41 protein-coding genes and 1 riboswitch are annotated in these 44,996 nt (G+C 73.7%); of the genes, 24 read left to right on the forward strand and 17 right to left on the reverse strand.

The annotated features are described in order from the left end of the window. Nucleotides 1-305: IS30 family transposase (locus tag BUE45_RS28970; RefSeq protein ID WP_143173514.1), on the forward strand; the 305-nt coding region annotated here is incomplete at its 5' end. 69 nt (nt 306-374) lie between these two features. On the opposite strand, the gene thiI is transcribed toward BUE45_RS28970, so the two are convergent. After that, entirely contained in the window at nt 375-1,655 is a 1,281-nt protein-coding gene (thiI, locus tag BUE45_RS28975) for a tRNA uracil 4-sulfurtransferase ThiI (protein WP_073384106.1), read from the reverse strand. Between the two features lie 208 nt (nt 1,656-1,863). Between thiI and BUE45_RS28980 the strand changes: the two genes are divergently transcribed. After that, entirely contained in the window at nt 1,864-2,316 is a 453-nt protein-coding gene (locus BUE45_RS28980) for a hypothetical protein (protein ID WP_073384107.1), read from the forward strand. Nucleotides 2,317-2,435: 119 nt separating this feature from the next. Here BUE45_RS28980 and BUE45_RS28985 read toward each other — a convergent pair whose 3' ends face one another. From BUE45_RS28985 to thiO, 6 genes are all read right to left on the reverse strand, one after another. Beyond that, the gene (locus BUE45_RS28985; RefSeq protein ID WP_073384108.1) at nt 2,436-3,461 is read right to left on the reverse strand and encodes a 6-phosphofructokinase; all 1,026 of its coding nucleotides are present in this window, start codon (nt 3,459-3,461) and stop codon (nt 2,436-2,438) included. Nucleotides 3,462-3,606: 145 nt separating this feature from the next. Further along, entirely contained in the window at nt 3,607-4,269 is a 663-nt protein-coding gene (locus BUE45_RS28990) for a response regulator (protein ID WP_073384109.1), read from the reverse strand. Nucleotides 4,270-4,452: 183 nt separating this feature from the next. Further along, nucleotides 4,453-6,414: a Stk1 family PASTA domain-containing Ser/Thr kinase gene (gene pknB, locus BUE45_RS28995; RefSeq protein ID WP_073384110.1), complete on the reverse strand. Its 1,962-nt coding sequence runs from the start codon at nt 6,412-6,414 to the stop codon at nt 4,453-4,455. A 501-nt stretch (nt 6,415-6,915) separates the two neighbouring features. Beyond that, on the reverse strand, nt 6,916-7,686 hold the full coding sequence (locus BUE45_RS29000; protein WP_281256389.1) for a thiazole synthase: 771 nt from the start codon (nt 7,684-7,686) through the stop codon (nt 6,916-6,918). 2 nt (nt 7,687-7,688) lie between these two features. Then, nucleotides 7,689-7,904, reverse strand: coding sequence for a sulfur carrier protein ThiS (thiS, locus tag BUE45_RS29005; protein ID WP_073384111.1), 216 nt, complete (start codon nt 7,902-7,904; stop codon nt 7,689-7,691). 5 nt (nt 7,905-7,909) lie between these two features. After that, nucleotides 7,910-9,112: a glycine oxidase ThiO gene (gene thiO / locus BUE45_RS29010; RefSeq protein ID WP_073384140.1), complete on the reverse strand. Its 1,203-nt coding sequence runs from the start codon at nt 9,110-9,112 to the stop codon at nt 7,910-7,912. A 33-nt stretch (nt 9,113-9,145) separates the two neighbouring features. Continuing rightward, nucleotides 9,146-9,255: riboswitch (TPP riboswitch) on the reverse strand. A 101-nt stretch (nt 9,256-9,356) separates the two neighbouring features. Between thiO and BUE45_RS29015 the strand changes: the two genes are divergently transcribed. Together BUE45_RS29015 and thiE are read left to right on the forward strand one after the other, a co-directional pair. After that, nucleotides 9,357-9,716, forward strand: a complete 360-nt coding sequence (locus BUE45_RS29015; protein WP_073384112.1) for an Rv2175c family DNA-binding protein — start codon at nt 9,357-9,359, stop codon at nt 9,714-9,716. A gap of 73 nt (nt 9,717-9,789) precedes the next feature. Continuing rightward, complete coding sequence (gene thiE, locus BUE45_RS29020) at nt 9,790-10,455, forward strand: thiamine phosphate synthase (RefSeq protein WP_073384141.1); 666 nt, start codon at nt 9,790-9,792, stop codon at nt 10,453-10,455. A 59-nt stretch (nt 10,456-10,514) separates the two neighbouring features. Here thiE and BUE45_RS29025 read toward each other — a convergent pair whose 3' ends face one another. Together BUE45_RS29025 and BUE45_RS29030 are read right to left on the reverse strand one after the other, a co-directional pair. Then, complete coding sequence (locus tag BUE45_RS29025) at nt 10,515-11,279, reverse strand: ABC transporter permease (RefSeq protein WP_073384113.1); 765 nt, start codon at nt 11,277-11,279, stop codon at nt 10,515-10,517. Next, nucleotides 11,276-12,175 (reverse strand): ATP-binding cassette domain-containing protein, encoded by a 900-nt coding sequence (locus BUE45_RS29030; RefSeq protein ID WP_073384114.1) that lies wholly within the window; start codon nt 12,173-12,175, stop codon nt 11,276-11,278. Before BUE45_RS29030 ends, BUE45_RS29025 begins: the two co-directional genes overlap by 4 nt. 91 nt (nt 12,176-12,266) lie before the next feature. On the opposite strand from BUE45_RS29030, the gene BUE45_RS29035 reads away from it, so the two are divergent. Then, entirely contained in the window at nt 12,267-13,046 is a 780-nt protein-coding gene (locus BUE45_RS29035) for a TetR/AcrR family transcriptional regulator C-terminal domain-containing protein (protein WP_073384115.1), read from the forward strand. 3 nt (nt 13,047-13,049) lie between these two features. Here BUE45_RS29035 and BUE45_RS29040 read toward each other — a convergent pair whose 3' ends face one another. The 5 genes from BUE45_RS29040 to BUE45_RS29060 form a co-directional block, all read right to left on the reverse strand. After that, entirely contained in the window at nt 13,050-14,048 is a 999-nt protein-coding gene (locus BUE45_RS29040; protein ID WP_073384116.1) for a zinc-binding dehydrogenase, read from the reverse strand. 137 nt (nt 14,049-14,185) lie between these two features. Continuing rightward, nucleotides 14,186-15,067 carry an SDR family oxidoreductase gene (locus tag BUE45_RS29045; protein ID WP_073384117.1) on the reverse strand — a complete coding sequence of 294 codons (882 nt, stop codon included), beginning with the start codon at nt 15,065-15,067 and terminating at the stop codon, nt 14,186-14,188. 68 nt (nt 15,068-15,135) lie between these two features. After that, nucleotides 15,136-16,419 carry a DUF418 domain-containing protein gene (locus tag BUE45_RS29050; RefSeq protein WP_073384118.1) on the reverse strand — a complete coding sequence of 428 codons (1,284 nt, stop codon included), beginning with the start codon at nt 16,417-16,419 and terminating at the stop codon, nt 15,136-15,138. A gap of 150 nt (nt 16,420-16,569) precedes the next feature. After that, on the reverse strand, nt 16,570-17,661 hold the full coding sequence (locus tag BUE45_RS29055; protein ID WP_073384142.1) for a polyprenyl synthetase family protein: 1,092 nt from the start codon (nt 17,659-17,661) through the stop codon (nt 16,570-16,572). A gap of 10 nt (nt 17,662-17,671) precedes the next feature. Further along, nucleotides 17,672-18,472 (reverse strand): DUF817 domain-containing protein, encoded by an 801-nt coding sequence (locus BUE45_RS29060; RefSeq protein WP_245833540.1) that lies wholly within the window; start codon nt 18,470-18,472, stop codon nt 17,672-17,674. A 161-nt stretch (nt 18,473-18,633) separates the two neighbouring features. Here BUE45_RS29060 and metF point away from each other — a divergent pair, with 161 nt between their 5' ends. Beyond that, the gene (gene metF / locus BUE45_RS29065) at nt 18,634-19,542 is read left to right on the forward strand and encodes a methylenetetrahydrofolate reductase [NAD(P)H] (RefSeq protein WP_073384119.1); all 909 of its coding nucleotides are present in this window, start codon (nt 18,634-18,636) and stop codon (nt 19,540-19,542) included. Here metF and BUE45_RS29070 read toward each other — a convergent pair. Both BUE45_RS29070 and bldD read right to left on the reverse strand, forming a co-directional pair. Then, the gene (locus tag BUE45_RS29070; RefSeq protein WP_073384120.1) at nt 19,475-20,089 is read right to left on the reverse strand and encodes a GNAT family N-acetyltransferase; all 615 of its coding nucleotides are present in this window, start codon (nt 20,087-20,089) and stop codon (nt 19,475-19,477) included. The genes metF and BUE45_RS29070 overlap by 68 nt on opposite strands. Nucleotides 20,090-20,447: 358 nt before the next feature. Next, entirely contained in the window at nt 20,448-20,942 is a 495-nt protein-coding gene (gene bldD / locus BUE45_RS29075) for a transcriptional regulator BldD (protein WP_073384121.1), read from the reverse strand. 486 nt (nt 20,943-21,428) lie between these two features. On the opposite strand from bldD, the gene pyrR reads away from it, so the two are divergent. The 14 genes from pyrR (at nt 21,429) to BUE45_RS29145 (ending at nt 37,363) form a co-directional block, all read left to right on the forward strand. Then, nucleotides 21,429-22,064, forward strand: coding sequence for a bifunctional pyr operon transcriptional regulator/uracil phosphoribosyltransferase PyrR (gene pyrR, locus BUE45_RS29080; RefSeq protein ID WP_073384122.1), 636 nt, complete (start codon nt 21,429-21,431; stop codon nt 22,062-22,064). Continuing rightward, nucleotides 22,064-22,972 carry an aspartate carbamoyltransferase catalytic subunit gene (locus BUE45_RS29085; protein WP_073384123.1) on the forward strand — a complete coding sequence of 303 codons (909 nt, stop codon included), beginning with the start codon at nt 22,064-22,066 and terminating at the stop codon, nt 22,970-22,972. Before pyrR ends, BUE45_RS29085 begins: the two co-directional genes overlap by 1 nt. A gap of 107 nt (nt 22,973-23,079) precedes the next feature. Beyond that, entirely contained in the window at nt 23,080-24,381 is a 1,302-nt protein-coding gene (locus BUE45_RS29090) for a dihydroorotase (protein ID WP_073384124.1), read from the forward strand. A 53-nt stretch (nt 24,382-24,434) separates the two neighbouring features. Beyond that, entirely contained in the window at nt 24,435-25,583 is a 1,149-nt protein-coding gene (carA, locus tag BUE45_RS29095; RefSeq protein ID WP_073384125.1) for a glutamine-hydrolyzing carbamoyl-phosphate synthase small subunit, read from the forward strand. A 12-nt stretch (nt 25,584-25,595) separates the two neighbouring features. After that, entirely contained in the window at nt 25,596-28,898 is a 3,303-nt protein-coding gene (gene carB / locus BUE45_RS29100) for a carbamoyl-phosphate synthase large subunit (protein ID WP_073384126.1), read from the forward strand. Nucleotides 28,899-29,056: 158 nt separating this feature from the next. Beyond that, nucleotides 29,057-29,956: a dihydroorotate dehydrogenase electron transfer subunit gene (locus tag BUE45_RS29105; protein ID WP_073384127.1), complete on the forward strand. Its 900-nt coding sequence runs from the start codon at nt 29,057-29,059 to the stop codon at nt 29,954-29,956. Between the two features lie 49 nt (nt 29,957-30,005). After that, on the forward strand, nt 30,006-30,947 hold the full coding sequence (locus tag BUE45_RS29110) for a dihydroorotate dehydrogenase (RefSeq protein WP_073384128.1): 942 nt from the start codon (nt 30,006-30,008) through the stop codon (nt 30,945-30,947). A 305-nt stretch (nt 30,948-31,252) separates the two neighbouring features. Next, the gene (gene pyrF / locus BUE45_RS29115) at nt 31,253-31,960 is read left to right on the forward strand and encodes an orotidine-5'-phosphate decarboxylase (RefSeq protein WP_073384129.1); all 708 of its coding nucleotides are present in this window, start codon (nt 31,253-31,255) and stop codon (nt 31,958-31,960) included. A 312-nt stretch (nt 31,961-32,272) separates the two neighbouring features. Continuing rightward, a complete protein-coding gene (gene mihF, locus BUE45_RS29120) occupies nt 32,273-32,596 on the forward strand; it encodes an integration host factor, actinobacterial type (protein WP_073384130.1) in 324 nt (107 codons plus the stop codon). A gap of 312 nt (nt 32,597-32,908) precedes the next feature. Further along, on the forward strand, nt 32,909-33,478 hold the full coding sequence (gene gmk / locus BUE45_RS29125) for a guanylate kinase (protein WP_073384131.1): 570 nt from the start codon (nt 32,909-32,911) through the stop codon (nt 33,476-33,478). A gap of 89 nt (nt 33,479-33,567) precedes the next feature. After that, nucleotides 33,568-33,834: a DNA-directed RNA polymerase subunit omega gene (gene rpoZ, locus BUE45_RS29130; RefSeq protein WP_073384132.1), complete on the forward strand. Its 267-nt coding sequence runs from the start codon at nt 33,568-33,570 to the stop codon at nt 33,832-33,834. 26 nt (nt 33,835-33,860) lie between these two features. Then, complete coding sequence (coaBC, locus tag BUE45_RS29135; protein WP_073384133.1) at nt 33,861-35,081, forward strand: bifunctional phosphopantothenoylcysteine decarboxylase/phosphopantothenate--cysteine ligase CoaBC; 1,221 nt, start codon at nt 33,861-33,863, stop codon at nt 35,079-35,081. A 226-nt stretch (nt 35,082-35,307) separates the two neighbouring features. Then, nucleotides 35,308-36,501 carry a methionine adenosyltransferase gene (gene metK / locus BUE45_RS29140; RefSeq protein ID WP_073384134.1) on the forward strand — a complete coding sequence of 398 codons (1,194 nt, stop codon included), beginning with the start codon at nt 35,308-35,310 and terminating at the stop codon, nt 36,499-36,501. Nucleotides 36,502-36,640: 139 nt separating this feature from the next. Continuing rightward, nucleotides 36,641-37,363, forward strand: a complete 723-nt coding sequence (locus BUE45_RS29145; protein ID WP_143173515.1) for a DUF11 domain-containing protein — start codon at nt 36,641-36,643, stop codon at nt 37,361-37,363. 234 nt (nt 37,364-37,597) lie between these two features. Here BUE45_RS29145 and BUE45_RS29150 read toward each other — a convergent pair whose 3' ends face one another. Continuing rightward, nucleotides 37,598-38,833: a DUF349 domain-containing protein gene (locus BUE45_RS29150; protein ID WP_073384136.1), complete on the reverse strand. Its 1,236-nt coding sequence runs from the start codon at nt 38,831-38,833 to the stop codon at nt 37,598-37,600. Between the two features lie 458 nt (nt 38,834-39,291). On the opposite strand from BUE45_RS29150, the gene BUE45_RS29155 reads away from it, so the two are divergent. From BUE45_RS29155 to BUE45_RS29170, 4 genes are all read left to right on the forward strand, one after another. After that, nucleotides 39,292-39,969 carry an MBL fold metallo-hydrolase gene (locus BUE45_RS29155; RefSeq protein WP_073384137.1) on the forward strand — a complete coding sequence of 226 codons (678 nt, stop codon included), beginning with the start codon at nt 39,292-39,294 and terminating at the stop codon, nt 39,967-39,969. Nucleotides 39,970-40,092: 123 nt separating this feature from the next. Continuing rightward, nucleotides 40,093-41,835 (forward strand): aspartate--tRNA ligase, encoded by a 1,743-nt coding sequence (gene aspS, locus BUE45_RS29160; RefSeq protein WP_073384138.1) that lies wholly within the window; start codon nt 40,093-40,095, stop codon nt 41,833-41,835. Nucleotides 41,836-42,568: 733 nt separating this feature from the next. After that, nucleotides 42,569-44,476, forward strand: coding sequence for a SpoIIE family protein phosphatase (locus tag BUE45_RS29165; protein ID WP_378659818.1), 1,908 nt, complete (start codon nt 42,569-42,571; stop codon nt 44,474-44,476). Between the two features lie 58 nt (nt 44,477-44,534). After that, the coding region (locus BUE45_RS29170; RefSeq protein WP_143173516.1) for an AAA family ATPase at nt 44,535-44,996 on the forward strand (462 nt) is incomplete at its 3' end.

Genomic DNA, 44,996 nt, shown 5'->3' on the forward strand with positions numbered 1-44,996 from the left:
CCCGGCACCTGGCACGCTCGATCACCTGGGACCAGGGCTCGGAGATGGCCGCGCACGGGGCGTTCACCACCGCCACCGACATCCCCGTCTACTTCTGCGACCCGGCCAGTCCCTGGCAGCGCGGTTCCAACGAGAACACCAACGGGCTGCTGCGCCAGTACTTTCCCAAGGGCACCGACCTGTCCACGCACTCGCCCGAGCACCTGGACGCGGTGGCCGTCCAGCTCAACGGGCGCCCACGCAAAACGCTCGGCTGGGACACCCCAGCCGAGCGCCTTACCGAGCTGCTCCACACAAGCAACTGACCTTCTGTGTTGCAACGACCCCTAGAAACCGCCGAGTCCGCGCGGGCCCCGTCGTGCGGGAGCCGGGCCTCAGGCCCGGACCGCGGCGGCCCGGGAGGTGTCCAGCCGCGCCGGGGCGGCCTCGCCCAGGAAGCTGGGCTTGTGCACCTGGGCGGTGGTCACCAGGTACTCCGCGAGCTCCTCGGCGTCCAGGCGCTTCTCGATCTGGCGCAGGTCGGGGATCTTGGCCGCGGTCTCCACCTGGCGCGGGGTGAGCATGGTGCAGCAGTCCTCGTCGGGCAGCTCCGAGATGGCCAGGGTCCCGATCCGGCGGGCCTGGTCCATGATCTCGGTCTTGTCCATGCCGATCAGCGGGCGCAGGATCGGCAGGTCCACCGCGTCGTCCAGCGCCGTCAGGTTGGCCATGGTCTGGCTGGAGACCTGTCCCAGGGCGTCACCCGTGATCAGGCACTCCGCCTTGAGGTCGTCGGCGAGCACCTCGGCGGTCTTGAGCATGAGCCGCCGCTGGGCGACGATCTGGAGCCGCTCGATCCCCGAGCTCTTCAGCTGCTGCTGGGCCTTGCCGAAGGGGACCACGAACAGGCGGGACCCCACCTGGTAGCGGTCCAGCTGGCGGACCAGGCTGTACGCCTTGTAGATCGACTCCGGCCCGGTGAACGGCATGCCGGAGAAGTGCAGGAAGTCCACCTTCAGGCCGCGCCGGATCATCCGGTGCGCGGCCACCGGCGAGTCGATGCCGCCCGACATCAGCACCAGGCCCCGGCCGCTCATCCCGGCGGGCAGGCCGCCCTGGCCGGGGGTGCCGTCGGTGAAGACGAACGCCTCGTCCTTGTCCACCTCGACGTACAGGGTGTTGTCCGGGCGCTTGAGTTTCACCGGGTAGCCGTACGCCTTGACGATCTCCGAGCCCAGGTACCCGGCCAGCTCCGAGGAGGTCATCTCGAACCGCTTGTCGCGGCGGCGGGCGCGCACCGCGAAGCTGCCCTCGCGGCCCTCCATCGAGCGCACGGCCACGTCGGTGATCGAGGCCGTGTCCTTGGGCACCCGGCGCACCAGGTGCACCCAGACCACCCCCATGACGTTCGCCATACGGTCGGCGATCTCGGCGACCTCGATGTCGGAGGCGCCGGGCCTGCGCACGATGATCACACCGGAGCCGCGCTGGGAGACGCGGACCTCGCCCAGGTCGCGCACGGACGCGCGGATGTTGTTGTGCAGGCGGCGCTCGAACAGCTTGCGGTTGGAGCCCTTGAGGACGATCTCGCCGAGCTTCATGAGCACGCAGAGCTCGCCCAGCCCGTCTGCAGTACCGCCGACGGGGACCGGTGCGGACTCAAGCGACGCGGACATGGGTGGTACCTCCGGATAGACATGCGCGGGTGCCCGGTTGCTCGCGACAGGACCGGCGGTGGCGGGAAACCGGGATCGCCCATCGCCGTACTTCTACCAGTATCGAACATCCTCCCCACCGCTCCATCCATATTTCGGTCCGCACGGAAGACGGCGCCACCGGGTGAACACCGTGCGTATTCGCCGGGGTAAAACCTAGGATCGCGGCATGGCCTTGTTCGTCCACCTCACCCCCGCCGCGAACACCGTTCGCCTGCGCCGCGCGGGGGTCCGCGCGGCCGGCCGCGGCCGCGGCGGGGAGCGCGGCGTGTACTGCTTCCCCGTGCTGCCGTGCTACACGACCACCCACCAGTGGCTGCGGGAACTCGCCCGCGACGACGACCACCGCAGGTTCGTCGCGGTGCACATCCGGCTGGACGACGCCCAGCCGGTCACGGTCGGGCACCACGCGGACCTCCCGCTGCGGGTCACCGCGCGGGAGGCGGTCCGGATCGTGCGGTCCCTGGACGATCCGCGGGGCTGGGAGGTCTTCGTCCCCCGCACCGTCACGGTGCGTGAGATCCACCGTGTGCGCGGCGTGGCACCGGACGCGGGTCGGCACCCGCGGGGGGCCTTCGACTGCTCCTGCGCGGTCCGTGCCGGCGAGCCGGCCCTCCTCTGAGGGCCGGACGCGCACACGCGGACGCCCCCTCCCCGGGAGCGCGGGAGGGGGCGTCCGGGGCGCCGGTCGCGGCGCCCCGCGGGGACGCGTGTTCCGCCGCGCCCCCGAGATCCCCGGCGTCAGCCGAAGAAGACCTCGGCCTCGGCGTAGCGCTCGGCCGGGACCGTCTTGAGGGTGTCGGTGGCCTCGGCCAGGTCCACGCGCACGATGTCGGTGCCCTGGAGGCCGACCATCTTGCCGAAGGACTTGTCGTGCACGGCGTCGATGGCGTTGACGCCCAGGCGGGTGGCGAGCACGCGGTCGAACGCGGTCGGGGTGCCGCCGCGCTGCACGTGGCCCAGGACCACCGAGCGGGCCTCCTTGCCGGTGCGCCGCTCGATCTCCTCCGCCAGGGTCTGGCCGATGCCGCCCAGGCGGACGTGGCCGAAGGAGTCCGTCTCGCCGGTGGCGAGCTCCATCTGCCCTTCCTTGGGGTGGGCGCCCTCGGCGACCACGATGATCGGCGCGTACTGGGTGCGGAAGCGGCTCTCGACGTGCGCGACGACCTCGTCGATGTCGAAGGGGCGCTCGGGGATGAGGATGACGTTGGCGCCGGCGGCCATGCCCGAGTGCAGGGCGATCCACCCGGCGTGGCGGCCCATGACCTCCACGACCAGGGCGCGGTGGTGCGACTCCGCGGTGGTGTGCAGGCGGTCGATCGCCTCCATCGCGATGTTCACGGCCGTGTCGAACCCGAAGGTGTAGTCCGTGGCGTTGAGGTCGTTGTCGATGGTCTTGGGCACGCCGACCACGTTGACGCCGCGGTCGTGGAGCTGGCGGGCCACGCCCAGGGTGTCCTCGCCGCCGATGGCGACCAGGGCGTCGACGCCCAGGCCCGCCATGTTGTCCTTGACGCGCTCGACGCCGCCCTCGATCTTCATGAGGTTGGTGCGGGAGGAGCCCAGGATGGTGCCGCCGCGCGGGAGGATGCCGCGCACGGCCTCGATGTCCAGGGGCATGGTGTCGCCCTCCAGGGGGCCGCGCCAGCCGTCCCGGAAGCCGATGAACTCGTAGCCGTAGTCCTTGATGCCCTTGCGGACCACGGCCCGGATGACCGCGTTCAGACCAGGGCAGTCGCCGCCGCCGGTCAGCACCCCGACACGCATACGAAATCTCCTCGACGTTGTGGGTCGGCGCATAGCGCCATATGGTCTAGACCATAGTGGTCCGGGGTATCCCAGGCCAACCCGGACCGGTGAACAGTGCCCGAACCGCGCCGCGGTGCACCCGCGGCGGCGCGGGCGGGGACGGTCAGTCGTCGAGGCCGCGGTCGATGGCGTAGCGCACCAGCTCCACCCGGTTGTGCAGGTGCAGTTTGGTGAGGGTGTTCTGCACGTGGTTCTGCACCGTGCGGTGGGCGATCGACAGCCGCTGCGCGATCTGCTTGTAGGCCAGGCCCTTGGCGACCAGGCGCAGCACCTCGGTCTCGCGCGGGGTCAGCGCGGGGGTGCCGTCGCCGCCGTCCCGCTCGCGCGCGGACGAGAGCCGGCGGTACTCGCCCAGCACCAGCCCGGCGAGCCCGGCGGTGTAGACGGCCTCGCCGCGGTTCACCCGCCGCACCGCGTCCAGGAGCTCGTCGCGGCCCGCCGACTTGACGAGGTAGCCGGTGGCCCCGGCCTTCACGGCGGCCAGCACGTCGTCCCCGGCGCCGCTGGCCGACAGCACCAGCACCCGGGGCGGTCCGGCCAGGGCGGTCAGGCCCGCCGTCAGCTCCACCCCCGTCATGTCCGGCAGGTGCAGGTCGACGATGGCCAGGGTGGGCCGGGCCGCGGGGGCGATCCGCAGCGCCTTGGCGCCGTCGCCCGCCGTGCCCACCACCGTCAGCCCGGCCTCGTCGAGGTCGCGCGCGACGGCGTCGCGCCACATGGGGTGGTCGTCCACGACCAGGACCCGGATCTCCTCGCCGTTCTCCATCGCGTCCTCCTGCAAAGCGGTCGCCGGGGCCGTGGCCGGTGGGGGTCCTTCCGGCCGGGCGGCGGGAGGGGTCACGCGGGACTCTATCCCAAGCGCGTCCGCGGTAGGCGGGCCCCGGACGGGGGAGGGGGCGCGGGCCCTGCGGCCCGCGCCCCCTCCGTGTTCCCGGCGTTCCCGGCGGGGTCAGTCGTCGTCGTCCTCGTCGAAGGAGAAGGGCGTCGCGGTGATCGTGATCTCGGTGCCCTCGGGCGCCTTGCCGGTGTGCGACTGGTTCGAGACGATCCGGCCGCCCAGGATGCGGTCCACCTTCACGTCGAACCCGGCCTCCTCCAGCTCCTCGCGGGCCTCGCGGAAGTTCATGCCCACCACGTCGGGGATCTCCACGCCCGGCGGGCCGGTGGAGACGGTCAGCTCGACCTCGCTGCCCGCGCTCAGCGTGGTGCCGGTGTCGGGGTTCTGGCTGATCACCAGGCCCTCGTCCACGCTGTCGCTCTCGGCATCGACGATGCTCACGGTCAGACCCAGGTCCTCCAGGGTCCGCCTGGCGTCCTCGGCCTCCTGCCCCGACACGGCCGGGACGTCGATCCCGCGGCTCACCTCGAAGGTGACGGTCGACTCGCGGTCGGCGGCCTCGCCGGCCGGCGGGTCGGTGGAGATGACCTGCCCGGGCGGGACGTCCGCGGCGTCCACGACGTTCTGCTCCAGGCTCTCCGGGGCGAACCCCAGCTCCTCCATCTTCTTGAGCGCGTTGGAGATGTCCTCGCCCTCGAACTCGGGCATCTCGATCTCCTGCGGCCCCTTGGACAGGTGCAGGGTGACCTCCTCGCCGGGGGTCAGCCGCTCCCCGGCCGCGGGCTCCACCTCGCCGACGGTGCCCGCCGCCTCGCCGCTGTAGACCTGCTCGTCGGCCACCAGGCACTTCAGGCCCGCGTCGCGGACCTGGGCGCAGGCGGCCTCCTGCTCGGCGCCGACGACCTCGGGGACCTCCTCGAACCGGCCCAGGAGGAACCACCAGCCGGCCGCGAGCACGACCAGGGCCAGGGCCGCGGCGCCCGCGCCCAGCAGGATGCCGCGGCGGCGCCGCTCCGCAGGTCCGCCCCCGGGGTAGTCGTCCCGGTAGCCGTCGTCCTCGTCGTCGTAGGGGTCGCTCGGACCCATCGACACGATCATGGTGGCGTTCTCGGTGCCCGGTCCGGCCCCGCCCGCGATGAGCTGCGGGGCGGTCACAGAGGCCGTCGCAGCCGCGGCCGGGGCGACCGGGGGCAGCGGGGCGCCGCCGCCCCGCGCGGCCTCCGGCAGCCGGTGCAGCACCTCCAGCACCTTGGCCAGGAACTGCCCGGCGTTGCCCGGGCGGTAGCGGGGGTCGCGCTCGGTCGCCTTGGTGACCAGCCCGTCCACCTCGGGCGGCAGGCCGGGCAGGAAGTGCGACGGGCGGGGCACGTCCTCGTTGACGTGCTGGTAGGCGATCGCGATGGGCGTCTCGCCGGTGTGCGGCTGGCCGCCGGTGAGCAGCTCGTAGAGCATGATCCCGGCGGCGTACACGTCGGTGCGCGCGTCGGCGGTGCCCCGCTCGATCTGCTCCGGCGCCAGGTAGGCCGCGGTGCCCATGAGGGTGCCGGTCCGGGTCAGGCCCTGGGTGGACTGCTCCACCGCGCGGGCCAGGCCGAAGTCGGCGACCTTGATCCGGCCGTCCTCGGTGATGAGGACGTTCTCGGGCTTGATGTCGCGGTGCACCATGCCCGCCTGGTGGGCGGCGCCCAGCGCGGCGAGCACCGGGGCCATCACGTTCAGGGCGTCGTGCGCGTTCAGGCGGCCGCGCTCGTTGAGCAGGGCGCGCAGGGTGCGGCCCGGCACGTACTCCATCGCCAGGAACACGTGGCCCCGGTCCTCGCCCTGGTCGAAGACCTGGACGACGTTGGGGTGGGAGAGCTTGGCGACGGAGTGCGCCTCGTTGATGAAGCGCTGGACGAAGGTGGGGTCCTGGGCCAGCGAAGGGTGCATCACCTTCAGCGCCAGCCGACGGTCCAGCCTCAGGTCGTGGGCGACGTAGACGGTCGCCATCCCGCCTCCGGCGATCCTGGACTCCACGAAGTAGCGTTGGTCCAGGGTGGCGCCCACGAGCGGGTCGGAAGTCGTCATGTCCACGGCGGAGTAGTGTCCTTGCTGCGGGGAGCGCGGGCTGTCGCGGTCGCTGGCGCGTACCCGACACCGGGTGTCGAACCGACACGATAGCGGAAGCCCGCCCCGGATCTGCCCCGCGGTTCACGGCCGCGCCGCCCCTGCTCCACGGGGGGCGGGGCGCGCGGACCTGGGTCGTCCTCGGGTGCGCGGTGCCCGGTTCCGGGCGGTGCGCACCCCTCTTCACGGTAGGGGATGGGGGCAACGGCACGGCGCCGCCGCACCGGAGACCGCCCCGGTGCGTCCTGATCAGTGCTCTGACCAGCGAAAACACCGTGAACGACCGGATTCGGGCGCCCCATGCCCGCATGGGATGGTCCGAGCGCCCGGAATCCGCGTCCCCCGTATCTTCGTTGCTCGGTGAGCGTTTTCGGTTCCGGATCGCTCACACCGGTACGGAAGGGGCGCGGTCCCCCCGTGTTCGAGGTCTCTTTTCGTCCGCGGGGCAGGCCGGTCCGCGGGCGCCCGTCAGTCGACGGCGGGCGAGGAGGCGCGGGCGTGCCGACGCACCGGGATGCGGCCCGCCCGCCGGGCGGCGCGCCCGGCGCGCACCGCGTCGCGCATCGCCCCGGCCATGAGCACCGGGTCCTCGGCGCGGGTCACCGCGCTGGCCAGCAGGACCGCGTCGCAGCCCAGCTCCATCGCCAGGGCGGCGTCGCTGGCCGTGCCGATCCCGGCGTCGACGATCACGGGGACCCCCGCCTGCTCCACGATCAGCTCCAGGTTGTGCGGGTTGCGGATGCCCAGCCCGGAGCCGATCGGCGCGGCCAGCGGCATCACCGCGGCGCAGCCGGCCTGCTCCAGGCGGCGGGCCAGCACCGGGTCGTCGTTGGTGTACGGCAGCACGGTGAACCCCTCGTCCACCAGCCGCTCGGCGGCCTCCAGCAGCTCCACCGGGTCGGGCAGCAGCGTGTGCTCGTCCGCCACGACCTCCAGCTTTACCCAGTCGGTGCCCAGCGCCTCCCGGCCCAGCCGGGCGGTGCGCACGGCGTCGGCCGCGGTGAAGCACCCGGCGGTGTTGGGCAGCGGGCGGATGCCGTTGCGTTCGAGCACGTCCCACACCGACCCGCGCGCGCCCGGGGTGACCCGGCGCATGGCCACGGTGGTCAGCTCGGTGCCCGAGGCGGCCAGCGCCTCCTCCAGGACCTCCAGAGAGGGTGCCCCGCCGGTGCCGGTGATGAGCCGCGACCCGAAGGACGCACCGGCGATGACCAGGGGGTCGTCGTTGCGCTCGGACACGGTCAGCCCCCCTGCACGGCGGTGAGGACGTCGACGCGGTCGCCCGCCCCCAGGCGGGTGCCGGACCAGGCGGTGCGGCGCACCACCTCGTCGTTGACGGCGACGGCGATGCCCCCGGGGATCGCGTCGGCCCCCGCGGCGGTCAGGTCGCGCACGATCTCCTCGACCGTGACGGTGTCGGCGGCCTCTCGGCGGTCGCCGTTGACGATCAGCTCCACAGCTCTCACTCCCACGTCGTCGTCTCGTCGGCACGGTCGGCGGCGAACCGCTCCGCGTACCCGGGAAGGGTCCCGGTGGTCAGGGCGCGGGCCATGACCTCCCCGGTGACCGGGGTCAGCAGCACCCCGTGCCGGAAGTGCCCCCCGGCCAGGTGCAGGCCGGGGACCCGGGTGGGTCCCAGCAGGGGCTCGTTGTCGGGGGACCCGGGGCGCAGGCCCACGCAGGTCTCGGTGATCTCCAGCTCGGTCACCCCGGGCACCAGCTCGCGGGCGTCCCGGAGCACCTGCCACAGCCCGCCCACGGTCGGGGAGGTGTCGTAGCCCAGCTCCTCCTGGGTGGCGCCGATGACGACCTCGCCGTCGGCGCGCGGCACCAGGTACACGGGGAAGCCGCGGACCAGGCCCCGGACCGTCCGCCCCACCAGGGGCGGTTCCCCGGCGGGCACGCGGGTGCGCAGCAGCTGGCCCTTGACCGGGCGCAGCGGCGGCACCACGGGCTCGGGCAGGCCGATCCGGTCGCTCCAGCACCCGGCCGCGACCACCGCCTGGTCGGCGGGCAGCACGCGGCCGTCGTCCAGGACGACGCCCAGCCGGGCGCCCCGCGGGCCGGGCCGCTCCACGGAGGCGACCCGGGCGCCGACCTCGGCGACGCCGGCGCGCGCTCCCGCCGCGGCCAGGGCGCGCAGCAGCAGGCGCGGGTCCACCGAGTGGTCGTCGGGGGCGAGCACGCCGCCGCGCACCGACGGGGCCAGCACCGGCTCCAGGCGTCGGCACTCGCGGCCGGTCAGCCGCTCGGTGGCCACGCCCAGGCGCCGCTGCAGCTTGTGCAGGCGGTCCAGGACCGCCAGGTCGTCGGCGTCGAAGGCGACCAGCAGCGTGCCGGTGGCGCGGTACCCCACCTCCAGGCCGCTCGCCTCCTCCAGTTCGGCGACGAACCCCGGGAACAGGGCGGCCGAGCGGATGCCGAACTCCATGAGCGGCTCCTCGCCGAACACCGCCTCGGTGGCCGGGGTGAGCATGCCCGCCGCGACGGCGGAGGCGGCCCGGGCCCGGGCCGGGTCGGCGACCGGGTCGGGTTCGACCAGCGTGACCCGCAGCCCGGCCTGCGCCGCCCGCCAGGCGGTGACCCGCCCGGCCAGGCCGCCGCCGGCCACGACCACGCCGGGGCCCGGTGCATCGGGGGCCGGCGCGTCAGAGGTAGGACGAATCGTGTCGGGCTCTGGCCCGGTGCCCGGAACGCGCACGGTGCTGCCTCCGCTCCCTTCGCCGGCATGACCCGGATCAGGTTCGTGCGGTCGGGGGCTGCGGCCCCCCTCTCAGCCGGGTCCACCCGGCTCCCGCGGGACGTCTGTGTTCGCCCCACATACTACGGCCCCCGCTCCGGTGCGGCCGAGCCGGCGTCCGCGGCGCGCTCGGTGCCCGTGCGGGCTCCGCCTGTGGCAGATTGGTGGGGTGACATCTAGTGATTCCAACCTCGACACGCTGGTCGGCGAGTGGCTGACCCTCCGGGAGGCGGCCGCGCCGCTGGGCGTGAGCCCGAACCGCATCAAGACGCTCATCCGCGAGAACCGGCTCATGGGAGTGGTCCGCGGCGGCGAGCTCTCGATCCCGGCCGCGTTCATCGACGGCGACGACCTCGTCAAGGGGCTGCCCGGCACCCTGGTGCTGCTCAGCGACGCGGGCTACTCCACGGAGGAGGCGCTGCGCTGGCTCTTCACCCCGGACGACACCCTGCCCGGAACGCCGATCCTGGCGATGCGCGAGAACCGGGGCACCGAGGTGCGCCGCCGCGCCCAGGGCCTGGCCTTCTGACCCCTGCGGGGCGGGCGCGCCCGCGTCGCCCGCCCCCTTGGGCAGGGCCGGACCAGGCCCTAGGCTGGTGGGCGTGAGGACCAGCCACGGAACCAGCCTGCGCAAGCGCCTGGACGCATCCCTTCTGTACCTGTGCACCGACGCCCGACGCGAGCGCGGTGATCTCGCGGAGTTCGCCGAAGCCGCCCTGTCCGGGGGAGTGGACATCCTCCAGCTCCGGGACAAGGGCCTGGAGGCGCGCGAGGAGCTCGCCGCGCTGGAGGTGCTGCGGGAGGCGTGCGAGCGGCACGGCGCCCTGCTCGCGGTCAACGACCGCGCCGACATCGCCCGCGCCGTGCGCGCGGACGTGCTCCACCTGGGGCAGCGCGACCTGCCGGTGCCCATGGCCCGGGACGTCGTCGGCGCCGACCCGCTGATCGGGCGCTCCAACAACGACATCGACGCCGCGCTGGCCTCCGCCGAGGAGCCGGGCAGCGACTACTTCTGCGTCGGTCCGGTCTGGGCCACGCCCACCAAGCCGGGGCGCCCCGCGGCCGGGACCGCCCTGGTGGAGCGGGCCGCGGCGCTGGGGACCGACCGGCCCTGGTTCGCGATCGGCGGCATCGACGCCGACTCCGTGGACCGGGTCCTGGACGCGGGGGCCCGGCGGATCGTCGTCGTGCGCGCCGTCACGGAGGCCGAGGACCCGCGGGCCGCCGCCGCCGCGCTGCGCGCCCGCGTGGCCGCGCGCCTGGACTGAGCGGACCCGCCGGCCCCGGACCCCGCGCGGGGTCCGGGGCCGGCGGGTCCGGACCGGTGTCAGCGCCGGCCGGCGGCCCGCCGGAACAGCCACCCGGTGAGCGCCGCCCCCGCCAGGCCCAGGGCGGTCAGCCACAGCACCGCGGCCCAGGCGTGCTCCCCCGGGCCCGCGCCCGAGGTGAGCGCGCGCAGCGTCTCGGTGACCGGGGTGACGGGCTGGTGCGCGGCCACCCCGTGCAGGAACCCGGGCAGTCCCTCCACCGGGACGAACGCGGTGGAGAGGTAGGGCGGGAAGAGTGCCGCGAACGCGAAGGTCGCGGCGGTGTCGGGGCCGCCCGAGGCCAGGCCCCAGGCGGCGGCCAGCACGGTCAGCACCGTGATGTACCCGGCCACCAGCGCGGCGGCGCCCAGCCACTCCAGGGGCCCGGCCTGCGGCCGAAAGCCCAGGGCCACCGCCACCAGCAGCACGATCGCCGTGGACAGCAGGTTGCGCAGCACGCTGGCCGCCACGTGGCCGGTGATGACGGACGAGGCCCGGACCGGCATGGTCCGCAGGCGCCGCACCACCCCCGTGGACAGGTCGGCGTGCACGGCCGTCGCGGTCATCGCCGCCCCGAAGCCGGCGCACAGGAGCATCACGCCCGGCGTCACGTACTCCACGTAGGAGCCCCCCGCCATGTCCTCCATGGCGGCCCCGAAGACGGTGACGAACAGGAGCATGATCGCGACCGGGGCCACCACGGCGGTCACGGTCCCGTCGGGGTCGCGCAGGGAGCGGACCAGGCAGCGGCCGGTCATCACCCGTTCGGCGCGCAGGAGGCTCACGGCCGACCGCCCCCGTTCCCGGTCAGGGCGAGGAACACGTCGTCCATGCCCGGTCCGCGCACCGCCACCCGGGAGACGGCGATCCCGGCCCGGTGCCGTTCGTCGAGCACCCGCCGCAGGTGGTCCGCGGTGGCCTCCCCGGGGACGCGCTCGGTGCCGCCGTCCGCCAGGGACAGCTCGATCCACTCCCCGCCCACGCGGTCCTTGAGCTCGGCGGGGCTGCCCTGTGCGACGATCCGCCCGCGGTCGAGCACGGCGATCCGGTCGGCCAGCACGTCGGCCTCCTCCAGGTACTGGGTGGTGAGCAGGACGGTGGTCCCGTCGGCGGCCAGTGCGCCGATCGTGCGCCACAGGGCCCGCCGGGCCCGGGTGTCCATGCCGGTGGTGGGCTCGTCCAGGAACAGGACCGCGGGGGACCCGGTCAGTCCCGCGGCCAGGTCCAGGCGGCGGCGCATGCCGCCGGAGTACTCGGCGACCCGCCGGTCGGCGGCGTCGGCCAGGTCGAAGCGCTCCAGCAGCGCGGCCGCGCGGTCCCGGGCGGCGCGGCGCCCGGCGCCCAGCAGGCGGGCCACCATGACCAGGTTCTCCCGGCCGGTGAGCTCTTCGTCGACGGTCGCGTACTGGCCGGTGGCGCTGATCACGTGCCGCACCCGGCGGGCCCGGCGCACCACGTCCAGGCCCAGGACCTCGGCGGTGCCCGCGTCGGGGCGGACCAGGGTCGTCAGCACGTCTATGAGGGTGGTCTTGCCCGCCCCGTTGGGGCCCAGCAGGGCGAAGACGCCCCCGGCGGGCACGTCCAGGTCGATCCCCGCCAGGACCTCGGCGCCGCCGTAGGCCTTGCGCAGACCCCGGACGACGACGGCGGGTGCCGCACCGGGGAGGGTTCTGGTTTCCATGTTCTACAGCGTAACACTTACGCAGTATTACTGCGCAACCCCTACGCGGTAAGCGTCCGTGCCCGGCCCCCGCCGTCACTACGCTGGAGGCATGCCAGAACAGGAGGCCGACCCGGCCCTCGTGATCCCCAAGGCCCTGCTGTCCGCGTGGGGCGCGCACCCCGTCAGCCGCAAGGGCCCCCGGCCCCGGCTGACGGTCGAGCGGATCGTGGCGGTGGCCGTGGAACTCGGCGACCGGTACGGGCCCGAGGCCATCACCATGAGCCGCACCGCCGCCGAGCTGGGCGCGGGGACCATGTCCCTGTACCGCTACGTCGAGTCCCGCGCCGACCTGCTCCTGCTGGCCGTGGACGCCGCCCTGGGCGCCCCGCCCCCGCTCGCCGGCGCCACCTGGCGCGAGCGCACGGCCGGCCTGGCCCGGGGCCTGCGCCGGGTCTACCGCGCCCACCCCTGGGCGGCCGAGGTCCCCGTCACGGCCGAGCCCCTGGCCCCCTCGTTCGTCCGCTGGACCGAGGAGGGGCTCACCGCCCTGGAGGAGAGCGGCCTGGACGTCTCCGAGCGCGCCCAGGTCCTCATCCTGCTGTGGACCTACGCCCGCGCGGAGGGGGAGCTGGCCCGGGACCAGGCCCGGGTCCGCGAGAGCGAGGCCCTGGACGCCGCCACAGCGCACCGGGCCTTCCGGCACCGGCTGCGCACCCTCGTTCCCGAGGACGCCTACCCCCGCGTGCGCGAGCTGCTGGCCGGGGACCTGCTGGCCCCGGAACGGGAGCCGCGGGACGACGGAACGGAGCGGGACGACGCGGAGTTCGACCTGGCCGTCGGCCTCATCCTCGACGGCGTGCAGGCCCGGGCGGCCCGCTCCGGGGCGTGACCTTCAGGGGGTCAGCAGCACCTTGCCGGCGACCCGGCGCTCCTCCAGCGCCCGGTGGGCCTGCGCGGCCCGTTCCAGGGGCAGGGTCAGGCCGATGTGCGGGACCAGCTCCCCGGACCGCGCCAGCTCCAGGGCCTCGTCCAGGGCGCCGGCCGCGCCCTCGACCCCGGCCTTGACGTCCAACAGGCCGAAGGCCCGTACCCCGTGCTCGCGGGCCCGGGCGGGCTCGATCTCGGCGAACCGTCCCCCGGCCGACCCGTAGTTGACGAACCGCCCGCCCGCGGCGACGGTGGTGAAGGCGGCCTCGCCCAGCGAGGAGCCCGCCCCGTCCAGGACGGTGTCCACGCCGGCGCCGCCGGTGAGCTCCATGACGCGGTCGGTCCACCCCGGCAGGGAGTAGTCGACCGTCTCGTGCGCCCCCAGGCGCCGGGCCAGGTCGAGCTTGGCGCCTCCCCGGGCGGCGGCGATCACGCGCGCCCCGGCCCGGCGCGCCAGCTGTACCGACAGGCTGCCCGCGCCGCCGGCCGCCGCGGCCACCAGCACAGTCAGCCCGGGCCGGTGCCCGGCGGTCCGGGCGAGCGCCAGCGCGGTGGGCCCGTCGTGCAGCAGGGCCAGCGCGTGCCGCGGTTCGACCCCCTCGGGGACCCGGACCAGGTCGGCCGCGGGGACCACCGCCCGCTCGGCGTACCCGCCGACCGGGAGCCGGCCGCCCCCCTGCGCGGGCTCCCCGGTGTCGGCCACCACCCGGGCCCCCGTCCAGGTCGGGTCCGTGCCGGGGCCGGTCCGGGTCACCGTTCCCGCGACCCCGGTGCCGGGGACGTAGGGGGGAGTCACGGGGAAGTGGTCGCGCTCCCGGCCGGAGCGGACCAGGACCTCCAGGTACATCACGTTGGCGGCCTCGACCTCGATCTCGACCGTGCCGGGCCGCAGTCCGGGGTCGGGGACCTCCCGGGCCACCAGGACCTCGGGGCCGCCGAACCGGTCCACTCGTACCGCGCGCATGGGTCTTCCCCTCCGATGGGAGTGCGCCGCGAGGACCGCGGCGACACCCACCCTCTAACCTCAACTAATATTGAGGTCAATGCCCGCGCAGCGGGAGCGCGGGCGGGGAGCGGCCCCGGGGGAGGGGCCCGGACCTCTCAGACGGACACGTGGGACAGGGCGCTCGGGTGGCGGCGCAGGAAGCCCTCGATCGACCGGGCCGGGTGCCCGGTCAGCTTCCGGACCGCGGTCGAGACCTCGTCCAGCTCCCCGGCGGCGATCGCCTCGTAGGAGGAGACCCACCCCTCCACCTCCCAGTCCGGCGCGCCGGTGCCCTTGCGGGACAGCAGCGCCTCCTCCCGGGTCTCGGGCACGTAGCGGACGGTCCGGCCGGTCAGTGTGCTCAGCCGGTCCACGGTGGCGCCCAGGGAGAGCGCCTCGGGGCCGGTCAGGTCATAGGTCGCGTTCTCGTCGGCGGGGCCGGTCAGCACGGCCGCCGCCGCGTCGGCGATGTCGTCGCGGGCCACCCACGCCACCCGGCCGTCCCCGGCGGGGCCGCGCACCACGCCGTCGCCGTCCACCCACCGCGGCAGCAGGTCCAGGTACAGGGAGGGTCTCAGGAACGTGTACGCCACCCCCGTCGACCGGATGTGGGCCTCGGTGAAGAAGTGCGTCCGCGCGAACGTGAACGTCGAGGCCGGCCCGGCCCGCAGGAAGGACAGGTAGACGATCCGCGAGACCCCCGCCGCGACCGCCGCGTCCACCGCGCTCAGGTGCACCTCCATCCGGTCCCGCGACTCCGTCGCCGAGACCAGGAACAGCGTGTCCACCCCCCGGCACGCCCGCTCGAACCCGCGGGCGTCCTCGTAGTCCGCCATGGCCGCGCTGCTGCCCGGGTACTCGGGCGCGCGGTTGATGTCGCGTACGATGAGCCGCTGCGCCCGGCCCAGACGCGCGAGGCGGGCGGCAACGCGCCCGCCCACCGCCCCGGTCGACCCGGTCACCCCTATGGTGTGGTTTGTCATGTGATCGTCGCCCATGACACCCCATCCTGAAGGACGAGGGCGTGCCGGGCACTCACCGGCACGCCCGTTTTTGCGCCCCCGGATCAGGGGGTGGTGCGCTCTTGGCCCTCGGCCCCGGGAGGAGCCGCGGCGGCCCGCGCCCCCTCCGGGGCGGGGCGCCGGTAGGAGAGCCTGCGCAGCAGCACCTCGGCCGGCCCCCGGACCCCCCGCCGCTCCATCAGGTAGGCGGCCGCCACCGTGGCCAGCCACACCCCCACCGCGTACAGGAACATCGTCCACGAGGTCAGCTGCCCGCCCAGCCCCAGGCCCCAGGCGGCCAGCACCGGGGCGCACAGCACCGACTGGGCCAGGTACGACGACAGCGACCGCTTGCCGGTCGCGGTGATCGCGGTCAGCACGACGCCGGGCGCGCGGCCCCGCTCCCGGATCGCGTGGGCGACCAGGGCGATGAGCGCGACGTACCCCAGCCCGCCGAACATCCCGCTGAACATGTGCGGCACCGAGAGCGCCGCGGCCTGGGCCTCGGTGGCCTCCCAGGCGCCCACCTGGACGAGGGCGCCGGGCAGCGCGCCCAGCCAGGCGGCAGGGATGCCCAGGGCCGCGGTCCACCGCAGCAGCGGCAGGTGGCGGCCCGGCTCCTCCAGCACCCGGCGGCGCGCCGCCCAGAACGCCAGCAGGATCATCGTCGGCACCACCAGGCCCAGCAGGCCCTGCGAGAAGCTGATCACCGGCCAGACGAGGACGCGGGCCAGGGCGGCGGAGAGGACCGACGTCTCCGCCGCGCTGCCGGCCATCCAGTCCACCCCGCCGGCCATGGCCGCCTGGTCGTCGGGGAGCAGGAACACGCCCGCGACGCTGAACAGGGTCAGCAGGCCGAGCAGGCCGGTGAACACCCCGGCCCACACCAGCAGGGTCGTGTCCCTGCGCCGGAGGAACAGCCAGGCCAGCACCAGGCCGGCCAGGCCGTAGGCGCCCAGCACGTCGCCGAACCACAGCAGCAGGGCGTGGAAGAAGCCGAACACCAGGAGCCACAGGTTGCGCCGCCGCAGCAGGGCGTTCACGTCCGCGGGCGAGGCGCCGGCGGCCTCCTGGCGCATCGCCAGCTGCACCATGCCGTAGCCGAACAGGAAGGCGAACATCGGATAACTGCGGGCGTCCACCGCCACGACGGTGAAGAACTGCGCGACCGCGTCCAGCGCACCCTGGGGCTCGGGGTGCGCGCTCAGGGCGCTCATGGGCACGGCCCACAGGTACCAGACGGAGTTCGCCAGGGCGATGAACAGGAGCATGAAACCGCGCGCCAGGTCGGGGGCGAGCGCCCGCTCGCCCGTTCCCACCGGGCCGCGCGCGGCGGTGTGCCGAGACATGGATGAGCCCCTCCGGTCGAGATATATCTCTTGCTCGATTCAACCGGAGGGGCAAGGTCGGGCACAATGCACTTTCGGTGTGTGAACACCCCTGAAATCCCCCTTAAGGGACAGGGGTCGGCCACCGCCGCGGGCGCGCGGCGCCCCGGCTCAGTGCGTGCGCCGGGTGGCCGCCGCCACCATCGCGCGCAGCGGCTCGCGCGCGGCGTCGTCCAGCTCCGGGCTCTCCAGCGCGGCCAGCGCCTCCCCGGCGTAGCGCTCGATGAGCCCCTCGCAGGCGGCCAGCGCCCCGGACGACTCGATCAGCCCGCACATCCACTCCACGGACTCCGCCGACAGGTCCGGCGCCCCCAGCAGCGAGGTGAACCGCGCGCCGTCGGCCGCCCCCGCCCGGGCCAGCGTCTCCGCGGCCACCAGGGTCCGCTTGCCCTCGCGCAGGTCGTCCCCCGCCGGCTTGCCGGTCGTGGAGGGGTCGCCGAACACGCCCAGCACGTCGTCGCGCAGCTGGAAGGCCACGCCCAGCGGCAGGCCGTAGGCGGTGTAGACGCCCTCCAGCTCGGGCAGCCGCCCGGCCAGCGCCGCGCCCAGGTGCAGCGGCCGCTCCACCGTGTACTTGGCCGACTTGTAGCGCATCACCCGCAGCGCCGCCTCGCGGGTCCCGGTGCCGCGCACCTGCTCCAGGGTGTCCAGGTACTGCCCGGCCATCACCTCGGTGCGCATCGCGTCGAAGGGGCGCCGCCCCAGCGCCAGCGTCTCCTGGCCGAACCCGCTGGCCTGGTACATCTCGTCGGACCAGGCCAGGCACAGGTCGCCGATGAGGATGGCCGCCCCGCGGCCGAAGCCCTCGCTGTCACCGCTCCACCCCTGGGCGGCGTGCAGCCCGGACAGCCGCTTGTGGGTGGCCGGCAGGCCCCGCCGGGTGTCGCTGTTGTCGATGACGTCGTCGTGGATGAGCGCGCAGGCCTGGAGGAACTCCAGCGAGGCCGCCGCCCGTACGATCCGCCCGTCGCCGGCCGCGCCCCCGGCGCCGCGCCAGCCCCAGTAGCAGAAGGTGGGCCGCAGGCGCTTGCCCCCGGCGAGCATGGCCTCCAGCGCGTCCGCCGCCGGGGCCAGCTCCTCGCCGATCTCCAGCAGGAGGGCGCGGTGGTCGGCGCAGAACGCGGCCAGCTCCCGGTCGGCGTCGGCGCGGATCACGGAGACGGGAGGGGACGAGGAGGTGGAAGGGGAAGCGAAAGCGGCCATGAACAGCACACTAGCGGCTCGGTTCGGGCGTCTCGCCCCGATCCCGTACATCCGCCCCCTTCCACAGGGCGACCAGGACGAACGACACCGTGACCAGCAGCGCCCAGGCCCCCAGCTTGTCCGGATGGACCAGCGCCCACACCTGTGCCTGGTGCGGGTACCGCCAGGCGTCGAACAGGGTCGCGATGTTCTCCGCCACCCACAGGAACACCCCGATCAGCAGGAACGACAGGGCCAGCGGCATGCGCGCCCGCCGCGGCCCCACGGTGAAGTGCACCCACGTGCCCCAGGTCGCCGCGACCAGCAGCAGGGCCAGGGGGACGCGCAGGTCGGGCAGCCAGTGGTGGGTGAGGAAGTTGGCGTAGATCGCGACGGCCACCGCTGTGACGGCCCGGGGGCGGTAGTTCTCCAGCCCCAGGTCCAGCAGCCGCCAGGCCCGCACGATGTAGGAGCCCACCGCGGCGTACATGAACCCGCTGTACAGCGGCACGCCCCACACCACCGACCACGCGGCCTCGGGGTAGGACCACGACCCCATGTGCACCTTGAACAGCTCGAACGCCAGCCCCACCACGTGGAAGCCCGCGATCGCGGCGATCTCCCGGCCGGTCTCCAGCCGCAGCGCCCAGAACAGGGCGGTGAGCGCCACGGCGTAGAGCAGCAGGGCGTCGTAGCGGGGGACCGGCAGCGGCACCGCGGCCGACAGCGCGAATCCCGTGAACATGCACACCGCGAAGGCGCAGGCGCGCGCCTCCAGCAGGCCGAACCGCACCAGCTGGGCGAGGGGGAAGGGGAGGGAGGAAAGGGTCACACGGGGTGGATGCCGCGCCGGGCCCGTCCGGTTCCGCCCGTCCTCGCGCTGTGATCCCGTCCCGGTTCCGCCCCGGTGTCTCGATCCGTGGGACGCGCCTTCCGCCGACCGGGGGGCGCGTGCATAAGCTGGGAGGCATGTTGGCAGCACCGACGCGCCCCGTGGCGCCCCGAGCCCCCGCCCCCCGGGCACGGCACATCCGCGACCTGCTCCGCGCCGGCGAACCGATGTTCTCCTTCGAGTTCTTCCCGCCCCGGACCCCCGCCGCCCAGGAACGGCTCTGGCTGGCCATCCGCCAGCTGGAGGCGCTGGGCCCCGACTTCGTCTCGGTCACCTACGGAGCCGGCGGCGGCACCCGGGGGATGACGGTGGAGACCACCGAGCGCATCGCCGCCGACACCACGCTGCTCCCGGTCGCGCACATGACCCTGGTCGACCACTCCGTCGCCGAGCTGCGCCACCTCGTCGGCCGCCTCGCCGACGCCGGGGTGTCCAACATGCTCGCGGTGCGCGGGGACCCGCCCGGCGACCCCTCCGGCCCGTGGACCGACCACCCCGAGGGCCTGTCCTACGCGGAGGAGCTGGTCCGCCTCATCAAGGACAGCGGCGACTTCTGCGTGGGCGTGGCGGCCTTCCCCTACAAGCACCCGCGCTCCGCCGACGTGGAGACCGACACCGACCACTTCGTGCGCAAGTGCGACGCGGGCGCCGACTACGCCATCACGCAGATGTTCTTCGACCCCGAGGACTACCTGCGCTTGCGCGACCGGGTGGCGGCCCGCGGCTGCGAGGTGCCGATCATCCCCGAGGTGTTCCCGGTGGTGCGCGCCTCGTTCATCCCGCGCTCGGAGAAGCTCTCCGGGGCCCCGTTCCCGGCCGCCCTGGCCGAGCGGATCCACTCCTTCGGCGACGACGCCGACGCGGTGCGGGCGTTCGGGATCGAGCACGCCCAGAAGATGTGCGAGCGGCTGCTGGACGAGGGCGCGCCCGGCATCCACTTCATCACCTCGAACCAGTCCACCGCCACCAGGGAGATCTACCGTGAGGTGTCCGGTCGCCTGAACCGGTGAGCGGCAGGTCCGCCGCCATGATCGCGAAGGGGCGGTCGGGGCTGCCGGGGAACGAGAAGTCCTCCAGCACCTCGGCGAACCCGCAGGAGCGGTAGAGGTGGCGCGCCGCCGTGGGGCCGGTCCGGGTGGACAGCACGGCGGTGCGCTCGGGCCGTCCGGCGCACAGGGTGTGCAGGACGGCCCGGCCGATCCCGCGGTTCTGCGCCTCGGGGCGGACGTGCACCTCGGCGATCTCGAACGGGTCGGCCAGCCACCGGCGCACGCCCGCCCGGCCGTCCGCGGCGCGCAGCCCGGCGGCGACGGTGTCGTGCCACCACTGGCCGCGCACGCCGTGGAAGGCGTAGGCGAAGCCGACCGGCCGCCCCTCCAGCAGCGCGACGACGGACCGGAACCCCGGGTAGTGGGTGTGGGCGTTCATGACCGAGGCCCGGCCCGGCAGCTGTTCGGGCGGGGGCTCCATGGCCGCCTCGTACACCTGCAGGAGGGCGGGAACGGCGTGCGCGAAGGCGGCCGGGGCCAGTTCGCGCAGCTCGACATCGGCTACCACGTGTTCACCCTAGTCTCCGGGGCGGCGCCGTGCCGGGTTTCGCGGTGGCCGGTACCGGCGCGGGGCGCCGCCGCGCGCCGCTCCCGGGCGCCCCGCGCGCCGGTCCGGCGGTCCTTGACGGGCCGCCGGGGTTGGGGTTGACTGGGCGGTGTCGAACATTCGTTCGACAAAGGCCGCCGGGGAGACCCGGTGGCGGCGGCGCGGCCGGATAGGGGAGGGGAAGCCCCGTGTCCGGCCGCGCCGTCCGCCGTTGCCGGGGCGGGCGCCGCCGGCCCCCGCGACGACGAGGACCGGCCCGCCCCCTCGGAAGGGGACGGGCCGGTCCTGCGACGGACGGATGCGATCCGGGCCGGGGCGGTCAGAAGGAGTCGACCGCGCGGCGCGCCTCCGGGTCGAGGACGCCCCAGTTGATGAGCTCCTCGGTCAGGTCGCCGGGCGACTTGTCGTAGATGACGGCGAGCGAGCGCAGGTCCTCCTGGCGGATGGACAGCACGCGGCCGTTGTAGTCGCCGCGCTGGCTCTGGATGGTGGCCACGTAGCGGGACAGCGGGCCCGCCTTCTCCTGGGGCAGCTGCTGCATGCGCTCCAGGTCGATGACCAGCTTGGGCGTCGGGCCCAGCGGGGTCGGGGCCGCGCCGCCGGGCAGCAGCTCCGACATCGGCACCCCGTAGAAGTCGGCCAGCTCGGCCAGCTTCTGCACGGTGACGGCGCGGTCGCCGCGCTCGTAGGAGCCCACCACGACGGCCTTCCAGCGTCCGTGGGACTTCTCCTCCACGCCGTGGAGGGACAGGCCCTGCTGGGTGCGGATGGCACGCAGTCGCGCGCCGAGGGACTTCGCGTATTCGGATGGCATCTTTAGGTCGCTCCCGGCCGTGACAGTGGCTGGCGTGGTGGGGGTGGCGCCCGTGGGCCGGTCCGGCGCCGCCGGAGGTCACGGGGTGCAACCCCACCCGGTAATGGTTACAGACAGTGACGGTAGGGGGGTCCGCCCCCCAGGTCAAGCCGTTGGTACGAAACGCGACTAATCGGTGGCCAAACCGTGCGTAAGTGAGACTCCTCTCATGTCAGGACCGATCGTGATGAGGGGTGCATCACGGTCGCGCGAAAAGCCCGATCTTTCAGGGGGTTTCGCATTTGTCGAGCATGTCGGGTGTGTGCGGAGGGTAGTCGCCGCATCGCTCGGTGGTCCCGCCATCCCGTTTGTCCGTGTGACGAGAGTCACATACCCCCGGACCTCCCGCGGACCCGCCCCCGGGCGCCGCGACCCCCGCTGGTAGCGTGGGCCCGATCGACATCCTTTAACGACCTGTTCCGTGAGGCAGGGAAGGGGGTCACTACTTTGCGTGCGCAAAAACCCACGCCAGGTGACACGAACGGCGGCGCCGAGCCACCGGAGGCGCCCGAGGGCACCCGGGCCGTGCTCGACGGCAGCGAGATCAACCGCGCGCTCACCCGCATCGCCCACGAGGTGCTGGAGCGCACCAAGGGCGGACACCGCGTCACCCTCCTCGGAATCCCCTCGCGGGGCGTGCCCCTGGCCGCCCGCCTGGCCGAGCGCATCGAACGCGTCGAGAACCTGGCCGTCCCCCACGGCTCCCTCGACATCACCATGTACCGCGACGACCTGCGCACCGCCCCGCCGCGGGCCCTGGGCCGCACCGAGATCCCCGCGGGCGGCCTCGACGACCGCGTCGTCGTCCTCATCGACGACGTCCTCTTCTCCGGCCGCACCGTCCGCGCCGCCCTGGACGCCCTCAACGACCTGGGGCGCCCCCGCGCCGTCCAGCTCGCCGTCCTCGTCGACCGCGGCCACCGCGAGCTCCCCATCCGCGCCGACTACGTGGGCAAGAACCTGCCCACCTCGCTGCGCGAGAGCGTCACCGTCAGACTCGCCGAGACCGACGGCCACGACTCCGTCCTCCTGGGGCCCGCCCGCCCGCAGCGGCGCACCGGCGCCGAGGGGGAGGAGTCCTGATGCGCCACCTGCTCTCCACCGGGGACCTCACCCGCGACGAGGCCGTCCTCATCCTGGACACCGCCGCCGAACTCGCCCAGGTCGGCGACCGCTCCGTCAAGAAGCTCCCCACCCTGCGCGGACGCACCGTGGTCAACCTCTTCTACGAGGACTCCACGCGCACCCGCACCTCCTTCGAGATCGCCGCCAAGCGCCTGTCGGCCGACGTCGTCAACTTCTCGGCCAAGGGCTCCAGCGTCTCCAAGGGCGAGAGCCTCAAGGACACCGCCCTCACCCTCCAGGCCATGGGGGCCGACGGCGTGGTCATCCGCCACGGGGCCTCCGGCGCGGCGCACCGCCTGGCCGGATGGGTGGACGGCTCGGTCCTCAACGCGGGCGACGGCACCCACGAGCACCCCACCCAGGCCCTGCTCGACGCCTACACCGTCCGCACCCGCCTGGGCCGCCTGGAGGGCCTGCGCGTCGCCATCGTCGGCGACATCCTGCACAGCCGCGTGGCCCGCTCCAACGTGCTGCTGCTCACGACCCTGGGCGCCCACGTCACACTCGTCGCCCCGCCCACCCTGCTGCCGGTCTCGGTGCACACCTGGCCCTGCGAGGTCTCCTACGACCTCGACGCCGTGCTGCCCAAGACCGACGTCGTCATGATGCTGCGCGTGCAGGCCGAGCGCATGCACGCGTCGTTCTTCCCCTCCGTGCGCGAGTACAGCCGCGGCTACGGGATGGACGGCGCCCGCCTGGACCGCATGCCCCGGGACGCCATCGTCATGCACCCCGGCCCGATGGTCCGCGGCATGGAGATCTCCGCCGAGGTCGCCGACTCCCCGCGCTGCACCGTCGTCGAGCAGGTCGCCAACGGCGTCAGCCTGCGCATGGCCGTGCTCTACCTCCTGCTCGGCGGCTCCTGAGCCACCCGGCGCGCCCGCGCGCACCGCGCCGCGCGCCCGGTACCGGCGCCGCGCCGGCCGCCGCCCGCGCACTTCTCCACGAACGACCACTGAGGAACGAAACCGCGATGCCCGACACCCACGGACCGCACCTGATCCGCGGAGCCCGCCCGCTCGGCGGGGACCCCGTCGACATCCTGCTCGCCGACGGCCTGATCGCCGAGATCGGCACCGGCCTCACCGCCCCCGAGGGCGCCGAGGCCGTGGACGGCGAGGGCCTGGTCGCCCTGCCCGGCCTGGTGGACCTGCACACCCACCTGCGCGAGCCCGGGCGCGAGGACGCCGAGACCGTCGAGACCGGCTCCCGCTCCGCCGCCATGGGCGGCTACACCGCCGTGCACGCCATGGCCAACACCGACCCCGTCGCCGACACCGCCGGCGTCGTCGAGCAGGTGTGGCGGCTCGGCCGCGAGGCCGGGTACTGCGACGTGCGCCCCGTCGGCGCCGTCACCGTCGGCCTGGCCGGCCGGCGCCTCTCCGAGATCGGCGCCATGGCCAAGTCCGCCGCCGCCGTCCGCGTCTTCTCCGACGACGGCATCTGCGTCTCCGACGCCCTGCTCATGCGCCGGGCCCTGGAGTACGTCAAAGCGTTCGACGGCGTCGTCGCCCAGCACGCCCAGGAGCCGCGCCTGACCGAGGGCGCCCAGATGAACGAGGGCCGCGTCTCCGACCGCCTGGGCCTGCCGGGCTGGCCCGCCGTCGCGGAGGAGGCGATCATCGCCCGCGACTGCCTGCTCGCCCAGCACGTCGGCTCGCGCCTGCACGTGTGCCACGTCTCCACCAGCGGCTCGGTCGACATCATCCGCTGGGCCAAGGCCCGCGGCTGCGACGTCACCGCGGAGGTCACCCCCCACCACCTGCTCCTCACCGAGGAACTGGTGGAGAACTACGACCCGATCTACAAGGTCAACCCCCCGCTGCGCACCGACGAGGACGTGCGGGCGCTGCGCGAGGGCCTGGCCGACGGCACCATCGACGTGGTCGCCACCGACCACGCCCCCCACCCCGTGGAGGCCAAGGAGACCGAGTGGTCCACGGCCGCCATGGGTATGGTCGGCCTGGAGACCGCCCTGGCGGTCGTGCAGCGGACGATGGTCGACACCGGCCTGCTCACCTGGGCCGACGTCGCCGACCGCATGTCCGCGGCGCCCGCCCGCATCGGCCGGGTCGCCGACCACGGCCGCGGCCTGGCGGTCGGCGAGCCCGCCAACGTGGTCCTCTACGACCCCGCCGCGCCCTACGAGGCCGACGGCGCCGCCATGGTCACCAAGAGCAGCAACACGCCCTTCCGGGGCATGACCCTGCCCGGCCGGGTGCGCGCCACGTTCCTGCGCGGCGCCCCCACCGTCCTGGCGGGGGAGATCAAGTGAACAACGCAGTGAGCGGGGCCCAGGCAGCACCTGGCGCCCCAGAGGGGGGAAACGTGTCAGAGGCAACCGGCGGATCGGCGATCCTGGTCCTGGAGGACGGCCGGGTCTTCCACGGCCGCTCCTTCGGCGCGACCGGCGAGACCTTCGGCGAGATCGTCTTCAACACCGGGATGACCGGCTACCAGGAGACCCTCACCGACCCCTCCTACCACCGCCAGATCGTCGCGATGACCGCGCCGCACATCGGCAACACCGGCGTCAACGACGACGACCCCGAGTCCGGCCGCATCTGGGTCGCCGGGTACGTCGTCCGCGAGCCCTCCCGCATCCCCTCCAACTGGCGCGCCCAGCGCACGCTGGACGAGGAGCTGCGCCGCCAGGACGTCGTCGGCATCGCCATGCCCGGTACCCGCGCCCTCACCCGCCACCTGCGCGACAAGGGCGCCATGCGGGCCGCCGTCAGCAGCGTCGAGACCGACCCGAAGGCCCTGCTGGCCCGCGTCCTGGAGCAGCCCCGCATGGCCGGCGCCGACCTGGCCGGGGAGGTCAGCGCGGACGCGCCCTACGAGGTGCTCCCGCCCGAGGGCGTCCCGACCCGCTTCCACGTCGCCGCCGTCGACCTGGGCATCAAGGCCATGACGCCCCAGCGGCTCGCCGAGCGCGGCTGCCGGGTCACCGTCCTGCCCTCCTCCGCCACCGCCGAGGACCTCCTCGCCCTGGACCCGGACGGCGTGTTCTTCAGCAACGGCCCCGGCGACCCCGCCACCGCGGACGGCCCCGTCGCCGCCATGCGCGGGATCCTGGACGCGGGCAGGCCCCTGTTCGGGATCTGCTTCGGCAACCAGATCCTGGGCCGCGCCCTGGGCCTGGGCACCTACAAGCTGCCCTTCGGCCACCGCGGGGTGAACCAGCCGGTCATCGACACCGCCACCGGCAAGGTCTCCATCACCAGCCAGAACCACGGCTTCGCCGTGGACGCGCCGCTCGAAGGCGCCTTCGAGACCCCCTACGGCCGCGCGCAGGTCAGCCACATCGGCCTCAACGACCAGGTGGTCGAGGGCCTGCGGCTGCTGGACCGCCCCGTGTTCAGCGTCCAGTTCCACCCGGAGGCCGCCGCGGGACCCCACGACGCCGCCGGACTCTTCGACGAGTTCGTCGACCTGATGTCCGCCGCCCAGCCCACCGCGGCTGCCGAGCAGTAAGGAAGCAAGAGCATGCCGCGCCGTAGTGACCTCTCCTCCGTCCTCGTGGTCGGATCCGGTCCCATCGTCATCGGGCAGGCGGCCGAGTTCGACTACTCGGGCACCCAGGCCTGCCGGATCCTGCGGGCCGAGGGCCTGCGGGTCATCCTGGTCAACTCCAACCCGGCCACGATCATGACCGACCCGGAGATCGCCGACGCCACCTACGTCGAGCCGATCACCACCGAGATGATCGAGAAGATCATCGCCAAGGAGCGCCCCGACGCCCTGTTGCCCACCCTGGGCGGGCAGACCGCGCTCAACGCCGCCGTCTCCCTGCACGAGGCGGGCATCCTCGACAAGTACGGCGTCGAGCTCATCGGCGCCAACATCGACGCCATCCAGTCCGGCGAGGACCGCGAGAGCTTCAAGCGCATCGTCGAGCGCATCGGCGGCGAGTCCGCCCGCTCCAGCATCTGCCACACCATCGAGGAGTGCCTCGCCGCCGCCGAGGGGCTCGGCTACCCGGTCGTCGTGCGCCCGTCCTTCACCATGGGCGGCGCCGGGTCGGGCTTCGCCCACGACGAGGCGGAGCTGCGCCGCATCGCCGGCCAGGGACTGGCGCTCTCCCCGACCACCGAGGTCCTCCTGGAGGAGTCCATCCTCGGCTGGAAGGAGTACGAGCTGGAGCTGATGCGCGACACCAACGACAACGTCGTGGTCGTCTGCTCCATCGAGAACCTCGACCCCATGGGCGTGCACACCGGCGACTCCATCACCGTCGCCCCCGCCATGACCCTCACCGACCGCGAGTACCAGAAACTCCGCGACATCGGCATCGCGGTCATCCGCGAGGTCGGCGTGGACACCGGCGGCTGCAACATCCAGTTCGCCGTGCACCCCGAGACCGGCCGGGTCATCGTCATCGAGATGAACCCGCGCGTCTCGCGCTCCTCGGCGCTGGCCTCCAAGGCCACCGGCTTCCCGATCGCCAAGATCGCCGCCAAGCTCGCCGTCGGCTACACGCTGGACGAGATCCCCAACGACATCACCAAGGAGACCCCGGCCAGCTTCGAGCCCACGCTCGACTACGTGGTCGTCAAGGCCCCCCGGTTCGCGTTCGAGAAGTTCCCCGGCGCCGACCCCACGCTCACCACCACCATGAAGTCGGTGGGCGAGGCCATGGCCATCGGCCGCTCCTTCCCCGAGGCGCTCCAGAAGGCCATGCGCTCCCTGGAGAAGCCGGGCGTCGGCTTCACCTGGGCGGGACCCGCCGGCGACAGGGACGAGCTGGTCCGCGCCGCCGCCACCCCGACCGAGTTCCGTCTCCGCCAGGTCCAGCAGGCCCTGCGGGCCGGGGCCACCGTCGAGGAGCTGCACCGCTCCACGCGCATCGACCCCTGGTTCCTGGACCAGATGCTGCGCCTGGAGGAGACCGCCCGCGCCCTGGCCGAGGCGCCCAAGCTCGACGCCGGCCTGCTGCGCGCCGCCAAGGAGCTGGGCTTCTCCGACGTCCAGATCGGCGAGGCCGCCGGCAAGAGCGAGGACGTGGTCCGCGAGCTGCGCCACGCCCTGGGCATCCACCCCGTCTACCTGACCGTGGACACCTGCGCCGCCGAGTTCGAGGCCGCCACGCCGTACCTGTACTCCAGCTACGACGAGGAGACCGAGGTCCCCGCCGGGGACAAGCCCAAGATCATCATCCTGGGCTCGGGCCCCAACCGCATCGGCCAGGGCGTGGAGTTCGACTACTCCTGCGTCCACGCGTCCTTCGCGCTGTCCGACGCCGGGTACGAGACCGTGATGGTCAACTGCAACCCCGAGACGGTCTCCACCGACTACGACACCAGCGACCGGCTCTACTTCGAGCCGCTCACCCTGGAGGACGTCCTGGAGGTGGTCCGGGCCGAGCAGCTCGCCGGACCCGTCGCCGGGGTCATCGTCCAGCTCGGCGGCCAGACCCCGCTGGGCCTGGCCCGCCGCCTCAAGGACGCCGGGGTGCCCATCATCGGCACCAGCCCCGAGGCCATCGACCTGGCCGAGGACCGCGGGGAGTTCGGCAAGGTCCTGGCCGAGGCCGGGCTGCCCGCCCCCAAGTACGGCACCGCCTACTCCTTCGCCGAGGCCAAGGCCGTCGCCGACGAGATCGGCTACCCGGTCATGGTCCGCCCCTCCTACGTGCTGGGCGGACGCGGCATGGAGATCGTCTACAGCGAGACCATGCTCGCCGACTACATCGAGCGCAACGCCCAGGTGAGCCCGGAGCACCCGGTCCTGGTGGACCGCTTCCTCGACGACGCCATCGAGATCGACGTCGACGCCCTCTACGACGGCACCGACCTGTACCTGGGCGGCGTCATGGAGCACATCGAGGAGGCCGGCATCCACTCCGGCGACTCCGCCTGCTCCCTGCCCTCCATCACCCTGGGCAACGAGGACATCGAGCGGATCCGCCACTCCACCGAGGCCATCGCCCGCGGCACCGGGGTGCGCGGCCTGATCAACGTCCAGTACGCGCTCGCCTCCGGCGTGCTCAACGTCCTGGAGGCCAACCCGCGCGCCTCGCGCACCGTGCCGTTCGTCTCCAAGGCCACGGCCGTGCCGCTGGCCAAGGCCGCCGCCCGCGTCATGGCCGGCGCCACCATCGCCGAGCTGCGGGCCGAGGGCATGCTCCCGGCCTCGGGCGACGGCGGCGACCTGCCCGCCGACGCCCCGGTGTCGGTCAAGGAGGCGGTGCTGCCCTTCAACCGGTTCATCGACCGGCACGGCGAGGGCGTCGACACCATCCTGGGCCCGGAGATGCGCTCCACCGGCGAGGTCATGGGCCTGGACGTGGAGTTCGGCGCCGCCTACGCCAAGTCGCAGCTGGCCGTCACCGGAGCCCTGCCGGTGAGCGGCCGGGTGTTCGTGTCGGTGGCCAACCGCGACAAGCGCTCGATGATCTTCCCCGTCAAGCGCCTGGCCGACCTGGGCTTCGAGATCCTCGCCACCGAGGGCACCGCCGTGGTCCTGCGCCGCAACGGCGTGCACGCCACCGTGGTGCGCAAGCACAGCGAGGGCCCGGGCCCGAACGGCGAGAAGACCATCGTCCGGCTCATCCACGACGGTGAGGTCGACCTCATCGTCAACACCCCGTTCGGCGGGGCGGGCCAGTCCGGTCCGCGCCTGGACGGCTACGAGATCCGCACCGCGGCCGTCGTGCGCGCCGTCCCGAGCGTCACCACCGTGCAGGGGCTGGCCGCCGCGGTCCAGGCCATCGAGGCCCGCGTGCGCGGCGACGTCGGCGTGCGCTCCCTCCAGGAGCACGCGCGGGTGCTCACCGCCGGTCGCGAGTGACCCGCGGCCCGCGCGGCCCCGCCGGGGCCGCGCGGACCGCGGCGACCGCGCTCCGGCACCGCCCTAGGCTGTAGGGGACCGGACGGCGGGGGCGCCGCGGCGGCCACGCCGTCCGGTCCCCCGCAGGCACACGGCGCGAGAGAGGCCACACCCAGACGATGAGCGACTACGGACCGGTGCAGGTCAGGTGCCCCGTGCTGAACGTGCGCAGGGTGGACGCCTACTACGCCATCACCGTCGTCGCCCCCGGGATCGCCGAGCGGTTCCGCTCGGGCCAGTTCGTGTCGGTGGCGGTGGGCGGCGACCACTCCAGCGCGCTGCTGCGGCGCCCCTTCGCCATCCACGACGTCAAGCCCGACTACGGCGGCACCGTCGAGTTCCTGTTCGCGGTGCGCGGCACCGGCACGGCCTGGCTGGCCGAGCGGCGCTCCCGCGACCTGCTGGACGTCGTCGGCCCCCTGGGGCGGCCCTTCCCGCTGCCCCGCGACCCGGTCAACTGCGTCCTGGTCGGCGGCGGCGCGGGCAGCGCCCCGCTCTTCCCGCTGGCGCAGTCGCTGCGCCGCCGGGGCTGCCGGGTCGACTTCGTCCTGGGCGGGGCCTCCGCCGACCGCGTCTTCAGCGCGATCACCGCCCGCCGGATCGCCGAGACCGCCGTCTTCACCACCGACGACGGCTCCTTCGGGACCCGGGGCCGGGTCACCGACGTCCTGGGCCGCGTCATCGAGGAGTGCCGCTCCGACGTGATCTACGCCTGCGGCCCCATGCCCATGCTGCGCGCGGTCACCGCCGTGGCCGGCAGCCACGGGGTCCCCGTGCAGGTGTCGGTCGAGGAGACCATGGCCTGCGGCACCGGGATCTGCATGACCTGCGTGATCCCGGTGGTGGGGGAGGACGGCATCACCCGCATGGTCCGCTCCTGCGTGGACGGGCCGGTGTTCCGCGGCGAGCAGGTGCGCTTCGACGACGTGGGCACGATCCCCTTCGACGCGCTGGGCGCGCCCGGCTGGAAGGGCGCCGGGGCCTCCCGGGCCGCCGAGTCGGCCCGCGACATCGCCTGACCCGCGGCGCCGGGCCGCCGATCCCATCCCACCGACCGGGAAAGACACGGTGAACACAGACCTGAGAGTCCGGTTGGGCGCACTGGAGCTGCCCAACCCGGTGGTGACCGCCGCCGGGTGCGCCGGTTCGGGCCGGGAGCTGGCCCAGTTCTTCGACATCGCCGAGATCGGCGCGGTCACCACCAAGTCCGTGATGCTGGAACCGCGCGCCGGGCGGCCGGCGCCGCGCATGGCCGAGACGCCCAGCGGCATGCTCAGCACCACCGGGATGCAGGGGCCGGGCGTGGACGTCTTCCTCCAGCGCGACCTGCCGTGGCTGCTGGCGCGGGGCGGGCGGGCCATCGTGTCCGTCGCGGGCTCGGGCACCGCCGAGTTCGGCGAGCTGGCCCGGCGGATCTCGGCCGAGCCGGGCGTGGACGCGATCGAGGTCAACCTGTCCTGCCCGGACCCGGCCGACCCCGAGGGGCGCCGGTTCGCCGACGACGCCGCGCGGGCGGCCGCGGTGGTGAGCACCGTGCGCTCGCACGCGCGCTCGGACCTGCCGGTGCTCGCCAAGCTGGCCGCGGACGTGCCCGACGTGGTGGCGCTGGCCACCGCGTGCGCCGAGGCCCGCGCGGACGGCCTGTCGATGGTCAACACGGTCCGCGGCATGGCCGTGGACCCGCGGACGCTGCGCCCCGCCGTGGCCGGCGGCATGGGCGGGCTGTCGGGTCCGGCGATCCGGCCGCTCGCCGTGGGCTGCGTGTACCGGGTCCACGAGGCGCTGCCGGAGGTGCCCGTCATCGGGATGGGCGGGGTGCGCACCGGTGCCGACGTGGTGGAGTTCATGGCCGCCGGCGCCAGCGCCGTCGCCCTGGGCACGATCAACTTCTCCGACCCGTCCGCGTGCGTGCGGGTGCTGCGCGAGTTCACCGAGGCCCTGGAGTCCCGGGGCGTGGCCCGGGCCGCGGACCTGGTGGGCGCCGCCCACCGGCCCGGCACCGGCGTGTGAGGGCCCGGACCGGACCGGCGCCCGGCCTGACCGGCCTGAACGGCGCTGAGGTGGCGCTGTGCGACCGAACATCTCCGTCCGGGTACGGATAGTCCGGAAGCCGGACAAAGGCCGCCTACGGCCGCGTGGGCGGTCGTTACGACGAAGTGACCCGGATCGGGCGCATGAAGCGCCCGGTTCTGGGAACCGCACACTCTGACGGTGTGCACAGGACAGTGAACGTGCATTCGCAATCACGTTCGTAAGAACGCGGGCGAGTGGAACGCGCCGGCCGACGGCCGGCGGCACACGAAAGGGAGTGAACGATGACCGCGCCTTCCGCGCCCATCGCAGTCGCGATCGACGCCAAGGAGATCGAGACCGCTGCGACCTGGGCCTCTGCGGTCGCCCCCCATGTCAGCACCGTCAAGGTGGGCCTGGAGCTCTACCTGCGCTACGGCCCCGAGGTCGTGAGCGCGGTCCGCGGGGCCAACCGGGTCGGGGTGTTCCTCGACCTCAAGCTCCACGACATCCCGGCGACGGTGGCGGGGGCGGCGCGCAGCGTCGCCGGGCTCAAGCCCTCGATCCTCACCGTGCACGCCGGGGGAGGGGCGGACATGGTCCGGGCGGCGGTGGAGGCCGCCCCGGACACCCGGATCGCCGCCGTGACGGTGCTCACCTCGATGGACGAGGAGGACCTGGAGCAGGTGGGGCTGCTCGGGCCCGCTCGCGACGCGGTGCGCCGGCTGGCGGTGCTGGCGGTGGGCGCCGGGGCACGGGCCCTGGTCTGCTCGCCCCAGGAGGTGGCCCTCGTGCGCGCCGAAGTGGGCCCGGACATCACCCTCATCACGCCGGGCGTGCGCCCGGCGGGGGCGGACAGGGGTGACCAGTCCCGGGTGGCGACCCCGGAGGAGGCCATCGCGGCGGGGGCGGACCTTCTGGTCATCGGCCGCCCCATCACCCGGGCACCGGACCCCGGGGCGGCGGCGGCCTCCCTCGCGGAGGCCGTGCGGCGTGCCGGGGCCCGGGTCTGAGGGGGCGGGAGGAGGCAGGATTCGGTCACTGAGTGTTACTGATTCGGTATGTCCCAAATGCGGAATCCGGAGCTGAGAGTGACCCGGTTCACCCCTCCGTGACCTGCGCAGGTGGCATGCTTTACGGACGGCCCAATCGGGACCAAAGTCCTGATTTTCATCTCGGAGTGCAATGAGATGGACACTGTGTGTAGTTAGTTCAATGAAATAGCCTCTGAAAGGGCACTTTACGTTGCCTAACAGGGGTCAGACCTACTAACTTGCGCAGGCGTCCGCCCTCTACAAACGAGTAGAAATCCGAGGTGACCCGGCGTGGCCCTTCCTCCCCTCACACCCGAGCAGCGCAGCGCGGCTCTCGAGAAAGCCGCCAAGGCCAGAAAAGAGCGCGCTGAGGTCAAGAACAAGCTGAAGAACGGCGGCATCTCGCTGTCCAAGGTGCTCGCCGACGGGCTCAAGGACGACGTCATCGGCAAGATGAAGGTCTCCGCCCTGTTGGAGTCCCTCCCCGGCGTGGGCAAGGTCCGCGCCAAGCAGATCATGGAGCGGCTCAACATCGCCGAGTCCCGCCGCGTCCGCGGCCTGGGCACCAACCAGCGCGCGGCCCTCGAGGCCGAGTTCGGCGACCTCACCAAGTAACACCGCGTCCGCGGACCCCGGGCCGCCGCGTCCCCCACAGACGCGGCGGGTCGGACCGCAGGCGGACCCCCACCCCCGGGTGGACCCCCACCGGGCCGTGACCACGGTCGACCCCTCCCACGGGGCCGCACCGTGCGTCACGGCCCGGTGGTATAAATGAAGCTTCCCGCGCCCGAACGCGAGGATGAACCCCGCACGCACCCGCCGCCCGCGCGGTGGGCGATCCCGGGCCCGGAGCGGCCCCGTCGCCGAGCGCCCCCGGCGCGCCGCGGGCGGATCGCACCCAGGCCCGAAGGGAAGCCCGCGAGAGCCATGCCCAACCCAGGAGAACAACGGCTGATCGTCCTGTCCGGACCCTCGGGTGTGGGCAAGAGCACGGTCGTGGCCGAGCTGCGCCGGGCCCACCCCGACGTCTGGCTCTCCGTGTCGGCCACCACGCGCCGGCCGCGCCCGGGCGAGGCCGACGGCGTGCAGTACCGCTTCGTCGACGACGCCGAGTTCGACCGCCTCGTCGCCGACGGCGAACTCCTGGAGTGGGCACAGTTCGCGGGCAACCGCTACGGCACCCCGCGCCGCCCCGTGGAGGAGCGCCTGGCCGCCGGACTCCCCGTCCTGCTGGAGATCGAGCTCCAGGGCGCCCGCCAGATCCGCGAGACCATGCCCGAGGCCCTGCACGTCTTCCTCGCCCCGCCCTCCTGGGAGGAGCTGGTCCGCCGCCTCACCGGGCGCGGGACCGAGTCCGAGGAGGTCATCCGGCGCAGGCTGGAGGTCGCCAAGGTCGAACTCGCCGCCGAGAAGGAGTTCGACACCACACTCGTCAACACGTCCGTCCGGGACGTGTGCGGCGAACTGCTAGCGTTGATCACCGCTTCCGAGGTGTGATAACGGCGCCGGGACCCCCGGTCCCGCGTACCCTGTACACCGCGGCGCACCGCGCCTCGCATCCGACCGTTCCCTGGGGGTAATCGAAAGTGGCTGGAACCGAGCCCGTCGCCGAAGGCATCACCAACCCGCCGATCGACGATCTGCTCGATCTGGTGGACAGCAAGTACAGCCTGGTCACCATGGCCTCCAAGCGGGCCCGCCAGATCAACGCGTACTACGCCCAGCTGGGCGAGGGCCTGCTGGAGTACGTGGGTCCCCTGGTGGAGACCCAGGTGCAGGAGAAGTCCCTGTCCATCGCCCTGCGCGAGATCAAGTCCGGGCTCCTCACCGCGGAGCCCTACGAGGGCACCTGAAATCCGACCTGGTAGAACTCCTGTCTGTGAGTGACACAGGAAGCAAGCCCAAGGTCGTCCTCGGCGTCGGCGGCGGTATCGCCGCCTACAAGGTGTGCGAGCTGCTCCGCCGACTGACCGAGTCCGGCCACGAGGTCCGGGTCGTGCCCACGGACGAGGCCCTGCGCTTCGTCGGTGAGCCCACCTGGGCCGCGCTGTCCGGCCATCCCGTGGCCACCGGTGTCTGGGACACCGTGCACGAGGTCCCGCACGTCCGCATCGGGCAGTCCGCGGACCTCGTCCTCGTCGCCCCGGCCACCGCCAACATCCTGGCCAAGGCGGCCGCCGGCCTCGCCGACGACCTGCTGACCAACACCCTGCTCACCGCCCGGTGCCCGGTGGTCTTCGCCCCGGCGATGCACACCGAGATGTGGGAGCACCCGGCCACCCGGGCCAACGTGGCCACGCTGCGCTCGCGCGGCGCGGTGGTCCTGGACCCGGCCGTGGGCCGCCTCACCGGCGCCGACACCGGCCGCGGGCGGCTTCCCGAACCGGGAGAGCTCTTCGAGGCCGCACGGCGCGTCCTGCGCCGCGGCGCCGCCGCCCCCGACCTCGCGGGCCTGCGCGTCGTGGTCTCGGCGGGGGGCACCCGCGAGGCCGTCGACCCGGTCCGGTTCCTCGGCAACCACTCCTCCGGCAAGCAGGGCTACGCCCTGGCCCGCACCGCGGCCGCCCGGGGCGCCGACGTCACCCTCGTCGCCGCCAACGCCGCCCTGCCCGACCCGGCCGGGGTGCGCGTGGTCCCGGTGACCTCGGCGGTGGAGCTGGCCGCAGCGGTCGAGGCCGAGCGCGCCGGCGCCGACGTCATCGTGATGAGCGCCGCGGTCGCCGACTTCCGCCCCGCCACCAGCGTCGCCTCCAAGATCAAGAAGTCCGGCGGCGCGCCCGCGCCGATCGAACTGGTCGAGAACCCGGACGTGCTGGCGGGCCTGGTCGCGTCCCGCGGGCGGGACGGCGCCGACCAGGTCATCGTGGGGTTCGCCGCCGAGACCGACGACGTCGTCGCCAACGGCCGCGCCAAACTCGCCAGGAAGGGCTGCGACCTGCTCGTGGTCAACCAGGTCGGCGGCGGCCGCGCGTTCGGCACGGAGGACAACCAGGCCGTGGTCCTGGGGGCCGACGGCAGCGCGGTGGAGATCCCCCGGGGGCCCAAGGAGGACCTCGCCGACCGGGTGTGGGACCTCGTCCGGGACCGTCTTCCCCGGTGACCCGCTGGGTCCCGGGACTGGATTTCCCACCTCCGGGTACGCCAGACTTCCATCCGACGCCCACGACGGGCGAGGTCGGCCGGGGGTCCCCGCCCCCACCGCTCCCGTTACAGTGGACCGATAACCAACCGCATCGGTCGGTATTGGCCGCCCCGGCAGGCAGCCAGGGCGCCCCGTACCCGCCGATACATGTCAGACAGCAGCCGCTGCAAGGAGTCACGCAACCGTGTCCCGCCGCCTTTTCACCTCCGAGTCGGTCACCGAGGGCCATCCCGACAAGATGGCCGACCAGATCAGTGACGCGATCCTCGACGCGATGCTCACCCACGACCCGGCCAGCCGGGTCGCCGTCGAGACGCTGATCACCACCGGTCAGGTCCACATCGCGGGTGAGGTCACCACCCAGACCTACGTCGACATCCCCGCCATCGTGCGCGAGACCATCCTCCGGATCGGGTACGACTCGTCCGCCAAGGGGTTCGACGGTGACTCCTGCGGGGTCAACGTCTCCATCGACGCCCAGTCCCCCGACATCGCCCAGGGCGTCGACACCGCCTACGAGGCGCGCGTCGAGAACGAGGACGACGTCCTCAACCGCCAGGGCGCGGGAGACCAGGGCCTGATGTTCGGCTACGCCAACCGGGAGACCCCGGAGCTGATGCCGCTGCCGATCAAGCTGGCCCACTCGCTGTCCGAGCGCCTGTCCGAGGTCCGCCGCAACGGCACCGTGCCCTACCTGCGCCCGGACGGCAAGACCCAGGTCACCGTCGAGTACGACGGCCAGACCCCGGTCCGCCTGGACACGGTCGTGGTCTCCAGCCAGCACTCCGCGGACATCAGCCTGGAGGAGCTGCTCTCCCCGGACGTGCGCGAGCACGTCATCGAGCCCGTGGTGGAGGCGTTCGGCCTGGCGGCCGACGACTACCGCCTGCTGGTCAACCCGACCGGCCGCTTCGAGATCGGCGGCCCGATGGGCGACGCCGGCCTGACCGGCCGCAAGATCATCGTCGACACCTACGGCGGCTACGCCCGCCACGGCGGCGGCGCCTTCTCCGGCAAGGACCCGTCGAAGGTCGACCGGTCGGCCGCCTACGCCATGCGCTGGGTCGCCAAGAACATCGTGGCGGCCGAGCTGGCCGAGCGCGCCGAGGTCCAGGTCGCCTACGCCATCGGCAAGGCGCACCCGGTCGGCGTGTTCATCGAGACCTTCGGCACCGAGCAGATCGCCCCCGACCTGATCGAGAAGGCCGTCCAGGAGGTCTTCGACCTGCGGCCCGCCGCGATCGTGCGCGACCTCGACCTGCTGCGCCCGATCTACTCCAAGACCGCCGCCTACGGCCACTTCGGCCGCGAGCTGGCGGAGTTCACCTGGGAGCGCACCGACCGCGCCGCGGCCCTGCGCTCGTTCGTGGGGGCCTGAGCGCCGACGCACCGACGCCGAGGGGGCGGACGACCGGAAGGTCGTCCGCCCCCTCGCCGCATGGCGCACACCCCAAAACGAACACTCCGTGTTATCAAGTAAATACATATAGTTATGTGCTGTACACGGAGGAAGCACCATGGCGGTAGCTGCGGCGATGACGGCGCTGGGCCTGGCGGCCCTCGTCGCCCTGCCCGGGATCCAGGCGCCGGACCCCGGAGGGGCCGGGGAGGTGGTCCCCGGGGCCGAGACCCTGCACCTCACCCTGGCCGAGAGGGCCGAGCGGGACCGGCTCCGCCCGGGCGACCGGGTGGAGTACACGATCGGGGTCCGCAACTCCGGCGTCCGGACGGCGGAGGGGGCGGAGGTCGTCCACATCCTGCCGCCGACGATGCGCTACGTCACCGGAACGGAGGGCGCCGAGGTGGACGGCGGGCGCGTCGTCTGGACCCGGAGTCTGGAGGCGGGGGAGCGGGCCGCGTTCACCGTCACCGGCGAGCTCACCGGGCTCCCCGAGGGGGCGGGGCGCCCGGTGGCGACCGCCTGCCTGCGGTCCGCCCCCGACGGGGTGCTCGCCTCCTGCGCCGCCCAGGAGCACGAGGTGCGCAGGATCCTGTCCCCGGCGCTCGCCGGGGTGGTCGCGGGCGCGCTGGCGCTGCTCGCCCTTGCGGGCGGGGGGATCGTGCTGTACCGCCGCCGCGCGCAGGGGCGGGAGCGGCCCGGGGCCGGCGGCCCCGTACCGGCGGCCGGGGGCCCTGCGCCGGGGGTGGGCGCTTCCGTGCCGGCGGCCGGGGACCCCGCACCGGAACCGGTGCCCGGCGCCCCCGGCGCCACCGTCCACCACCTGGACGTGTACCGCTAGGCCCACCGGCCGCGGAGGCCGGCGGCACCCCGGCCCCGCCCGGGCCGGCCCGCTGCGCCCTGGACGAGGGGTGGCCGCCGCGCCGGCCCGCCGGGTCCACCCGCGCGGTCGTGGGGACGGGGCCCTGGGACGGTCCCCGGGCGGACCCCCGAAGGACGGGACGGACACCGGACACGGGACGGGCCCCGCGTTCTCCCGAACGCGGGGCCCGTCCCGTGCGTCAGCCGCGGTGCGTCAGCTCAGGTCGCCGAGAGCGCGCTCCGCCTCGGCCAGCCACGCGCGGCGGGCCTCCAGCGCCTCCTCGGCCTCCTTGACACGCCGGGCGTCGTTGTTCGCCCGCGCCTTCCCCAGCTTCTCCTCCAGGCCGGCGATCGCCGTGGACAGCTGCGCCACCGTGGCCTCGGCGCGCGCCCGGGCCTCGGGGTTCTTGCGCTCCCACTCGGTCTCCTCGGCGCGGCGCACCTCGTCCTCGATCTGGCGGAAGGAGCCCTCCAGCCGGTCGCGCGTGTCGCGCGGCAGCTCGCCCGCCTCCTCCCAGGCCTCCTGGAAGTCGCGCAGCCGGGCCCGGGCCCGGCGCGGGTCGGAGATCAGCCCGCGGATCTCGGTCTGCGCCTCGGCCAGGATCTTCTCCTTGGCGTCGGCGTTGACCCGCAGTTCGGCGTCGCGCTCGGCGAACACCGCGTTGCGGGCGTCGAAGAACGTGTCCTGGGCCGCCTTGAACCGGGACCACAGGCGGTCCTCGCTGGCCCGGTCGGCCCGGCCGGTCCGCTTCCACTGCTGCATCAGGTCGCGGTACGCGCGGGCGGTCTCGCCCCACTCGGTGGAGGCCGACAGGGCCTCCGCCTCGGCGACGATGCGCTCCTTCTCGGACCGCACCGACTCCCGCTCCTGGTCCAGGTTGGCGAAGTAGGCCTTGCGGCGCTTGGAGAAGGAGTTGCGCGCCGCCGACATGCGCTTCCACAGCGCCTGCTCGGTCGGGCGGTCGGCCCGGGGGGCCTTCTTCCACTCCTCGATCAGCTGGAGCATCCGCTCGCCGCCGGACTTCCAGTGCGTGGTCTCGACGGCGACCCGCTCGGCCTCGGCGACGATGCGCTCCTTGACCTCGCGGGCCTCTCCGCGGGCGCGCTCCTGGGCCTGCTTCTGCTCGGCCTTGCGAGTCTCGGCCCGCCCGGCCAGCGCGTCCAGGCGCCGGGTCAGGGCCTCCAGGTCGCCGACGGCGTGCGCCTCCTGCACGGCCGAGCGCAGCTTGTCGATGTTCGACATCGCGGCCGCGGCGGACAGGTCGGTGGTGTTGAGCCGCTTCTCCAGCAGCTCCACCTCGGTGACCAGGGAGTCGTACTTGCGGCGGAAGAAGGCCAGGGCCTCCTCCGGCTCCCCGGCCTGCCACGATCCGACGACCCGCTCGCCTTCGCCCGTGCGCACGTAGACCGTGCCCTCGTCGTCTACGCGGCCCCAAGGGTCCGTGGTCACCGTGTCCTCCTGCTGTCATGAACCCGCGGAAGCGGGTTCTGGTCGTCGCGGTGTCCCTCGCCGATCCGTGATGGGAACCACTGTGCTGAACACGGTATCCATCCGATTCGGCGATGACGGCGCGCCGTGTCTCGTCCGTCCGGCCGGGCATTTCCGGCGCCCGCCGACGGTGTCCCCCTCGTGCGGACCGGGGCCGAGAACCGACGGCCCGCGCTTTTCTGGAAGAGGCGCAGGTCGGGGCCCGGAGCACATGGGACGGTGCCCAATATGGCACTACCACGCGCTTTGGCAAAGAGCCCGGGCGTGTGCGGTGATCGAATGGTGATCAAAAGACCGCCCGGGTGTGCTCTTCCGGTCGCCCCGGCCCTGCTCGCGTCTGTAGGCTCTGAACCTATCCAGGGGGCGCGGCCCGATCCGCCGCCCCCGCACCACCGACCGAGGACAGGACGTCATCCGCCGTGCTCATCGCCGCGCTTCCCACCGGACCCCTCGCCGCGAACTGCTATGTCCCGGCGGCGGCTCCGAACGGTGAGTGCGTGGTCGTCGATCCGGGGCAGGACGCGGCCGAGCCCGTCGCCAAGGCCCTGGCCGAGCACCGGCTGACCCCCGTCGCGGTCCTGCTGACCCACGGGCACTTCGACCACGTCTGGTCGGCGGCCGAGATCGCCGACGCCCACGGCGTCCCGGTGTACGTGCACGCGGCCGACCGCGCCCTGTTCACCGAGCCCGCCGCGGGCGTGGACGCCGCCTTCGCCGCGCACCTGGAGGCCTTGCTGGGCCCGGGCCCGTACCGCGAGCCCGCCCGCGTGGTGGAGGTCTCCGACGGCGAGGTGCTGTCCCTGGCCGGGGCGGAGTACACGGTCGCCCACACCCCGGGCCACACCCCCGGGTCGGTCGTCTACACCACCCGGGGCGGCGACGGCGTCCCGGTGATGTTCGCCGGCGACCTGGTCTTCGCCGGCTCCATCGGCCGCACGGACTTCCCCGGCGGCGACCCGGCCGCCATGGCGCGGAGCCTCACGGCCGCGGTGCTCGGCGCCGCCGACGACACCCGCGTCCTGCCGGGCCACGGCCCGGCCACCACGGTGGGCCGCGAGCGCGCCACCAATCCCTACCTGCGCGATATCGCGGGTTGACCCGTCGCGGCGCCGCCCGGCCCGCCGCCCGCGACCGCACCGGGACCCCGCGGGGGCGACCCGTGCCCCGGTGCCGGTCGGGCAGACTTGACACGTACTCGAAGACGTCGAAGGAGAAGTTCGTTGATACGCACGCATGAAGCAGGTGCGTTGCGCGCCGAGAGCGCCGGGGAGAGCGTCGTGCTCGCCGGATGGGTGGCCCGCCGCCGCGACCACGGTGGCGTGGTCTTCCTCGACCTGCGCGAGGCCTCCGGCGTGGTCCAGGTCGTCGTCCGCGAGGACGACCTCGCCCACGACCTGCGCGCGGAGTACTGCATCAAGGTGACCGGCTCGGTCCGGGTCCGCCCCGAGGGCAACGAGAACCCCGACATCCCGACCGGCGCGATCGAGGTCGTCGCCGACGAGATCGAGGTGCTCAGCGAGGCCGCGCCCCTGCCGTTCCAGCTCGACGGCGCCTCCGACGTGGCCGAGGAGACCCGGCTCCGCTACCGCTACCTGGACATCCGGCGCTCGGAGATGGCCCAGAACCTGCGCATCCGCTCCAAGGCGACCTACATCGCCCACGAGACCATGCGCGACCTGGGGTTCACCTACATCGAGACCCCGTACATGACGCGCTCCACGCCGGAGGGCGCCCGCGACTTCCTGGTCCCGGTCCGCCTCCAGCCGGGCCACTGGTACGCCCTGCCGCAGTCCCCGCAGCTCTTCAAGCAGCTGCTCATGGTGGGCGGCATGGAGCGCTACTACCAGCTCACCCGCTGCTTCCGCGACGAGGACCTGCGAGCCGACCGCCAGCCGGAGTTCACCCAGATCGACCTGGAGATGAGCTTCGTTGACGAGGAGGACCTCTTCGCCGTCGGCGAGCAGCTCTTCACCCGCCTGCTGCGCGAGGTGCGCGAGGTCGAGCTGCCCCCGCGCTTCCCGCGGATGCGCTTCGCCGAGGCCATGGACCGGTTCGGCTCCGACAAGCCCGACCTGCGCTTCGGCCAGGAGCTGGTGGAGGTCACCGCGTACTTCGCCGACACCACCTTCCGGGTGTTCCAGGCCCCCTACGTGGGCGCCGTGGTCATGCCCGGCGGCGCGTCCCAGACCCGCAAGGAGCTGGACGCCTGGCAGGACTGGGCGCGTTCGCGCGGCGCCAAGGGCCTGGCCTACGTCCTGGTCCAGGAGGACGGCACCCTGGGCGGCCCGGTGGCCAAGAACCTGTCGGACGCCGAGCGGGAGGGGCTGGCCGCCAAGGTCGGCGCCGCCCCCGGCGACGCGGTGTTCTTCGCCGCGGGCAAGCGGACCGACTCCCAGGAGCTGCTGGGCGCTGCCCGCCTGGAGATCGGCCGCCGCGGCGGGCTCATCGACGAGTCCCGGTGGGAGATCCTCTGGGTCACCGACATGCCGCTGTTCGAGGAGGCCGACGAGGAGGGCTCCTGGAAGCCGGTACACCACCCGTTCACCGCCCCGGCCGTCGAGGACGAGGACGACTTCCAGAAGAACCCGGGTGCGACGAACTCGCGCGCCTTCGACCTGGTGCTCAACGGCTACGAGCTGGTCTCCGGCTCGATCCGTATCCACCGGGCCGAGATGCAGCAGCGGATCTTCGACACGATCGGCCTGTCCCGGGAGGAGGCCGAGTCCAAGTTCGGCTTCCTGCTGGAGGCGTTCAAGTTCGGCCCGCCGCCGCACGGCGGCCTGGCCGTGGGCTGGGACCGGATCATCATGCTGCTCGCCGGGCAGCCGACGATCCGCGAGGTCATCGCGTTCCCCAAGACCGCCTCCGGCGGCGACCCGCTGACCGGCGCCCCGACGCCGATCACCGCAGAGCAGCGCGCCGAGGCCGGGGTGGACGTCGACCCCGAGGCCGAGGAGGCCTGAGAGCGGCCCCGTGACGCCCCCGCCCGACCGGCGCCCCGCGCCGGCCGGGCGGGGGCGTCCGCCGTGCGGCCCCGGACGGGTCCGCGGACCCGGTGCCGCGGGTGGGGCGGCGCGCGTCGGCGCGAGGTCCCCGCCGGGCCGGTAATCGGTCATAAGTGACCAAGGGGAGGTAATCTCTCGGCTTCCCAGGAAAAACCTGGCCGAACATGGCCTCGTGTGACCGGTGTGGATGCGCCCGGCCCGCGCATCCCCTACCGTTGGGGGCGAATCACCCTTCCCCACCACCAGGTGTCCGCGTCCTCGGGAGTGGTCGCGCGACACGACGGGGGCCTCGTCGTATTCGGTGGGCAGAAGCGGTGGTGGAGTGCTTTCTGTGCCATCGAGTCACACGAGCGTAACGATTCGTGTCCCGGGGCCGGTTCCCACCGGTGCCCGCGGGCCCCGTGTGTCGAGCACCCCCACGCCGGTGCACCGCGCCGCCCCGTATCGCACGAGGTCGCACGGGCGCCACGTACGGGCGGTGGAGCCGACCTCCCCAGGGCGTTCCCCGAGACCGCCCCGCCCCCCGACATTAGAATGAGCCGAATCGGATATGTCCGCGGGGGTGGCCGTGCCCGGGCACGGGTGTGACGTCCGAGACGACATGAGGATTGAGTCCGTGAACGAAGAACGTGCTGTAGGCGGTGGTTCGGAGGGCGCGCTCGCCGGGGCGTTCCTTCACGCGCCCGAGCCCATGGTGCTCACCGCGGCCGATGGCTCGATCCGCCACGCCAACCTGGCCTTTCGCGCCCTCGTCGACCGCACGGCCGACGAACTGGCGGGCCGGCCGTGGCACGAGCCGCTCGACGAGGACGACGACCGCGCCGCCGGTTTCCACCGCGGGGCCATGGAGCGCGGGCAAGCCCCGGACGACCGGCCGCGCCGCCTGCGGATCGCTGTCACCGCCAAGGCCTCGCGCCTGGCCGAGGCCGAGGTACGGCCGGTGGACGGGGACACCGCCGTCGTCCTGGTGCACGTCCTGTCCACCGAAGAGGCCGACCTGCGGGTCATCGGCGAGCTGCGCACCGACAACTCCGACGCCGTCCTGTGGAGCCTGGACCTGGGCAGCGGCCGGCTGCGCGAGCTGTTCGGACCCACCCCGCTCGGCTCCCTGCTGGCCGGGGAGGACCGCGAGCTGGACCGCATCCTGGAGCGGGTCCACCCCGACGACATCGCCCGCGTGCGCGACGCCATGTCCGCCTCCTTCGCCGGCCGCGACTACGAGCAGCGCTTCCGGGTCTTCGACCGGCTCGGCGACGAGCGCTCCCTCCACGTGCGCGCCCGGTTCGTGCCCGGCGAGCCCGACCGGCTCATCGGGATCATCGACGACGTCACCGAGCACGTGCAGCTGGTCCGCCGCCTGGCCGACCGCCGCCGCACCGAGGCCGAGCACGGGCGCCTGGTCACCGAGCTGTCCGCCAAACTCGTCTCGGCCACCACCGTCGACAAGGTCATGGACCTGCTCAGCGAGGAGTTCCTGCCGATCTTCGGCGGCTACACGGCCGGCGCCCTGTACGTGGAGGACGGGGTGCTGCGCACCTCGCCCGGCGCCCGCGGGCGCGGCAACACCGGGCTCATCGACGGCCGCCGGGCCGACGACACCGACTTCCCCATGGGCGCGGTCATCCAGGACCGCCAGCCCCGCTTCTTCGAGAGCCGGGCCGAGGTGGTCAGCCGGTTCCCCGCGGCCGTCGACCTCATGCGCAACAAGGACTCCAAGTCCCAGGCCTGGGCGACCGTCCCGATCTTCGGCGACAGCAAGGTCGCCCTGGGCGTCTGGCAGATGGTGTGGGACCGGCCCCACCACGCCAGCCGCGACGAGCGCGCCCTCATGCTCACCTTCGCCGGGCTCGCGGGCCAGGCCCTCCAGCGCATCAAGGCACAGCAGGCGGAGCTGGAGCTGGCCGACGCCGTGCAGCGGCGCATGCTGCCCCGCCAGGTGGCCAGCTTCCCCGACCTGGACATCGCCACCAAGTACCTGCCCTCCCGCGCCGACTGGCGCATCTGCGGCGACTTCTACGACGTCGTCGAACTGCCCGGGGGCCGGGTCGGGCTGCTCGTCGGCGACGTGCAGGGCCACGGCGTCGAGGCCGCCGCCGCCATGGGCCAGATCCGCGCCGCGTTCCGCGCCTACGCCAGCAACCAGTCCCACCCCGGCGTCGTCCTGGGCGAGACCAACCGGCTGCTCACCGACACCGGCGAGATCGTCTTCGCCACCTGCGGATACCTCGTCCTGGAGCGGTCCACCGGGGACATGCAGGCCGCCTGGGCCGGGCAGCCCCCGGTCGTCCTGGCGGGTCCCGGCGGCTTCGAGGTGTGGGAGCCCGAGACCGGTCCGCCGCTGGGGGTGCTGCCCGACACCGTCTACCCGGTCACCACCCGGGTCCTGGACCCGGGCACCACCCTGCTGCTGTGCTCCGACGGCCTGGTGGAGAGCACCGACGTGCTCATGGAGGACGGCCTGGACAAGGTCGGCGCCGCCCTGGCCGAGCACTGCGAGGACCCGGAGGGCGCCGCGCACGTCCTGGCAGAGATGGCCCCCGCCGGGCGCGGCGACGACATCGCCCTCCTCATCGCGCGGATGCGCCGCCCGGCCGCCTGAGGCCCGGCACCGGCGCGGACCGGCCCCGAAGGTCGCCGGCACCGCCTACCCTGGACGGGTGTCCGCAACACTGTTCGACGACGCCGGGGCCGAAGCCGCCAAGGGACAGGAGCCGCTGGCCGTGCGCATGCGGCCGCGCACCCTCGACGAGGTGATGGGCCAGGGCCACCTGCTGGGCGAGGGCAGTCCGCTGCGCCGCCTGGTCGAGGACGACGCGCCCATGTCCGTGTTCCTGTGGGGCCCGCCCGGCACCGGCAAGACCACCCTGGCCACCGTGGTCAGCAAGGCCACCAAGCGGCGCTTCGTGGAGCTGTCCGCCGTCAACGCCGGGGTCAAGGACGTGCGCGCGGTCATCGACGAGGCCCGCCGCCGGATGGGCATGAACGGCACCCGCACGCTGCTGTTCGTCGACGAGGTCCACCGCTTCAACAAGACCCAGCAGGACGCGCTGCTGCCCGCGGTGGAGAACCGCTGGGTCAGCTTCATCGGCGCCACCACCGAGAACCCCTTCTTCTCCGTG

Source organism: Nocardiopsis flavescens, from assembly GCF_900141985.1.
Taxonomy (GTDB): Bacteria; Actinomycetota; Actinomycetes; order Streptosporangiales; family Streptosporangiaceae; genus Nocardiopsis; species Nocardiopsis flavescens.

Coding starts and splice junctions, on each gene's coding strand:
- BUE45_RS29040 (WP_073384116.1), bottom strand. CDS start 14,048: ATGCGCGCGGTACGAGTGGACCGGTTCGGCGGCCCCGAGGTCCTGGTG.
- bldD (WP_073384121.1), bottom strand. CDS start 20,942: ATGCCATCCGAATACGCGAAGTCCCTCGGCGCGCGACTGCGTGCCATC.
- gmk (WP_073384131.1), top strand. CDS start 32,909: ATGCCCAACCCAGGAGAACAACGGCTGATCGTCCTGTCCGGACCCTCG.
- BUE45_RS28990 (WP_073384109.1), bottom strand. CDS start 4,269: ATGGAGAACGGCGAGGAGATCCGGGTCCTGGTCGTGGACGACCACCCC.
- BUE45_RS29105 (WP_073384127.1), top strand. CDS start 29,057: ATGAGCGACTACGGACCGGTGCAGGTCAGGTGCCCCGTGCTGAACGTG.
- BUE45_RS29045 (WP_073384117.1), bottom strand. CDS start 15,067: ATGGGCGACGATCACATGACAAACCACACCATAGGGGTGACCGGGTCG.
- BUE45_RS28985 (WP_073384108.1), bottom strand. CDS start 3,461: ATGCGTGTCGGGGTGCTGACCGGCGGCGGCGACTGCCCTGGTCTGAAC.
- thiI (WP_073384106.1), bottom strand. CDS start 1,655: ATGTCCGCGTCGCTTGAGTCCGCACCGGTCCCCGTCGGCGGTACTGCA.
- BUE45_RS28980 (WP_073384107.1), top strand. CDS start 1,864: ATGGCCTTGTTCGTCCACCTCACCCCCGCCGCGAACACCGTTCGCCTG.
- BUE45_RS29055 (WP_073384142.1), bottom strand. CDS start 17,661: ATGGCCGCTTTCGCTTCCCCTTCCACCTCCTCGTCCCCTCCCGTCTCC.
- BUE45_RS29090 (WP_073384124.1), top strand. CDS start 23,080: ATGCCCGACACCCACGGACCGCACCTGATCCGCGGAGCCCGCCCGCTC.
- BUE45_RS29145 (WP_143173515.1), top strand. CDS start 36,641: ATGGCGGTAGCTGCGGCGATGACGGCGCTGGGCCTGGCGGCCCTCGTC.
- BUE45_RS29030 (WP_073384114.1), bottom strand. CDS start 12,175: ATGGAAACCAGAACCCTCCCCGGTGCGGCACCCGCCGTCGTCGTCCGG.
- BUE45_RS29085 (WP_073384123.1), top strand. CDS start 22,064: ATGCGCCACCTGCTCTCCACCGGGGACCTCACCCGCGACGAGGCCGTC.
- carB (WP_073384126.1), top strand. CDS start 25,596: ATGCCGCGCCGTAGTGACCTCTCCTCCGTCCTCGTGGTCGGATCCGGT.
- BUE45_RS29050 (WP_073384118.1), bottom strand. CDS start 16,419: ATGTCTCGGCACACCGCCGCGCGCGGCCCGGTGGGAACGGGCGAGCGG.
- BUE45_RS29035 (WP_073384115.1), top strand. CDS start 12,267: ATGCCAGAACAGGAGGCCGACCCGGCCCTCGTGATCCCCAAGGCCCTG.
- pyrF (WP_073384129.1), top strand. CDS start 31,253: ATGACCGCGCCTTCCGCGCCCATCGCAGTCGCGATCGACGCCAAGGAG.
- BUE45_RS29165 (WP_378659818.1), top strand. CDS start 42,569: ATGGTGCTCACCGCGGCCGATGGCTCGATCCGCCACGCCAACCTGGCC.